The 56,393-nt window shown below is 68.4% G+C and carries 56 protein-coding genes (1 of these 56 running past the window's edge); 27 read left to right on the top strand and 29 right to left on the bottom strand.

Features of this window, described 5'->3' with window-relative positions:
- Positions 1-1,260, top strand: the 3' portion of a protein-coding gene (locus tag NM1_RS29110; RefSeq protein ID WP_068026923.1) for an MFS transporter. It extends 264 nt beyond the left edge of the window; 1,260 of the gene's 1,524 nt are visible here — the last part of the coding sequence; its start codon lies beyond the left edge, outside the window; its stop codon occupies positions 1,258-1,260.
- A gap of 95 nt (positions 1,261-1,355) precedes the next feature.
- Here the strand turns inward: NM1_RS29110 and NM1_RS29105 are convergent, their stop codons facing one another.
- Entirely contained in the window at positions 1,356-2,024 is a 669-nt protein-coding gene (locus NM1_RS29105) for a chymotrypsin family serine protease (RefSeq protein ID WP_068026919.1), read from the bottom strand.
- Positions 2,025-2,583: 559 nt separating this feature from the next.
- Here NM1_RS29105 and NM1_RS29100 point away from each other — a divergent pair.
- From NM1_RS29100 to NM1_RS29060, 9 genes are all read left to right on the top strand, one after another.
- The gene (locus tag NM1_RS29100; RefSeq protein ID WP_068026916.1) at positions 2,584-3,402 is read left to right on the top strand and encodes an MlaE family ABC transporter permease; all 819 of its coding nucleotides are present in this window, start codon (positions 2,584-2,586) and stop codon (positions 3,400-3,402) included.
- Between the two features lie 4 nt (positions 3,403-3,406).
- Positions 3,407-4,270: an MlaE family ABC transporter permease gene (locus tag NM1_RS29095; protein ID WP_068026913.1), complete on the top strand. Its 864-nt coding sequence runs from the start codon at positions 3,407-3,409 to the stop codon at positions 4,268-4,270.
- Between the two features lie 10 nt (positions 4,271-4,280).
- Positions 4,281-5,783, top strand: coding sequence for an MlaD family protein (locus NM1_RS29090; protein WP_068026910.1), 1,503 nt, complete (start codon positions 4,281-4,283; stop codon positions 5,781-5,783).
- Positions 5,780-6,808 carry an MCE family protein gene (locus tag NM1_RS29085; RefSeq protein ID WP_068026907.1) on the top strand — a complete coding sequence of 343 codons (1,029 nt, stop codon included), beginning with the start codon at positions 5,780-5,782 and terminating at the stop codon, positions 6,806-6,808. Before NM1_RS29090 ends, NM1_RS29085 begins: the two co-directional genes overlap by 4 nt.
- Positions 6,805-7,791 carry an MCE family protein gene (locus NM1_RS29080; RefSeq protein ID WP_068026950.1) on the top strand — a complete coding sequence of 329 codons (987 nt, stop codon included), beginning with the start codon at positions 6,805-6,807 and terminating at the stop codon, positions 7,789-7,791. Before NM1_RS29085 ends, NM1_RS29080 begins: the two co-directional genes overlap by 4 nt.
- A complete protein-coding gene (locus NM1_RS29075; protein WP_068026904.1) occupies positions 7,788-8,879 on the top strand; it encodes an MCE family protein in 1,092 nt (363 codons plus the stop codon). The genes NM1_RS29080 and NM1_RS29075 overlap by 4 nt, the downstream gene beginning before the upstream one ends.
- Positions 8,876-9,994, top strand: coding sequence for an MCE family protein (locus tag NM1_RS29070; RefSeq protein WP_068026901.1), 1,119 nt, complete (start codon positions 8,876-8,878; stop codon positions 9,992-9,994). The genes NM1_RS29075 and NM1_RS29070 overlap by 4 nt, the downstream gene beginning before the upstream one ends.
- Positions 9,991-11,160: an MlaD family protein gene (locus NM1_RS29065; protein WP_068026899.1), complete on the top strand. Its 1,170-nt coding sequence runs from the start codon at positions 9,991-9,993 to the stop codon at positions 11,158-11,160. Before NM1_RS29070 ends, NM1_RS29065 begins: the two co-directional genes overlap by 4 nt.
- A gap of 134 nt (positions 11,161-11,294) precedes the next feature.
- Positions 11,295-12,140 (top strand): hypothetical protein, encoded by an 846-nt coding sequence (locus NM1_RS29060; RefSeq protein WP_147289039.1) that lies wholly within the window; start codon positions 11,295-11,297, stop codon positions 12,138-12,140.
- A 90-nt stretch (positions 12,141-12,230) separates the two neighbouring features.
- Here NM1_RS29060 and NM1_RS29055 read toward each other — a convergent pair whose 3' ends face one another.
- From NM1_RS29055 to NM1_RS29030, 6 genes are all read right to left on the bottom strand, one after another.
- A complete protein-coding gene (locus NM1_RS29055; RefSeq protein ID WP_068026893.1) occupies positions 12,231-12,836 on the bottom strand; it encodes a ribonuclease H family protein in 606 nt (201 codons plus the stop codon).
- Positions 12,837-12,846: 10 nt separating this feature from the next.
- The gene (locus tag NM1_RS29050; RefSeq protein WP_068026890.1) at positions 12,847-13,368 is read right to left on the bottom strand and encodes an SRPBCC family protein; all 522 of its coding nucleotides are present in this window, start codon (positions 13,366-13,368) and stop codon (positions 12,847-12,849) included.
- A 126-nt stretch (positions 13,369-13,494) separates the two neighbouring features.
- The gene (gene lhgD, locus NM1_RS29045; protein ID WP_114699684.1) at positions 13,495-14,688 is read right to left on the bottom strand and encodes an L-2-hydroxyglutarate dehydrogenase; all 1,194 of its coding nucleotides are present in this window, start codon (positions 14,686-14,688) and stop codon (positions 13,495-13,497) included.
- A 24-nt stretch (positions 14,689-14,712) separates the two neighbouring features.
- Positions 14,713-15,504 (bottom strand): hypothetical protein, encoded by a 792-nt coding sequence (locus NM1_RS29040; protein WP_147289038.1) that lies wholly within the window; start codon positions 15,502-15,504, stop codon positions 14,713-14,715.
- A gap of 462 nt (positions 15,505-15,966) precedes the next feature.
- Positions 15,967-16,758: a TIGR03084 family metal-binding protein gene (locus NM1_RS29035; protein WP_068026882.1), complete on the bottom strand. Its 792-nt coding sequence runs from the start codon at positions 16,756-16,758 to the stop codon at positions 15,967-15,969.
- Between the two features lie 128 nt (positions 16,759-16,886).
- Positions 16,887-18,242, bottom strand: a complete 1,356-nt coding sequence (locus NM1_RS29030; RefSeq protein ID WP_068026879.1) for a DUF445 domain-containing protein — start codon at positions 18,240-18,242, stop codon at positions 16,887-16,889.
- Between the two features lie 200 nt (positions 18,243-18,442).
- On the opposite strand from NM1_RS29030, the gene NM1_RS29025 reads away from it, so the two are divergent.
- On the top strand, positions 18,443-19,525 hold the full coding sequence (locus NM1_RS29025) for a metallophosphoesterase (RefSeq protein WP_068026947.1): 1,083 nt from the start codon (positions 18,443-18,445) through the stop codon (positions 19,523-19,525).
- A gap of 30 nt (positions 19,526-19,555) precedes the next feature.
- Here NM1_RS29025 and NM1_RS29020 read toward each other — a convergent pair whose 3' ends face one another.
- From NM1_RS29020 to NM1_RS29005, 4 genes are all read right to left on the bottom strand, one after another.
- The gene (locus NM1_RS29020; protein WP_068026876.1) at positions 19,556-20,560 is read right to left on the bottom strand and encodes a zinc-binding dehydrogenase; all 1,005 of its coding nucleotides are present in this window, start codon (positions 20,558-20,560) and stop codon (positions 19,556-19,558) included.
- Between the two features lie 73 nt (positions 20,561-20,633).
- Positions 20,634-21,728, bottom strand: a complete 1,095-nt coding sequence (locus NM1_RS29015; RefSeq protein ID WP_169814338.1) for a PrsW family intramembrane metalloprotease — start codon at positions 21,726-21,728, stop codon at positions 20,634-20,636.
- Positions 21,725-22,261, bottom strand: coding sequence for a hypothetical protein (locus tag NM1_RS43160; RefSeq protein ID WP_068026870.1), 537 nt, complete (start codon positions 22,259-22,261; stop codon positions 21,725-21,727). The genes NM1_RS29015 and NM1_RS43160 overlap by 4 nt, the downstream gene beginning before the upstream one ends.
- A gap of 142 nt (positions 22,262-22,403) precedes the next feature.
- Entirely contained in the window at positions 22,404-22,832 is a 429-nt protein-coding gene (locus NM1_RS29005) for a VOC family protein (protein ID WP_068026866.1), read from the bottom strand.
- A gap of 233 nt (positions 22,833-23,065) precedes the next feature.
- Between NM1_RS29005 and lon the strand changes: the two genes are divergently transcribed.
- Positions 23,066-25,594, top strand: coding sequence for an endopeptidase La (gene lon, locus NM1_RS29000; RefSeq protein ID WP_068026863.1), 2,529 nt, complete (start codon positions 23,066-23,068; stop codon positions 25,592-25,594).
- A gap of 129 nt (positions 25,595-25,723) precedes the next feature.
- Here lon and NM1_RS28995 read toward each other — a convergent pair whose 3' ends face one another.
- Entirely contained in the window at positions 25,724-27,007 is a 1,284-nt protein-coding gene (locus tag NM1_RS28995) for a glycosyltransferase 87 family protein (protein ID WP_246011467.1), read from the bottom strand.
- A 330-nt stretch (positions 27,008-27,337) separates the two neighbouring features.
- On the opposite strand from NM1_RS28995, the gene NM1_RS28990 reads away from it, so the two are divergent.
- Both NM1_RS28990 and NM1_RS28985 read left to right on the top strand, forming a co-directional pair.
- On the top strand, positions 27,338-28,405 hold the full coding sequence (locus NM1_RS28990) for a DNA polymerase IV (protein WP_068026856.1): 1,068 nt from the start codon (positions 27,338-27,340) through the stop codon (positions 28,403-28,405).
- A 79-nt stretch (positions 28,406-28,484) separates the two neighbouring features.
- Positions 28,485-29,270 (top strand): enoyl-CoA hydratase/isomerase family protein, encoded by a 786-nt coding sequence (locus NM1_RS28985; RefSeq protein WP_068026854.1) that lies wholly within the window; start codon positions 28,485-28,487, stop codon positions 29,268-29,270.
- 2 nt (positions 29,271-29,272) lie between these two features.
- Here NM1_RS28985 and NM1_RS28980 read toward each other — a convergent pair whose 3' ends face one another.
- On the bottom strand, positions 29,273-29,581 hold the full coding sequence (locus NM1_RS28980) for a DUF4326 domain-containing protein (RefSeq protein WP_068026851.1): 309 nt from the start codon (positions 29,579-29,581) through the stop codon (positions 29,273-29,275).
- Positions 29,582-29,746: 165 nt separating this feature from the next.
- Here NM1_RS28980 and NM1_RS28975 point away from each other — a divergent pair, with 165 nt between their 5' ends.
- The 5 genes from NM1_RS28975 (at position 29,747) to NM1_RS28955 (ending at position 35,363) form a co-directional block, all read left to right on the top strand.
- Positions 29,747-31,900 carry a hypothetical protein gene (locus NM1_RS28975; RefSeq protein ID WP_068026850.1) on the top strand — a complete coding sequence of 718 codons (2,154 nt, stop codon included), beginning with the start codon at positions 29,747-29,749 and terminating at the stop codon, positions 31,898-31,900.
- Between the two features lie 57 nt (positions 31,901-31,957).
- Positions 31,958-32,953: an oxidoreductase gene (locus NM1_RS28970; RefSeq protein WP_068026944.1), complete on the top strand. Its 996-nt coding sequence runs from the start codon at positions 31,958-31,960 to the stop codon at positions 32,951-32,953.
- Positions 32,954-33,000: 47 nt separating this feature from the next.
- A complete protein-coding gene (locus tag NM1_RS28965) occupies positions 33,001-33,573 on the top strand; it encodes a TetR/AcrR family transcriptional regulator (protein ID WP_068026847.1) in 573 nt (190 codons plus the stop codon).
- Between the two features lie 129 nt (positions 33,574-33,702).
- The gene (locus NM1_RS28960; protein ID WP_068026844.1) at positions 33,703-34,899 is read left to right on the top strand and encodes a Cmx/CmrA family chloramphenicol efflux MFS transporter; all 1,197 of its coding nucleotides are present in this window, start codon (positions 33,703-33,705) and stop codon (positions 34,897-34,899) included.
- A 56-nt stretch (positions 34,900-34,955) separates the two neighbouring features.
- Positions 34,956-35,363 (top strand): nuclear transport factor 2 family protein, encoded by a 408-nt coding sequence (locus NM1_RS28955; RefSeq protein ID WP_068026841.1) that lies wholly within the window; start codon positions 34,956-34,958, stop codon positions 35,361-35,363.
- A gap of 53 nt (positions 35,364-35,416) precedes the next feature.
- Here the strand turns inward: NM1_RS28955 and NM1_RS28950 are convergent, their stop codons facing one another.
- The 4 genes from NM1_RS28950 to NM1_RS28935 all read right to left on the bottom strand — a co-directional run bounded on the left by NM1_RS28950 (position 35,417) and on the right by NM1_RS28935 (position 38,242).
- Complete coding sequence (locus NM1_RS28950) at positions 35,417-36,535, bottom strand: serine hydrolase domain-containing protein (RefSeq protein ID WP_068026943.1); 1,119 nt, start codon at positions 36,533-36,535, stop codon at positions 35,417-35,419.
- A 68-nt stretch (positions 36,536-36,603) separates the two neighbouring features.
- Entirely contained in the window at positions 36,604-37,470 is an 867-nt protein-coding gene (locus NM1_RS28945; RefSeq protein ID WP_068026837.1) for a helix-turn-helix domain-containing protein, read from the bottom strand.
- 158 nt (positions 37,471-37,628) lie between these two features.
- Positions 37,629-37,934 (bottom strand): hypothetical protein, encoded by a 306-nt coding sequence (locus NM1_RS28940; RefSeq protein ID WP_068026834.1) that lies wholly within the window; start codon positions 37,932-37,934, stop codon positions 37,629-37,631.
- Complete coding sequence (locus NM1_RS28935; RefSeq protein WP_068026830.1) at positions 37,931-38,242, bottom strand: hypothetical protein; 312 nt, start codon at positions 38,240-38,242, stop codon at positions 37,931-37,933. Before NM1_RS28935 ends, NM1_RS28940 begins: the two co-directional genes overlap by 4 nt.
- A gap of 194 nt (positions 38,243-38,436) precedes the next feature.
- Here NM1_RS28935 and NM1_RS28930 point away from each other — a divergent pair, with 194 nt between their 5' ends.
- Positions 38,437-39,816, top strand: coding sequence for an NsdA family TPR-like regulatory protein (locus NM1_RS28930; protein WP_147289037.1), 1,380 nt, complete (start codon positions 38,437-38,439; stop codon positions 39,814-39,816).
- A complete protein-coding gene (locus tag NM1_RS28925; RefSeq protein WP_068026823.1) occupies positions 39,813-40,400 on the top strand; it encodes a GNAT family N-acetyltransferase in 588 nt (195 codons plus the stop codon). Before NM1_RS28930 ends, NM1_RS28925 begins: the two co-directional genes overlap by 4 nt.
- A gap of 65 nt (positions 40,401-40,465) precedes the next feature.
- On the opposite strand, the gene NM1_RS28920 is transcribed toward NM1_RS28925, so the two are convergent.
- Positions 40,466-42,346, bottom strand: coding sequence for an ABC transporter ATP-binding protein (locus NM1_RS28920; protein WP_068026820.1), 1,881 nt, complete (start codon positions 42,344-42,346; stop codon positions 40,466-40,468).
- A gap of 272 nt (positions 42,347-42,618) precedes the next feature.
- Between NM1_RS28920 and NM1_RS28915 the strand changes: the two genes are divergently transcribed.
- Positions 42,619-43,521 carry an NADP-dependent oxidoreductase gene (locus NM1_RS28915; RefSeq protein WP_068026940.1) on the top strand — a complete coding sequence of 301 codons (903 nt, stop codon included), beginning with the start codon at positions 42,619-42,621 and terminating at the stop codon, positions 43,519-43,521.
- A gap of 14 nt (positions 43,522-43,535) precedes the next feature.
- On the opposite strand, the gene NM1_RS28910 is transcribed toward NM1_RS28915, so the two are convergent.
- A complete protein-coding gene (locus tag NM1_RS28910; protein WP_068026817.1) occupies positions 43,536-44,738 on the bottom strand; it encodes a cytochrome P450 in 1,203 nt (400 codons plus the stop codon).
- A gap of 108 nt (positions 44,739-44,846) precedes the next feature.
- Complete coding sequence (locus NM1_RS28905) at positions 44,847-45,443, bottom strand: TetR/AcrR family transcriptional regulator (protein WP_068026814.1); 597 nt, start codon at positions 45,441-45,443, stop codon at positions 44,847-44,849.
- Between the two features lie 609 nt (positions 45,444-46,052).
- Here NM1_RS28905 and NM1_RS28900 point away from each other — a divergent pair.
- Entirely contained in the window at positions 46,053-46,979 is a 927-nt protein-coding gene (locus NM1_RS28900) for a DNA-3-methyladenine glycosylase family protein (RefSeq protein ID WP_068026937.1), read from the top strand.
- 92 nt (positions 46,980-47,071) lie between these two features.
- Here NM1_RS28900 and NM1_RS28895 read toward each other — a convergent pair whose 3' ends face one another.
- The 6 genes from NM1_RS28895 to lppU all read right to left on the bottom strand — a co-directional run bounded on the left by NM1_RS28895 (position 47,072) and on the right by lppU (position 52,731).
- Positions 47,072-48,340 carry an ABC transporter substrate-binding protein gene (locus NM1_RS28895; RefSeq protein ID WP_068026933.1) on the bottom strand — a complete coding sequence of 423 codons (1,269 nt, stop codon included), beginning with the start codon at positions 48,338-48,340 and terminating at the stop codon, positions 47,072-47,074.
- Entirely contained in the window at positions 48,337-49,185 is an 849-nt protein-coding gene (locus tag NM1_RS28890) for a carbohydrate ABC transporter permease (RefSeq protein WP_068026810.1), read from the bottom strand. The genes NM1_RS28895 and NM1_RS28890 overlap by 4 nt, the downstream gene beginning before the upstream one ends.
- Complete coding sequence (locus NM1_RS28885; RefSeq protein WP_068026808.1) at positions 49,175-50,041, bottom strand: carbohydrate ABC transporter permease; 867 nt, start codon at positions 50,039-50,041, stop codon at positions 49,175-49,177. Before NM1_RS28885 ends, NM1_RS28890 begins: the two co-directional genes overlap by 11 nt.
- Positions 50,042-50,072: 31 nt before the next feature.
- Positions 50,073-50,825, bottom strand: coding sequence for a 3-oxoacyl-ACP reductase FabG (gene fabG, locus NM1_RS28880; protein ID WP_068026805.1), 753 nt, complete (start codon positions 50,823-50,825; stop codon positions 50,073-50,075).
- Positions 50,826-50,872: 47 nt separating this feature from the next.
- Positions 50,873-51,868 (bottom strand): DUF4190 domain-containing protein, encoded by a 996-nt coding sequence (locus NM1_RS43380; protein WP_068026802.1) that lies wholly within the window; start codon positions 51,866-51,868, stop codon positions 50,873-50,875.
- A gap of 155 nt (positions 51,869-52,023) precedes the next feature.
- Positions 52,024-52,731 carry an LppU family putative lipoprotein gene (gene lppU / locus NM1_RS28870; protein WP_068026798.1) on the bottom strand — a complete coding sequence of 236 codons (708 nt, stop codon included), beginning with the start codon at positions 52,729-52,731 and terminating at the stop codon, positions 52,024-52,026.
- Positions 52,732-52,985: 254 nt separating this feature from the next.
- On the opposite strand from lppU, the gene NM1_RS28865 reads away from it, so the two are divergent.
- Positions 52,986-53,597: a DUF8020 domain-containing protein gene (locus NM1_RS28865; protein ID WP_068026795.1), complete on the top strand. Its 612-nt coding sequence runs from the start codon at positions 52,986-52,988 to the stop codon at positions 53,595-53,597.
- Between the two features lie 62 nt (positions 53,598-53,659).
- Here the strand turns inward: NM1_RS28865 and NM1_RS28860 are convergent, their stop codons facing one another.
- Genes NM1_RS28860 through NM1_RS28850 form a run of 3 tightly spaced genes read right to left on the bottom strand, consistent with a single transcriptional unit; the run spans position 53,660 to position 54,554 of the window.
- Entirely contained in the window at positions 53,660-54,043 is a 384-nt protein-coding gene (locus tag NM1_RS28860; RefSeq protein ID WP_147289036.1) for a hypothetical protein, read from the bottom strand.
- Positions 54,040-54,243 (bottom strand): hypothetical protein, encoded by a 204-nt coding sequence (locus tag NM1_RS28855; protein WP_068026788.1) that lies wholly within the window; start codon positions 54,241-54,243, stop codon positions 54,040-54,042. The genes NM1_RS28860 and NM1_RS28855 overlap by 4 nt, the downstream gene beginning before the upstream one ends.
- The gene (locus NM1_RS28850) at positions 54,234-54,554 is read right to left on the bottom strand and encodes a hypothetical protein (protein WP_068026785.1); all 321 of its coding nucleotides are present in this window, start codon (positions 54,552-54,554) and stop codon (positions 54,234-54,236) included. Before NM1_RS28850 ends, NM1_RS28855 begins: the two co-directional genes overlap by 10 nt.
- Before the next feature lie 354 nt (positions 54,555-54,908).
- Between NM1_RS28850 and NM1_RS28845 the strand changes: the two genes are divergently transcribed.
- The 3 genes from NM1_RS28845 to NM1_RS28835 all read left to right on the top strand — a co-directional run bounded on the left by NM1_RS28845 (position 54,909) and on the right by NM1_RS28835 (position 56,365).
- Positions 54,909-55,802 (top strand): helix-turn-helix domain-containing protein, encoded by an 894-nt coding sequence (locus NM1_RS28845; RefSeq protein WP_068026782.1) that lies wholly within the window; start codon positions 54,909-54,911, stop codon positions 55,800-55,802.
- A gap of 23 nt (positions 55,803-55,825) precedes the next feature.
- Positions 55,826-56,032: a DUF397 domain-containing protein gene (locus tag NM1_RS28840; protein WP_068026780.1), complete on the top strand. Its 207-nt coding sequence runs from the start codon at positions 55,826-55,828 to the stop codon at positions 56,030-56,032.
- A 135-nt stretch (positions 56,033-56,167) separates the two neighbouring features.
- The gene (locus NM1_RS28835; protein WP_068026776.1) at positions 56,168-56,365 is read left to right on the top strand and encodes a hypothetical protein; all 198 of its coding nucleotides are present in this window, start codon (positions 56,168-56,170) and stop codon (positions 56,363-56,365) included.
- Positions 56,366-56,393: the final 28 nt, after the last annotated feature.

Below are 56,393 nucleotides of genomic sequence, written 5' to 3'. Positions count from 1 at the left end.
ATCGGTTTCGCCGTCGCGTCGGTGCTGTGCGGGGCGGCGGTGAATATCGAGATGCTGGTGCTGGCGCGCATCCTGCAGGGCGTGGCCGGTGCCCTGCTCACGCCCGGAAGCCTGGCGCTGATCTCGGCCTCCATCGACGAGCGTGACCAGGGCGCGGCGATCGGCCTGTGGTCCGGTTTCGGCGGCATCGCCGGTGCGCTCGGGCCGTTCCTCGGCGGCTGGCTGATCGAGGTGGCGGGCTGGCGCTCCATCTTCCTCATCAATGTGCCGCTGGCCGCGGTCGTGGTCGCGGTGGCCGTGCGGCACGTGCCGGAGAGTCGTGACCCCGACGCCTCCGACCGGCTGGACGTGCCCGGTGCGCTGGTGGTCGCGGTCGCGCTGGGTGCGCTGACGTTCGGGCTGATCCAGGCGATGCCGCTGCTGACGATCGCCGGGTTGGTGCTGCTGGGGGTCTTCGTCGTGATCGAACTGCGCAGCGACCATCCGCTGGTGCCGCCCGCGTTGTTCACCGGTGCGCCGGTGGGGGCGTCGTCGGGGCGGCGCGATCCGCGCTCGGGCCGCATCTTCACCGCGGCCAATTTGGTGACGTTGGCGGTCTACGCCGCGCTCGGCGGCGTGTTCTTCCTGCTGGTGCTGCAATTGCAGCAGGTCGCCGGGTACTCCCCGCTGGTGTCGGGCGTGGCGACGCTGCCGGTCACCGTGCTGATGCTGCTGCTCTCGGCGCGGGCCGGGCGGTGGGCGCAGGAGCACGGGCCGCGCCTGCCGATGACGGCCGGGCCGCTGCTGGCCGCGGCCGGTGTCCTGCTGTTGCTGCGCATCGGGCCCGAATCCTCGGGCGTCGCAGGCTATCTGCGCGATGTGCTGCCCGGGGTGGTGGTCTTCGGACTGGGACTGTCCGCGCTGGTCGCGCCGCTGACCGGGGCGGTGCTGGGCGCGGTGCCCGCCGGTGAGGCCGGTATCGCCTCGGGAGTCAACAACGCCGTCGCCCGCACCGCGCAGCTGCTCGCGGTGGCGGCGCTGCCCGGCCTGGCCGGGATCTCCGGATCGATCGAGGACGCCGCGACGCTCGACCACGGATTCACGGTGGCGATGCGGATCTGCGCGGGCCTGCTGGTCGTCGGCGCGGTGGTGGCGGCGGCCCTGCTGGGCGCACGGCGGCGGCCGCGGGCAGCGGAGGTCAGCGTGGACTGCCTGCCGAACTGTGCCGCGGCCAGTGGCCCGGCGATACAGCCGAGCCTGACCGACCGGGCGACGGACTGATACCTCCGCAGGGGTGGAGGTGTGGCCTGGACATGCCGCGGGGCGGTGAGGTGTAGTCCTCACCGCCCCGCAGTTCGTCTTCCGACGGGCGCCCGTTAGATCGGGGCGAAGCCCGCGCCCGCCCGGCCGCGTCCGTTCATGTCGTCCATGATGGCCGTCATGTTGGTGCCGACCTCGGGGCCGAAGCAGGCCACGGCGAGATAGGCGTTCACCATGGCGACCAGGGTGTTTCCGACCACCACGGGCGCGCCGGAATCGCCCTCCACGACGCACATCTGGGTCCATGTCTCATCGGTCTGGAAGATGTCGCCCCAGGTGATGCCGCAGGTGTTGCCGGTGGTGCGGCCCTCCTTGCAGGCGATCATCGGGAACTGCGCGGGCGCGCCGAGCCCGGTGATCGTGACATTGCCGATCCGGTTGACCGGGACGACCTTGCCGGGCTCGAACTCGATGACCGCGTAGTCCAGGTCGTGGTTCGAGTAGGCGAACCGGCCGATGACACCCGCGCCGCGATCGTGCTCCGACCACACCTCCGAACCCGCTTCGCCGCAGTGCCCCGCGGTGAGCCCGACCAGCCGGCCCGCGCCGTCGCGTCCGATGGTGGTGACGGTGCACTCGAACTGGTTGTCGATGATGATTCCGGAGCCACCCCCGATGACGACGCCGGGATCTGCGTGCGCGACTCCCGCGCCCGTCCCGAGCAGCGCCGTACCCAGGACGACGGCAAAGGCGGCCTGAGCCACCTTGGCGAGTTTGTTGAACATGTCCCTCCAGACGTCGGAAGCCCGCACGATATCAGCCTTGTAGTACTACATCCTGTCAGTATTCGTGCCCAGGCGCGCCTTGTACCGGCGCCTCGTTTGCCGGATCGGGGTCGATCTCCGCGCCGTTACGGCCGGGTCGGGCGGGTCCTGGTTTCCCCCTCGTGACCGGCGCGTCGCGGCCGGGCGACACCCGGGCCGCGGTGACGGCGGCGCGCGCGTCCGCGCGGATACCCTTGTGAGGGCTTCCAGATCGAACCACGATTTTCGACTAATTTAATCCGATTAATTAATCGGAAGCGGCAAAGCTGGTCATCGGTTCAAAAACTGTAACTCGTTCTAGAACGCCATCGTTGTCATTGTGATTTGCCCCAACGGTATGTCGCCGATCACAGCCTTATGCAGGGCGTGATCTGGGTCTATGACCGTGGCCACACATTGTGGTGTGTTTTTTCTAACTCCGTAGTAAGGTGCGTCAAGCAAACAGTCGTCGGGGCGGGTAACCGGCGTCGAGAGGGGTTAGTCAGTGCAGTTCACCAACAGTCCGCCGACAGGGTCACGGATGAGTGGGGCGGTCGATTGGACCAGGGCGTACTGGCAGGACCATCCCAAGCGCTCGTTCGAGACCTTCGGTCGCCAGATCACGATGGGCATCGCGGCCGTGGCCGAGTTGTTCATCGCCATCTTCCGGCGGCGTTTCCCGTTCGCGGAGTTCGTCCGGCAGTGCGGGTTCATGGCCAGTGTCGCCGCCGCGCCCACGCTGCTGGTCGCCATTCCGATCGGCGTCATCGTCTCCATTCAGGTCGGTTCGATCACCGAGCAGGTCGGTGCGACGTCGTTCATCGGCGCCGCGAACGGGCTCGGCATCATCCAGCAGGGCGCCCCGCTGGTCACCGCGCTGATGATCTCCGGTGCGGTCGGCTCGGCCATCTGCGCCGACCTCGGTTCGCGGACCATCCGCGAGGAGATCGACGCCATGAAGGTGATGGGCGTCGACCCGCTGCGCCGCCTGGTCGCGCCGCGGCTGGGTGCGGCGATGCTGGTGTCGGTGCTGCTGTGTGGCTTCGTCGTCTTCGTCGGCTTCCTGACCGGCTACATTTTCAACGTCTTCGCCCAGAACGGCACGCCCGGTTCGTATATCGGCACGTTCTCGTCGTTCGCCGTGGTCTCGGACCTCGTTGCGGCGCTGGTGAAGTCGATAATCTACGGCCTGCTCGCGGCGGTTATCGCCTGCGATTCCGGGCTGAATACCCGCGGCGGCCCGGGTGGCGTCGCCAACTCCGTGAATACGGCCGTGGTGCTGTCCGCGGTGATGCTGTTCGGTGTGAATCTGATCATCACGCAGATCTACAACACCCTGTTCCCCTCACAGATGGTCTGAGTCGGTGTCGTCAACGTATGTACCGCCGCTGCTGCGGCCCTTCCAGCGGATCCGGTCGTCCGCCACCGCGCCGCGCGACTGGCTGGCGCGCATCGGCCACCAGGTGTTCTTCTTCCTGCGGTCGATCGGCTCGATGCCGTTGGCGTTCAAGCACTATCCGAAGGAAGTGTGGCGCCTGCTCTCGGATGTCACCTGGGGCAACGGCAATATCATCGTCGGCGGCGGAACCATCGGCGTGGTGCTCATCCTGAGCGCGTTCGGCGGTATCACCGTGGGCCTGCAGGGGTACAACTCGCTGAACCTGCTGGGGCTCGGGCCCATCACCGGCGCGGTCTCGGCATTCGCCACCACGCGCGAGATCGGGCCGATGCTCGCCACGGTGGCGTTCGCGGCGCAGGCGGGCTGCCGGTTCACCGCGCAGCTGGGCGCCATGCGGATCTCCGAGGAGATCGACGCGCTGGAGTCGCAGGCCATCCGGCCGCTGCCGTATCTGGTGAGCACCCGGATGATCGCCGCGATGATCGCGATCGTCCCGCTGTACTGCCTGGCGCTGCCGTTCGCCTACCTGTCCTGCTCGCTGACCGTGCAGCTGGTCGGCGGCACCGCCAGCGGCACCTTCCAGCACTACTTCTACCAATTCCTGGTCCCGACCGATGTGCTGTGGTCATTGCTGAAAGCCATGGTGTTCGTGGCCATTACGACGTTCATCCAGTGCTACTACGGATTCTTCGCCTCCGGTGGTCCGGAGGGTGTGGGCGTGGCGGCCGGCCGGGCGATCAAGTACTGCATCATCGCGGTCGTCTTCGCCGATCTGTTCATCACCTTGGCGGTCTGGGGCATCAACCCGGGCATCAGGATCTCGGGGTAGGGGGCAGACGATGATCATCGATCCGAGTGGCCGCGGACCGACGATGCGGCAGTTGCTCATCGCCGGTGCCTGCGGGCTGACCGTGTTCGCACTGGTGCTGGCGTTCCTGATGGCGCGCTACCAGGGCAAGATCATGCATCCGAAGGTGGATGTCGTCGCGAATATGACCACCACCGGCGACGGACTGCCGGAGAACGCCGACGTGAAGTTCCGCGGCGTGCTGGTCGGTGTCGTCAAGGACGTCTCGGTGGCGGCCAAGGGCGAACTGCAGCAGGTGAACATCGAGATGAAGCCGGAGTACATCAGCCAGATCCCGGCCAATGTCACCGCGCGCGTGATCCCGAGCAACCTGTTCGCGGTCACCGCCGTCGAACTGCTCTACAACGGTCCCGACACCGCCTCGCTGCACGAGGGGTCGGAGATCCCCGAGGACCGCAGCCAGGGCACCATCGCGCTGCAGGACACGCTGACCACGGTCCGCACCATCCTGAACAAGATCGACCCGATGCAGCTGGGCCGGGTGCTGAGCACCCTGTCCTATTCGCTCGAAGGTACGGGCCGGGTGCCCGGTTCGACCGTGGAACGGCTGGACAACTGGCTGACCCAGGTGCGCGCGTCGGTGCCGAACGTGGACCAGACCCTGGAGGACTTCTCCTCGTCGTTCCACGCGCTCAACCAGTCGGCGCCCGAGCTGATGGGGGTGCTGGCCGATTCGGTGAAGACCGCGCAGACCGTCACCGATAAGCGCCAGGAGCTGGTCAACCTGCTCACCGGGACGTCCGCCACCGTCGACAAGGTGAACGCGCTGTTCGCGCGCAACCCCGACCTGGGCAAGTCGATCACCGCCGGCACCAGCGATATGTTCGGCGCGCTCTCCGACAACCCGGAGGCGATCCCGCAGGCCATCGCGAGCCTGAACAGCTCGGTGCGCGCCCTGGCCAGCACCTTCCACTGGGGCCCGCAGCGCCAGATGGTGTGGAACCTGGGCATCACGTTCACCCCGTACAAGCCCTACGACCAGTCGGACTGCCCGCGCTACGGCGAGATGGCCGGGCCCAGCTGTGCCACCGCGCCCGCGGTCGCCGAGCTCCCGCCGCTGCCCGACTCGATGAAGCCGCGGGCGCTGGATTCCGCGCAGGGTCTGCCGCCGGTGGTGCCCATGCCGGGTCTGCCCGACATCCTGAGCGCCACCACCGGACAGCCCGAGTCGCCGGCCGCGGCTCCGGCCCCGGGACCGGCCAACCCGTTCGCGGGCACACCGCTGGGTGGGCTGTTCGCACCGTTCTTCCCCGGTGCCCCGGCTCCGCAGCCGGTGCAGCCGCCCGCGCCCGCCGCGAGTGATCAGCCGGCCCGGCACCCCGCCGCCGGTCCGATCGCCGCGGGTTCCTACACCGGAGATTCCGCCATCGGCGCGCTGCTGGGCCGCAAGCCCTCCACCGCCGAATACCTGCTGCTGAGCTCGATCCTGAGGGGTGGAACCTTGCAAGTGACCGAAAGCGGTGCAGGCCGATGAGCATTCGCAAACCGCTGATCGGCTTCGGGATCTTCGCGATCGTGTCGGTCCTGGTGACGGCCGTCGTGTGGAATACGTTGGCGCGCACCGTCTCCGGCCCCACCAACACCTACACCGCGACCATCACCGACGTGCTCGGGCTACGAGTCAACGACGATGTCCGGATGGCCGGGGTGCGGGTCGGCAAGATCGAGAAGATCGAACTCGACAAGCAGCACAACGCCAAGGTCACCTTCGCGGTGCAGCGCAATCAGACGGTGTTCGGCAACACCAAAGCCCTTGTCCGGTACCAGAATCTGATCGGACAGCGGTACCTGGCGCTGGCGCCCGGAACCAAGGGCGACGCGTCGCCACTGAAGAACAAGGGGTCGATCCCGATCGATCAGACCGAGCCGTCGTTCGATATCTCGGGTCTGCTCAACGGGTTCCAGCCGCTGTTCGACGTGCTGCAGCCGGAACAGGTGAACAACCTGTCCAACACGTTCATCATGGCGATGCAGGGTGACGGGGTGTCGCTGAGCACCTTCCTCACCCAGGCCGCGGCGGTGGCCGGGGACTTCCAGCGCCGCGACGCCATCCTCGCCGACGTGATCACGAACCTGTCGGCGACGATGCAGGGGCTGGCCAAGCGGGGCGACGAATTGGAGACGCTGGTGACCCAGACCCGCGCCTTGATCGGCGGGTTGTACGAGCAGGGCCAATCCCTGCAGCAGTCCACGGTGCAGATCGCGGACGCGACAACGGGATTGGTGAACATGGTGGGCCAGGTGCAGCCGAAACTGGCGACCGCGCAACGCTCCACCCGTGACGCGCTCACCCTGCTGCTCGAGAACGGCGCCAAGCTCGACCAGGCCGCCGTCGACTTCCCGAGCGTTCTGGCCGATATCGGCCGGTTCACCCAGAACGGCGCCTACGCCGACGCCTACATCTGCAGCCTGGACGTCTCGCTGTACAACATCCTGCTCCCGCGCGGCCTGCTCACCCAGATCGGCGGCAACTCTCACTCGGCGGTGTGCCGACCATGACGACTATCAAGAACCGCTTCAACAACAATCGCTACTTCTGGCTGGGCATCATCGGTGCGGCGCTGATCGTCGTGCTGCTGATCGCCTCGACCGGCTACAAGAAGCTGGGGGTCTCCACCCACGACGTGAAGGCCGAGTTCGCGCAGGCGGCGGGCCTCAAGGTCGGCGACAAGGTGGACGTCTCCGGGGTGCCGGTGGGCCAGGTGTCGGCCGCCAAGATCGAGGGCGATCACGTGCTGATCACCCTGCAGATCGACAACGACGTGCAGCTCGGTCCCGACGCCAAGGCGTCGATCAAGCTGTCGACGCTGCTGGGCAACCGCTACGTCGCACTGGAGCCGGGCGACGGCTCCGGGGCGAAGAGCAACCGGATCCCGAAGAGCAACACCGTGGTTCCCTACGACGTGCTGGGGAACGGCACGCCGAAGCTCGAGGGGCTGGACACGGAGAAGCTGGTCGAGTCGTTCAAGGTGATCGGCGACCAGATGAACGGCTCGCCGCAGCTGACCGCCCAGGCGCTCGACAGCGTCGGCGCCCTCGCCAAGACCATCAACGATCGTCGCGACCAGGTCGATCAGCTGCTGAAGGACCTGGACCGGGTCACCCGGATCCTCGGCGACAACCGCAACAGCGTGCTCCTGGTGATCACCCAGGGCGAGGCGATCGCGAGCCGGGTGATGGAACGCCAGAACCTGCTGCGGCAGTTGCTCGACAACATCGCGGGCCTGACCAAGCAGCTGCAGGAGATCGGCGCCGAGAACGAGAATCAGCTCGGCCCGACCATCGAACAGCTCAACACCATGGCCGAGGGCCTGCAGAAGAACAAGGACAATCTGGACCGGATGTTGCAGATCATGCCGGTGTCGTTGCGGCAGTTCAACAATGCGTTCGGCAACGGCCCCTACGGTGAGGTCGGCCTGCCGTGGCTGTTCCCCGACAACTGGCTGTGCTTCGCCCGAGTGATCGAGGGGTGCCAGGGATGAGAATGACCAAGCGCGCGGTGAAGGCCGCGGCCGTCGGCGCCATCGCCCTGGCGGTCGGTAGCTGCTCGCTGGTGCCGACCGACGTCCAGGACGCGGTCGGCGCGACCACCCACGTCACCGCCGACTTCCGCAATATCGCGGGCATGTTCGAGGGCAACCCGGTCACGGTGCTCGGCCTCCAGGTCGGCAAGGTCGACAAGATCGTGCCGAAGGGTTTGTACGCCGAGGTCTTCATGACCATCGACGGCGATGTGAAGCTGCCGAAGAACGTGACCGCGTCGCTGATGACGAAATCCGTTGTGACCGACCGGCACATCGAGCTGGGCCCGCCCTACACCGGCGGTCCGGAGCTGCCGGACAACGCGCACCTGACCGTCGAGCAGACCCGCACCCCGGTCGAGCTGGACACGGTGATCAAGACCATCGATCAGTTCGCCGAGGCGCTGAAGCCCCCGGCGGGTCAGAAGGACGGCCCGATGTCGGGCACCCTGCTCTACGACATGGTCAACGGACAGGGCGACAAGATCCGCGACACCCTGAACGCGCTGTCCGGTGCGCTGAAGGTGGGCGTCGACAACAAGGACGCGGTATCCACCATCATCATCAAGCTCAACGAGCTGACGACCATGCTGGCGGAGAACGACCAGTCGGTGCGTGACTTCAGCAACCAGGTCACCCAGATGACCTCGCTGCTGGCCGATCAGGCGCCGGGCCTGCAGGCGACCCTGACCCAGATGAACGACTTCCTCAACAACACCAGCGGGGTGTTCACCGAGTACCAGGATCAGCTGTCCTCCAGCCTGACCGGGCTGACCGCGGTGACCGATCAGCTGCGCGCCAACGCCGCCGGCGTCACCGAGGTCGTCGATATCGCACCGCTGCTGCTGCAGAACCTGGATCGGACGATGGACCGCCAGCGGCGCTTCGTCCGGCTGCACGGCGTCCTCGGCACCGCGCTGTCGGGCGAGATCGTCAGCCTGTTCTGCGAGCGGATCCAGATGCGCGCGGACGGCTGCCGGACCGGAAAGATCGAAGACCTCGGTCCCGACCTCGGGTTGACCGCGGCACTGATGGGAATGACGAAATGATCCCGAAGTTCTTGTCGAACAGGCGGTTTCGGCGGTCAGGGCGCGGCGCGATCGCGGTGACCGCCGCGGTCGCCGTGCTGGCGGTCCCGGGTTGCGGCCTCACGGTGGAGAAGGTGCCGCTGCCCAAGCCGGGCCCGCAGGGTGACACCTACACGGTGCGCGCGATCTTCACGAACGCGCTCAACCTGCCCGATCAGGCGAAGGTGAAGATCGGCGGCTCGGACGTCGGCATCGTCACCCACATCGAGACGAAGAACTACCAGGCGATCGTCGACCTGAACATCCGCAAGGACATTCAGCTCCCGAAGAATTCCACCGCCGAGCTGCGCTCGGCCACTCCGCTCGGCGATGTCTTCGTCGCGATGGCCATGCCGAAGCGGGATCCGGGCACGGAGCTGCTCCAGGACGGCGACACCCTCCCCGTCCAGCAGACCTCCGCGGGTGCGACCGTCGAGGAGCTGCTGCTGTCGGTCTCGACGCTGTTCAACGGCGGCGGCCTGGCGGCGCTCACCAAGGTGACCTCGGAGCTGGACTCGATCGTCGGCGGCCGTCCCGATCAGCTGGCCAGTCTGCTCCGGCAGATGACCAGCGTGACCGGCACGCTGCATGCCAACAGCGACCGGATCGATAGCACGCTCAACGGTTTCGGCGCGCTGGCCAACACCATCGAGGCGCGGCACAACGAGCTGGGCCAGGTCGCCGACACGCTGCCGTCGATGATCGGCACCATCGCCGAGAACAACCAGCAGATCGGCGACCTGCTGACCAAGGTGTCCACCACCAGCGCCGCGCTCGGCGACTACGCCAACACCAGCTCCGATCAGCTGTCGGATCTGCTCGACAACGTGCACAAGCTGATGGACGCGCTGTCGCGGACCCGCAACGATTTCGCGCCGCTGCTCGACGCCATCCACGATGTCCGCCCCGCGGTGGACGCCTCGTTCAAGGGCAACGTCCTCGCCACCGCGGCCACCCTGACCAACCTCGACGTCGGCCTGATCACCGACCCGGCGCACAGCAAGTTCTACGACCTGCGCGATGCACAGGACATGGTGGGCAGCCTGATCCAAGTGCTGCAGATCGTCTACGGACGAGTGACGGGGGGCCACCGGTGAACTGGTTGAAACAGCACAAGCTGCTGCTCTCGGGTCTGGGCCTGGTCGTCGCCTTCGCGCTCGGTGCGTCGTATCTGGCGGTGAGCGTGATGCGCGTCAACCCGCTGAAATCCACGTACACGGTCACCGTGAGCCTGGATCGGTCGGGCGGCCTGCAGCCGGGCAACGACGTGACGCTGCGCGGATACCGGGTCGGCAAGGTCAACTCGGTCGAGCTGACCGATCACGGTGCCGCGATCGCCGCCGAGGCCGAGATCGACAGCTCCTACCGGATTCCGGTCGACACTCGCGTCGCGGTGCAGGCACTGTCCGGCGCCGGTGAGCAGTACGTCGACTTCCGGCCGGAGACCGACCAGGGACCGTTCCTGGCCAACGGCGCGGTCGTCAAGTTCGACCCGGAGCGGGTGACCACGCCGACCCCGGTCTATTCGGTGCTCGACAACGCGAGCACGTTCATCTCCCAGATCGATCCCGATCGCTTCAACACGATCCTGACCGAACTGGATACCGCCCTCTCCGGCGGACCGGACCAGATGCGCAGCATGATCGATGCGCTGAGCCTGGTCAGCGCGGGGCTGGACAACCTGCTTCCGCAGACCACGAACCTGTTGGCGAACCTGCGCACGATCGCCTCGACGACGTCCAACGCACAACCGGATCTGAGCACCCTGACCAGCAATTCCCAGACGCTGTTCAACCAGTTCAACGGCGCCGACGACGAACTGCGCAAGATCCTGGACACCGCGCCCGGGCAGATGCAGCAGTTGGGGGCGGTGCTGGACAAGACCGCCGATCCGATCACCAGCCTCGCGGCCAACTTCTCGGCGATCACGAAGGCGGCGCAGCTGCGCAAGCCGGCGCTGCGTGCCCTGTTCCCGTCGCTGGTCATCGGCAGTTCCGCGATGGGGGTCCCGGCCCACGACGGCGAGTTCCATACCATTCTGGATATCTGGCCGCGACCGTTCTGCCAGTACAGCAACACGCCGACGCCCCACTACGTGGTCCAGGACGGTACCTTGCCGAAGTGGAACTACTGCACCAATCCGGCTCCGGACCAGCAGATTCGCGGTTCGGCGAACGCGCCGCGGCCCGATGTGCCCAACAACGGCGCCCAGATGCCGGCGGGAGCCGATCCGAACGACCGGACCCCGCCGCCGGTGCGGTAAGCGTGGGCCCGTCCCGGCGGCGACACCGCCGATGCGGGCATACTCGCTGACAGACTCCATCCGGCCCGGACCTGGTCCGGGCCGATCCGGCTATTCGGTGTGTCGAGCACGCCGGGAAAGTGACTGATCAGTTCATGTCCGAAGAAGACGCTGCCAGGGACGAGAAGAATACCGAGGCGGCAGCCAAGGCCGATCGGCCGCAAGACAGCACAGACGCGGACGTGACGGCCGAAAGCAAATCCGAGGCGACCGAGTCCAAGGCCGCCGAGTCCGAGGCGGCCGACTCGAAGGCCGAGGCCAAGGCCGCCGACGAGAAGACCGCCGAGGCCGATGCCGGTGACGCGAAGGCCGCCGGGGACGCGCCGACCGTGAAAGCGGCGACCTCCGCATCCCCCGGTAAGTCGGGCGGCAGCCCCAGCTGGCTGCCGATCACGGCCGCCTTCGCCGCGGGTGTGCTGCTGGTCGCGGCGATCACCGCGGTGGTGGTGTTCTGGATGCAGGCCAGCGACCGCGGCGACCAGCTCGACGCGCGTGACGAATCGACCAAGGCGGCGTGCGATTTCGGCCGTCAGGTCGGCACCTATGACGCGAAGAACTTCGACGACTACGTCAAGCGCGTGAAGGACCGCTCCACCGGCGACTGGGCGAACCAGTTCGAGGCGGCCTCGTCCGCGCTGAAGGACATCACGACCCAGGCGCAGGCGCGTTCGGGTATCGATGAGATCCACTGCGCCTGGGAATCCGGTGACGACAGCAAGGCCACCATCATCATGCTGATCACCCAGAACCAGTCGAAGGCGGCCACCCCCCAGCCGCAGCACATGACCATCGGCGTGGTCGCGACGATGGAGAAGAAGGGCGACAAGTGGCTCGCCTCGAGCTTCCAGTCGCCGATGATGAACGATATGGGCCCGATCCCCGCCCCCGGCGGGGAGCAGGCTCCGGGCGGCCAGGCCCCCGCCCCGCAGCCGGGAGGCTGATGCGTGGTGCCTCCGGCGGTGGGTCCGATCCACCACCGCCGGAGGTTTTCACGCCGCTCGCTGCGGGTCGGATAGGAGCAGCGGGCGGGGTCAGAAGAGTGTGAAGGCGTCCGTGTCCGCGGGCTTCGGGCGGGATTTCGGTTGTGCGGCAGTCTTTTTCGGTTCCGGTGCACCGATCGGCACCGGCTGTGTGATCGCCGCGGCGACCGGCTCCGCCGCGGCCAGCGGGGGCAGGTCGGCGATGCCCGAGGCGACCGCGTCCGTCGCCGCGGCGGCCGCCCGCGCCGCCTCGCCGGCGAGCTTGTCGGCCTGCTCGTTGAAGTAGTTGCCGACGTGCCCGCGCACCCAGCGGAACCGGACCGGCCCGGGGCGGGTGGCGATGTGATGATCGATGTGCTGGACGAGCTCGACGTTCTTCACCGCGCCGCCGGTCGAGGTCTTCCAGCCGTTGAGCCGCCAGCCCGAGATCCATTCCGAGGCGCATTTGATCGCATACAGCGAATCACTCTCGATGAGCAGCGGTTCCGCGCCGGGATGCGCGACGATCGCCTCGAGCACCGCGCGTAGCTCGGCCACCTGATTCGTGCCGCTGGCGGCGCCGCCGCTGGCCGAGCTGCCCTGATGACCGACCCAGGCCCAGCCGATGGCGCCGCCCGGGTTGCGGAGGCAGGATCCGTCGGTGCTCACGATGATCATGGTCGGTACCCTACGCAATCCGGCCGACAAGGTCGGTGTCGTGGAATTCCTCGATCCCCCTGCGCAACCGCGACTCACTGCGCCGCACGGCCGAGTGCACGACGGCGTCGACGAGCCTGCCGCACAGGCGTCCCGCCATGCCGGTGGGTGAGCGGTAGTCGGCCTCGGAGGTGAGCGCGGAGCGGCCGTAGCCGAGCGGATCGAAGCGCAGCGTCAGGGTGCCCAGTGCGGAACCCGGTGGCCCCGAGTGCGAATGCGCAGGCGCCACCTTCCCCGGCCGGCGCCTGCGCAGCGTGAATCCGATGACCGCGTGGTGGCGGTACTCGGTGACCTCACACTCGACCGTGGGGTGCCACATCGCCAGCCGGAGCGTGACGGTGTACAGCATCCCGGGCCCGTGGCCGGGCTCGCCGACCGGCTCGAAGGCTGCGACACCGAACATCCAGTCCGGTACGAACATGTGGTTGTCCGCGTACGTGAACGCAACCTCCACCGGCGCACCGACATCGCTCGCGTACCTGATGCGGCCCATAGGCAAACTCCCTGTTCCACGGCTGCCGATAAAAGTACTACAGAAATCCTCTTTAATGAATGGGTATCGGCAAATCGGTGGAAATCGGGGTGGGGGCCCAAATCGACTGCGGCGCAGGTAAATAGATCAATTGTCCAATTGTGCGACGATGTGATCGGCGATCGGGAGCGCCGACGTGGCCGCCGGAGACGGCGCGTTGAGTACGTGGACCGAGCGCGGGGTGCGCTCGATCAGGAAGTCGTGTGCCAGCGTGCCGTCGGGCAGCACGGCCTGGGCGCGGATGCCCGCCTCGCGCGGCAGCAGATCGCCGATCGTCAGGTCCGGGCAGTACTTTCGGCATTCCGCCAGGTACCCGCGCCGGAACAGGGAATTGCGCAGCTCCCGCAGGCCGGTCCGGACGTTGGCCGCCGCCACTCGGTGGAATCCGCGGTAGCCCAGCACTTCCCGGGCGTCGCGCAGTGCGATGCTGCCCTTGCGGTAGCCCTCACGGGACAGACCCAGCACGGCGTTCGGGCCGACGGTCAGCGCGCCGTCGATGGTCGGGCTGAGGTGCACGCCCAGGAACGGCAGGTCGGGATCCGGAATCGGATAGATCAGCGTCCGCACCAAATCGGTGCGCTCGGGCGGCAATTGGTAGTACTCGCCGCGGAACGGGACGATGCGGAGGTCGATCGGCAGCCCGGCCAGCCGGGCCAGGCGGTCGGCCTGCAGTCCGGCGCACACGACCAGCCGCCGGGCCCGCCAGCTGCCGGAAGAGCCGGAAATCGTTACCGCGTCCGAATTCTCGTCGATCGACGTGATCTCGGCGCCGAGCGCGATCGTGCCGCCGGCGGCACGCACCCGGTCGGCCAGGGCCTCGGTGACGCGCGTGAAGTCGATGATGCCGGTGTCCGGAACGAACAGCGCGCCGACGCCGGTGACGCGCGGTTCGCGCCGGACCAGTTCGGCCGCATCGATCTTCTCGACCGCGACGCCGTTGGTGACCGAGCGCTCGTACAGCGCGAGCATCCGGGCGTGCTCGGCGGCGTCGGTCGCCACCAGCAGTTTTCCGCACACCCGATACGGAATATCGTGTGCGGCAGCGAAGTCCTTGGTCCACTGTGCACCGCGGCGGCAATACCGGGCCTTGAGGCTGCCGGGCTCGTAGTAGATGCCGGAGTGGATCACCCCGCTGTTGTGCCCGGTCTGATGCGCGGCCAGCGCCGCGGCCTTGTCCACCAGCATCAGGCTCGCGCCGGGCCGCGACTCGAGTATCCGGTACGCGGTCGCCACCCCGACGATCCCGCCCCCGATCACGCAGTAGTCGTACACGTCGGGCAGTCTCACACAGCCCGCCGCTCTCGACTAGGCCGCGGCGGGCCTCCCGGAGACGCCTACGGTTGTGTCCGCAGGAATCTCGCCCTCGGTCACGGCGGGCGTATCCGGTGCGGTGCCGGGATCGGTGTCGACCGGAATGACCTTGTGCCCGTGGCTATCCGGCTGCTGCACCGGGGCCGGGCGGGCGTGGCGCTGCAGTTGGACATCGTGCTGTCCCAGCACCGGATCCGAGACCGCCACGGTGACCTCGCCGTGCCTGGTGTCCAGGTCGGTGCGGAATCGGGTCACGTCGTCGCGGGTGCCGCCGGGGAGGTCGCCCGGTCGCTGGACCAGCGTCGCGAACACGTTGGTATCCACCGTCATCGAGACCGAATCCGGTTGGGTGGTGGCGACATTCGCGCCCACGTAGGTCCCGCCGAGCAGCGGCAGCCGCCCGTTCATGCCGGTCGGTGTCACGGTCGTCTGTGCCGGTGCGGTGGGCACCACGGCGCGGTCGAGCAGCTGGATCGGCGCCGGGGGCCCGGGGACCGGTGCGAGGGGCGGCAGCGCGCGGGATTCCGCCTTGAGCCCGACCAGTCCGATAGTGGCTGGGCCGCTGGGCGATTCGGGCGAAACGGACTCCACGCTCCCGGCCGGTGGGGCGGCGACGGGTACCGCGGGCCCGGGGGCGGGCCGATGGGTGGAGTCGGCGATCTGATTGACGATGTAGGTGCCGGCCGCCACGGTGAGCCCGATACTCGCCATACCGGCGAACACGATGGCGGTGTGCTGGAAGATCTGGGCCGTGCGACGGTGCGTCGCCGGGTGTTGCGACATCACGGTGCGTCCTTTCCTCTCCCCTTGGGTCCCCTGCCCGCGCCGACCCGCACCGTTGAAAGTCGTACGCACGTCCAGGTTACTGTGCCGCCGAGTACCTTCCCGGCGGGTTGCGGTCAAGATCACAACGTGTGCCGCGCACTAGCGGTTCCCCAGGTGCAAATTCCGGCCGGTAATCCGGCAATCGCCGCTGCTGAGATGTAATTTCCCGAACATCGGGATAACCCAAAATTCTTTGTATTACCGGTGTTTCCAGTCGAGAACACCTGGGTAAACACTCTCTTAGCTGGCGGAGCGTCCGCTTCGACTGCCATCTGACAAACTTCCGGCCAACGGCGTCCGGTCGGCACAGGCACGGCGCACCCAAAGTTGGCGCCCGCCAGCTCCAAGCTCCGTCCGGATGCCCGGTGAAGTCAGACCCGGACCGGAGGGCCTCGAAGCTTCGCTCTCCGATGTACCAGTGATTCAGGCGAATTGACCTGCGGCCCGGCCCGCGCCGGTCGGACCCGCGAAGGCCTGCGCGATGGTGAGCCAGTCCGCGGCGTCGTCGCCGATCGCCGTGAGGGTCAGGTCGTCGCGGTGGCGGCGCTGCGTCACCAGCAGGCAGAAATCCAAGGCGGGACCCGTGATTCGCTGCGCGGCATCGTCCGGGCCCCAGGTCCAGGTCGCACCGTCCGGCGCCGCCAGTTCGACCCGAAATTCGTCGGCGGGTGCGGTGCGGCCGTGCACCATGTACGCGAAATTCCTGGTGCGCACGCCGATATGCGCGATATTGCGCAATCGCGCGGTGGGCGTACGCGCCACGCCGAACGTATCCGCCACGTCCTGACCGTGCGCCCAGGTCTCCATGAGCCGGGCGCTGACCATCGACGCCGCGCTCATCGGCGGCCCGAACCAGGGCAGCTTCACTCCGGCCGGAAGGGCGCGCAGCGCGTCGGCGAGGGCGACACGGCCCTGCCGCCACCGATCGAGCAGGTCGGGTGCCGGGGTGGCGGCGGCGGCCTCCGCGGCCTCGTCGACGAAGGTGAACGCCTTCGGCTCGGCGGCCCGCACGAGTTCGGCGAACGCCTCGGGATCGGTGGCCGATACCGTGGCGACCTCGTCGGTCCAGGCCAGATGGCCGATCTGATGGGCGATGGTCCACCCGGCCGCCGGGGTGTCGCGCCGCCAATCCGACAGGGTCAGCGGCGCCACGATTCCGTCGAGGTCCGCGCACTCCGCCAGGAAGTCCCGCAGCAGTGCGTCCAGGTCGGCCATGTGTCCCTACCTCCAACTCGCACGCCGGGGTAACCCTGTGCCTGGCGTGTATGTCCTCGCGCCGACGAGGACGGGTTCAGCATCCCAATCGGGACGAAAAAATGCAAGCACGCGTGCTTGTTATTGGGCTACCAGCCGAACAGCACCAGGTGCACGCCGCCGACGGCCAGGCCCAGTGCCGCGCCGTGCAGGTACAGCAGCCAGGCGTCCTGTTCCACGGACGCGTAGAACATCTCCATGAACTCGCCCGGCGTGAGCTGTTTGAGCTTGCGGGCGGCGAACTCGTCGATCTTCTGGGCCTGCTCCTTCGCGAACACCTCGTCCTCGACCAGGCTCGGCGCGAGGCCGACCGCCGCCCCGGCGGCGCCCACCTTGAGGTTGTCGAACTGGCGGCGGCCGAACGCCGCGCGCACCACCGAGGTGGTGCGGCCGAGCTGGTGGTGGATCTCGTCCGCGATCAGGTGCTCGATCAGCTGGCGGGTCTTGTCGCCGTTGGGCCCGTCCAGCAGTTCCTCGGCCAGGTTCGGCAGCGTCAGCACCTGGTAGGCGAGGATGTGGGAGAGGTCGGCGGCGGCCTGTGGCTGCCGCTTGGCCAGCAGCGCCTGTTTCCACAGGTATTTGTAGCGCGGCTGCGGATCGCCCGGCTCGAACACCATCTTGATCGCGATGACGTTGACGATCACGCCGATCGCCGCCGCCGCCGCGAGGATGACGACCCAGGCCGGAATCCAGCCGAGGACCGGAATGCTGTGGTGCACCTGCAGATACAGCGCCAGCAGCACGCCGAACGGGGCGCCCAGCAGGCCGATGCGCACCATGAATCGCAGCTCCGGGGCCGCGATCGTGGTGGTGAGGTCCTTGAGGATGTGCGGATTGGCCTGCAGGTACCGGATCACGAAGCTCTTGATGTCGATGAGCTGATCGACATTGTCGCCGAGGCGCTCGAAGCCACGCCGGGTCAGGTCCGGCAGCTCGCGCTCCACCCGCTGGTACAGGATCTGCCGGGCGGGGCGGGGCACCGCGCGCCAGAGGTCCGGGTTCTCGCGGTACATCACGTCGTCGACGATCGGCTGGACCTGCTTGCGCGCCACCTCCGCGATGTAGTCGGCGATACCCTCCAGGTCGAGTTCGTGGATGAAGTCCCGGGGGCTGCCGATCCGCATGATCGCCATATCGACGCAGATGCTGGCCATCTTCTCCGCGCGCGCCGGGATGAATCCCTGGAAGCCCAGCCGCTTGCCGTCACCGGAGAACGTCGGCAACACCTGTACCCGCCGCGGGAAGTACGGATACAGCAGTGGCAGGCCGGGAATCCGGATGCCGCGGAACAGCAGCGGCCAGAACAGCATCAGCACGCCGGTCCAGTTGGTGAGCCAGCCGGCGATCGCGCTGAAGATCGGAAAGGTCACCAGGTCCACGACGAACTTGGATTGACCGGTCAGCTGTTCCCAATCGATGAACACCCCACCGGCCAGCGTCGTCATCGTGCGGGTCCCCCTAGAGCCGATGGTGAGATGTCGGGACTAGAACATTCTCATCGGTTCCGATCAAGTGTCAACGCGGGGGTCATTGCGAGGGTTTCACGGCGTGTTCGTTCTCCGGCAAGCAGGATTCGAGGGGTGATTGGCGAACGGCGAATACTGGTCAATTGACCAATCTGGTTCGGCTCGGGAAGGGGCACGGAATGGACGACAGCGGGAGTGTGGGCCGCCGGGATTTCCTCGTCGGCGCGGCGGCTGCGGCGGGCGCGGCGACGGTGGCCGGTGCGGGGACGGCTCGCGGGGATGTCGCCACGGCCGAATCGGTGCCGAAGCTCGACTTCCCGACCGATGACACCCTGCGCGTTCTGCTCACCGGCGACGCCGGCACGGGTGCCCGCCCGCAGTGGCTGGTGGCCGACGCGATGCGGGACCTGCACGGCCGCGAGCCCTTCGATCTGGCGCTCGGACTCGGCGACAACATCTACGAGAGCGGGCCGTGGACCGAGGATGACAGGCAGTTCCTCGACAAGTTCGAGAACCCCAACCACGGACTGGATTTCCCGTGGGTGATGGTGCTGGGCAACCACGACACCAGCTCCGTCCTGCCGGGCGACGGCGGCTGGCTGCAGCGCGGTGACCACGAGGTCGGCTATCACCGGCGCTCTGCCCGCTGGTACATGCCCGCCCGCTACTACTCGGTGCGGGTGCCGCGGGAGCGGCCGGTCGTGGAGTTCTTCGTGCTCGACCTGAATCCGGTCGCCGCCTACCTGCCGCCGCTGCTGCAGCCCTATTGGGCGCCGGGCGGGCAGTTCATGTCCGAGCAGGCGGCCTGGCTGGACGAGGCCGTCGCCACCTCCCCGGCGCGATGGAAGATCGCCTGCACCCACCACCCCTATCTGAACAACGGCCCGCACGGCGACGCCGGAAACTACGAGGGCGTGACCCTGGACCCGCTGGACGGGCGGCACGCCAAGCGCTTCCTGGACGACCACGTGATCGGCCGCTGTCAGTTCCTGCTGTCCGGGCACGACCATTCGCTGCAGGTGCTGGAGCATGCGCCGGAGTTGAGGGGCACCCGTCAGCTGATCTCCGGCGCCGCCGCCAAATCCGTGCACAACGAGCCGCTCGGGCGCGAAAGGCTATCGCACCCAAGTCTTTTCCAGACCTTCACCGAGCTCGGTTTCATGGTGATGGACCTGACGGCGGACTCGGTTCGGCTGCGTGTCGTCACGGTCGACGCCGGATCGGGTGAGTCGGCGATCGCGTTCGACCGGTCACTGGCCTGAAATCGACTCCACCGGCGGCGAATTCGGACCCTACGGCTTCAGGACGATCCGAATCGGGTTGCCCTGCTTGGATTCCAGCGCGTGCACGGCCTTCTCCGCATCGGCCAGCGGGAGCACCGCGCTCACCGAGCGGGCGAAGTCGATGCGGTGCCGCCGCTGCAGCTGCACCAGCTGGGTGACGTGCTCGGGCGTGGAGCCGTAGTGCCCGCGCAGTTGCTGCTGGAAGAAGCTGAACGCGGTGCCGCCGGTGATGGTGATCGGCTTGTCGGTCAGGCCGACCAGCACCAGCCGCCCGGCCGGGCCCAGGCACACCACGGCCTGTTCGCGCACCGCCTCGACTCCGGCGAAGTCGAAAGCGGCGGCCAGCCCGGCGCCGTCGGTGGCGGCGTAGATCTTGCCGCGCAGGTCGGGCTCGGCCGGATCGAAGGCCAGGTCGGCGCCCAGCTCCAGGGCGCGCTGCCGCGCCGCGGGCAGCGGGTCGACCGTGATGATCGGTGCGGCGCCGATCAGCCGCAGCAGCTGCACGCCGTGCGCGCCCAGCCCGCCGACACCCCAGACGCCGACCGGTTCCGCCGGGCGGACCTGGGCGGTCGCGGTAATGGCCGCCCACGGTGTGGAGACGGCGTCGGGGATGAAGCAGGCCTGTTCGAAGGGCAGATCGTCCGGGATCGGGACCAGGGTGTCGAGGCGGGCCAGCGTGTACTCCGCCCAGCCGCCGTCGTAGTCGACGCCGCGGGTGAAGACCTGGCCGTTGCGCTGTTCTCCGGCCTGCAGCAGCACCCGGTCCCCCACCTTCGGGCCGGTGACGCCCGGTCCCAGCGTGTGCACCGTGCCGGCCACTTCGTGACCCAATGTGACCACGTCGCCGTTCAGGAACAGCGGCGTCAGCATTCCGTCGATCAGGTGCACGTCCGACAGGCACACCCCGGCCGCCTCGACCTTGATCAGCACGTGGTCCGGGCCGGGCTCGGGCACCGGAACCTCGTCCAGCTGTAGTCGGCGGTTCGGTCCCAGGTGCAGTCGTCCTGCCAGCATCGGCCCAGCTCCTCGTCGTCCGGCGAATCCCGTTGGGCGCCATCGTAGTCTTGCGGGCGGTCGGCGCGGGGGCCTAAAGGGTGGGTTCCGGTGCCGTGGCGGGACCGTCGCTGCGGGTGAAGGGGGTTCCCAGCCGAATCCCGACGGTCTGCACCCAGTCCAGTAGTTGTCGCTGCCGGTGGCTCGCCTGCCGACGGGGCACCTGCTGGGCACGACGGGCGCGGCGCCGGGAGCGATGGGAGATCAGCGTTTCCAGTTCCCCGCGCGGAGCCAAGCCCTCGGCCTCCACCGTCTCGACGGTCCGTCGGAACCAGCGCTTCTCGGTGCGCACCACCCACGCGTAGACGACGACGAAGACCAGGATGTAGACCAGGGTGCGGCGGGCCATGTCGCCGATGCCCGCATCCTCGGGCTGGGGTGCGTCCCAGCCGAAATGCAGTGCGGCGCCGAGCAGATAGAAACCGGCGAACACGGCGGTCCGGCGCGCGAGCGACCAGTCGGTGGCGGCGAGGGCCACCACGATGCCGATGCCCGCCAACCCGGTGAGCATCCAGTGCGAGGTGACGCCGGTGGCCAGGCGCAGCACCCCGACCATGACCGCCGTCCCGATATCGTTCTGCGCCGAGTTCAATCCGGCATCCGCCTCGTAGGTGAGATCCTCGACCACCTGGAACCCGAGTCCGGTGAATCCGCCGAGCAGCAGCCCGTGCATGGGCCGGGTCAGCAGCGGGCGGCTCAGCCAGGCGACCGCGAGGACTCCGGCCCCCTTCACGGCCTCCTCGACGATGGCGGCCGAGATGGGCGCCTGCCAGTTCATGGCGAAGGCGTCGCCCGCCAGGTTCTGGATCACTCGCATGTTGTTGTCGTTGGCGTACATGGCGATTCCGGGTCCGGCCGCCGCGCCCCACACGAAACCCATTGTCAGCCAACCGCGAATCGGCCGGTGGGCGCGAAACAGGTCCAGGCGCAGGAGAACCCAGGCGATCACGGCCAGGGTCGCCAGCGTGAACGGCAGGCCGACCAGGATTCCGGACCAGGTCAGCAGGGCGATGGGGAGCAACTGGATCAGCAGGCCGAGCGCACCGCCGGCGATCACCAGGCAGTAGACCCAGAACAGTGCCGAGCGCGGCTGCATACAGCCGGGCTGTGTCGATGGTCGGTCGCTCATGCTCGCACCTGCAGGGAGTTCACGATGCGGAGCAGTTCGGGCACGGTGGCGGCGTCGCCGCTGAGCATCACGGTCACCGCCAGGTTGTGGTTGCCGACGACGGCGCAGACGCCGGGCCGGTCCCGGCCGCGGCATGTCAGCCCGACGAAATCGTGTGCGGTGCGGATCGCCCCGCCGTCGAATTCGACCGGAAATGCCTGCAGCCCCAACACCTTCCGCCGCCACTCCAGGGTTGTCGGGAGGTCGGTGACGCCGTTGACCACCGTCACCAGCAGCACCGCGCCGCCCGGGGCGTCGAGCACCGCGCTGGTCTGATCGCCGGTGGGCCGGCGCGCGTATCCGGCTACCTCGGAGAAACCGATCGTGCCGGGCGCCTCGCCGGGTGCGGACAGGGTGATCTCGGTGCGCGGCGGGACCAGCGTCTCACGGGTCGGCACCACGGCCGCCAGCGCCGTCGGAATTCCTATGAGCGCCACGACCACGACGAATACCAGCAGTGCCGGTTTCCAGTCGTGACCTCGTCGCTCGCTCATCGGCGCGCTCCTCCCGAGTGGCCGCGCGCGGTCGTGGGCGGCGGCACACTGCGGTCAACGATAAGGGCAGGCCGCTGGAAGGGATGACAGCAACACGAAGGCAACCGAGCTTCGCACCCTCGCGACTTGCCCGGCCGATACCTCAGTTCGCCAGGAAGTACACGACCTCCCAGAGGTGACCGTCCGGATCGGCGAAGTATCCGGCGTAGATCCCCCACGGGCGTTCGGCACCGGCGCGGACGAGAGTCCCGCCGGCACGCTGTGCCTGCTCGAGAATTCGGTCGACATCCGACCTGTTCTCGACGAACCAGCCGAGGCTGAACGGCGAGCCGGCGACGCGTTCGGGCGCGATCTCGGCATCCAGCGCGAGGTCGGTCCGCGAATAGAGCGACAGCATGAGGCCGCTGTCGAGGGTGAACATGGCGACCGCGCCGCCCGGCTGCGCAGTACCCCGTGCGAACTCGGTCCCGATGATGCCGGGCGTCGACAGGCCGAGTCCGTCGCGGTAGAAGGCGAGGGCGCGGTCGAGATCGCTCACCCCGAGGGTGATGGCGTTGATTTGGGGTGTCATATGCCCAGTCGATCATCCGCGACGCGTCGCGGTCTTGAAGGAAACGGACACGGCGGGGATGGATGCGCGTCCCGGGGGCGTTGTCCCGGTGTATCGGTTCGTATGAGCCTTCCACCTGCGTATTCGGCAGGCCGAGACCGTTTCGCCGGGGGCGAACAGTCGGTCCGGAACAAGATCCGGAGCCTCGGGGTTGAGTAGGTGACGCTCAACCTTGGATGAGAAGAGTCCAGGGCATGCTTTTGGAAGGGGCTGAATCAGTGAGTACCCCACAACGTCTACCGGTGTTGTTCCTGACCGACCCGGTCGTGCTGCCGGGCATGGTCGTCCCGATCGAACTGGACGAGTCGGCCCAGGCGGCCATCGATGCCGCGCGCGCCGCGAACCTGGAGTCCGTGCTGCTCGCGCCGCGCCTGACGGAGGGCTACGCCGCCTACGGCGTGGTCGCCACCATCGAGCAGGTCGGCCGGATGCGCGGCGGCGCCCCGGCGGCGGTCCTGAAGGCCGAGCGCCGCGCCCGGATCGGGCACGGGGTGACCGGCCCCGGCGCCGCGCTGTGGGTCGAGGCCGAAGAGGTCGAGGCCCCGGAGCCCGACGATCGCACGAAAGAGCTTGCCGCCGAGTACAAGAAGCTGGTCGTCTCCGTCCTGCAGCGCCGCGAGGCCTGGCAGGTCATCGATGTGGTGAACCGGCTGACCGATCCCTCCGCGCTGGCCGATACCGCGGGCTACGCGCCCTACCTGTCCGACGAGCAGAAGCGGGAACTGCTCGAAACCCCCGATGTCAGAACGCGTCTGACCAAGCTGATCGGATGGACCACCGACCACATCGCCGAGGTCGAGGTCACCGAGAAGATCAGCGAGGACGTGCGCGAGGGTATGGAGAAGTCCCAGCGCGAGTTCCTGCTGCGCCAGCAGCTCAACGCGATTCGCAAAGAACTGGGCGAGGGCGAGCCCGACGGCGCCGACGATTACCGCACCCGCGTCGAGAACGCGGACCTTCCGGAGGGCGTGCGCGAGGCGGCGCTGCGCGAGGTCGACCGGTTGGAGCGCGGCAGCGATCAGAGTCCGGAGACGGGCTGGATCCGCACCTGGTTGGATACCGTCCTGGATCTGCCGTGGGGCGTGAAAACTACGGACTCGACCGATATTTCGGCCGCCCGGGCGGTGCTGGACGCCGATCACCACGGGCTGGACGAGGTGAAGGACCGCATGGTCGAGTACCTGGCGGTGCGGGCCCGGCGGGCCGCGCGCGGCCTGGAGGTCGTCGGCGGTCGCGGCTCCGGCGCGGTGCTGGTGCTGGCCGGTCCGCCCGGCGTCGGCAAGACCTCGCTGGGTGAGAGCGTGGCACGGGCCCTGGGCCGCAAGTTCGTTCGCGTCGCCCTGGGCGGCGTGCGGGACGAGGCGGAGATCCGCGGGCACCGGCGCACCTACGTCGGCGCGCTTCCCGGTCGCATCGTGCGCGCGGTCAAGGAGGCGGGTTCGATGAATCCCGTCGTCCTGCTGGACGAGATCGACAAGGTCGGCTCGGACTTCCGGGGCGACCCGGCGGCCGCGCTGCTCGAGGTGCTGGATCCGGCGCAGAACCACACGTTCCGCGACCACTACCTGGATCTGGACCTGGACCTGTCGGACGTGCTGTTCATCGCGACCGCGAACGTCGTGGAGACGATTCCCGGACCGCTGCTGGACCGCCTGGAACTGATCACGGTCGACGGCTACACCGAGGACGACAAGGTGGCCATCGCCCGCGACTTCCTGGTGCCGCGGCAGCTGGAGCGCAATGCGCTGACGCCGGAGGAGGTTTCGATCAGCGAGGAGGCGTTGCGCGAGATCGCGGCGAACTACACGCGGGAGGCCGGTGTTCGCCAGATGGAGCGGTTGATCGCAAAAGCCTTGCGCAAGGCGGCAACCCGGCTGTCGGAGGGATCGATCCCCGGAACGGGCCCCGTCGTCCCGACGTCCTCCCCCGTCATCCCGGCGAACGCCGGGACCGAATCGGGACCGTCGTCCGGTGACCACGCGACGCTCGGCTACGACCCGGAACTGGGCTACGACGCCTTGGTCCAGGCCGAAACCGGCACCGCGCCCTCGCCTTCCGAGCCGCTGACGATCGGCCTGGCCGACCTGACCGACTACCTGGGCCGGCCGCGGTTCACCCCGGATTCGGTGGAGCGCACCGCCGTTCCGGGCGTGGCCACCGGCCTGGCGGTTACCGGCGCGGGCGGCGACGTCCTCTACATCGAGGCCAATGCCGCCGAGGGCGAGCGCTCGCTGACCCTGACCGGCCAGCTGGGCGACGTGATGAAGGAGTCCGCGCAGATCGCCCTGACCTACGTCCGCTCCCACCTGGAAGAGATCGGCATCGAGCCGAAGATGCTGGACCGCAACATCCACATCCACTTCCCGGCGGGCGCGGTGCCGAAGGACGGTCCGTCGGCGGGCGTCACCATGGTCACGGCCCTGGTGTCGCTGGCGTTGGACCGGCAGGTGCGCGGGGATGTCGGCATGACCGGTGAGGTCACGCTGAACGGCCGGGTGCTGCCGATCGGCGGCGTGAAGCAGAAGCTGCTGGCCGCGCAGCGGGCCGGCCTGAAGACCGTGTTCATCCCGGCGCGCAACGAGCCGGATCTGGACGAGGTCCCGGCCGAGGTGCTCGCTGCGCTGGATGTCCGGCCCGTCGCCGACGTGGCGGACATCCTTGCGTACGCCATAGAGCCGATCGCCGAACCGGCTTACGATCGACCGCTGGCCGCCTCGGCCTAGCGATCGCACGAATAGGGGCCGTGCACTGTCATTGGACGGTGCACGGCCCCTGTGCCCGCGAAATCGGTTGTCCTGTCCCGCACTGCCTCCTGTCTCGCTCGGGAGGCGATGCGGGTCTGGGTCTGTCACCTATGCGACATCCGACTTCTCTGTGACATCGAGGGTCTTCGCGGTGTCGTCCGCGGCGGGTGGGAGATCACCCACGTGCGGCGCGGGTGGCGCGGCCGCGGCCCGCCGTTTCCGCCACAGCAGCACCCCGGCCCCCGCCAGCACCACGGCGTAGATCAGCACGTACGCGTTCATCAACAGCGGTGCGACCGCCCACCACGGCGGCAGCAGGAACACTCCGACGCTCACGTACGTGTCGCTCCAGTGGTAGGCCCAGGCGCCGATCGCGAGCATCAGCGCCACGGCGGCGGCCCACCAGCCCGGCCGGGACTGTGCCCGGTGCGCGATATAGACCAGCAGCGGCACGAACCACACCCAGTGGTGTCCCCACGCGAACGGCGAGATCGCACAGGCGGTCATCCCGGCGAGGGTGACCGCGAGCAGGCGTTCCCCGTGCCGGTACAACCCGGCCGTGACGGCCAGGCTCACCAGCGTGATACCGCCCGCGATGAGGACCCACAGCCACATGGGTGCCGAATGCAGACCGAGCAGATGCGCGATAGCGCCGCGAATGGACTGGTTGGCGGGGTGCGCGTCCTCGCCGATCCGATTGGACTGGAAGAAGGTCGAGCCCCAGTACTGCCGGGAGTCGCCGGGCAGCGCCAGCGCGGACAGCAGGATCGTGGCCACGAAGGTGCCCGCCGCGGTGGCGGCCGAGCGCCACTGCCGCATCGCGAGGAACTGCACGACGAAATAGAGCGGAACGAGCTTGATGCCCGCCGCCACGCCCACGCCGATCCCGCGCAGCCGGCTGCGGTCGCCGCGCGAGAAGTCCCACAGCACCAGCGCCATGAGCATGAGGTTGATCTGCCCGTAGTACAGGGTGGTGCGCACGGGCTCGATGAATACGCAGGTGAGCGCCATCAGCGCGCTGACCGCGGCCAGCTTGCGGTCGATCCGGTAGCCCAGCAGCCGCCAGCTCAGCAGCACGCAGCCGAACAGCACCCCGAGATTGACCGCCATCCACGTATTGGTGACCCAGCCCCACGGAAACAGCGCGATGGGGATGAACGCGAGCGTCGAGAACGGCGTGTAGGTGTACAGCAGGCCGAAGTAGGTCTCCTCGGTGTACAGCGAATGCCCGTGCAGGATCTTCCAGGCGCCGTCGCGGTAGATGTGCGCGTCGAGTCCGCCGTCCAGCATCCCGGCCTTGTCCAGCCACGGATCGACCGTCGTGAAGATGAACACCACCGCCGCGACGGCGGTGAGCGCCAGCACGAACAGTGTCGGTCGGAGGTGCGACAACCTGGGTGGATGCGAACCTTTCTCTAGATTTCCGTCATTCACCTGCTATCACTTCGTTCCCCGACCTGTTGCGCACCTGTTGCCGATCTCCAACCTATCCATCCGGTCGGTTGTCTACATGCCCCAAACGTCCCGGTCCAAATCGTGTGATGTGCAACTGATCGGGCGCATCGAGTTGCGCGGCTGTCACGGTAGTGGGCGCGCCGGCGGTCCGGGGGCGCGCCGGTTCCAGTCGACGGGAAGAATGCGGCGGTCCCCCTCGTTCCGTTCCGGCGAAATTCGGACGGACCGGATCACCGCGAACGTCCCGAACCGGGCAGACTGTCAGACATGCCCAGGTGGCTGCTGCATGTCGATCTCGACCAGTTCCAGGCGGCGGTGGAGTTCCGCCGCCACCCGGACCTGCGGGGCCGGCCGGTCATCGTGGGCGGCAACGGGGATCCGGCCGAACCGCGCAAGGTGGTGACCTGCGCGTCGTATCCCGCTCGGGCCTTCGGAGTGCGTGCGGGCATGCCCCTGCGCACCGCGGCCCGCAGATGCCCCGACGGCGTCTTCCTGCCGCTGGACATGGCCACCTACGAGGAGGCCTCCGAGGAGGTCATGGATCTGCTGCGCACCTTCCCGGTCCGGGTCGAGGTGCTCGGGTGGGACGAGGCGTTTCTCGCCGCCGACACCGACGATCCCGAAGAACTGGCCGCCGAGATCCGCGCCGCCATCGCCCGACTGGACCTCACCTGTGCCATCGGCGTCGGCGACAACAAGCTTCGGGCCAAGCTCGCCACGGGGTTCGCCAAGGCGGTGGGCAAGAGTGGTTCCGGCGACCATGCGGAGACCGCGGGCACCGGGATCTTCCGGCTCACCGCCGACAACTGGACCGAGCTGATGGCGCACCGCCCGACCACCGCCCTCTGGGGAGTCGGTGCGCGCATCGCGAAACGGATGGCGGAACTCGGTATCGAGACGGTCGCGGACCTGGCCGCCGCCGACCGCGCGGTGCTCGCCGCCGAGTTCGGTCCCAATACCGGTCCGTACCTGCGGGTGCTCGGCCACGGTCTCGGTGACACGGACGTGGTGACCGAGCCGCGAATACCGGTGGGCCGCAGCAAATCCGAGACCTTTCCCAGCGACCTCACCGATCGCGCCGAGATCGAGACCCAGGTGGCCCGCCTCGCCGCCGAGGTCGCCGAGGAGATGGCCGCGGCCGGGCGGATCACCCAGCGTGTCGGCGTCACGGTGCGCAGCAGTACGTTCTTCACGCGCACCAAACAGCGCAAACTTCCGGCTCCGACCACCGATGTCGACGAGATCGTGCAGGCCGCGCGTGAGGTGCTGGCCCGGTTCGAACTCGACCGACCGGTCCGGCTACTGGGCGTTCGCCTCGAGCTGGTGCCGCAGTGACCCGGCAGTCGGAACGAACGTTTCGAACCGGCACCGTGCGGCAAGATCACACAGCAGGAAAACCCACGGAAGGCAGCGCATGAGTGAGTACCAGACCTTGCGGTTCGAGCAGAGCGGCAGCATCGCCAGGATCACCCTGAACAAGCCGGAGGCGGCCAACGGCATCGATGACGTGCTGGGCCGGGAGCTGGCACAGGTGGCGGGCCGGTGCGCCGACGATCCGTCGCTGAAGGTGGTCACGCTGACCGGCGCGGGCAAATTCTTTTCCGCCGGTGGCGATCTGAAGGCGATGGCGGCCCAGGAGGCGGGCGCCGGGAGCTACGTCAAGCATCTGGCCGAGGACCTGCACGAGGCGATCTCGTCCTTCGCGCGAATGGACGCGCTGCTGATCACCGCGGTGAACGGCATCGCGGCCGGCGCCGGCTTCAGCCTCGCCATCGTCGGTGATCTGGTGATCGCCGGTGAATCGGCGTCGTTCACCATGGCCTACACCCGCGCCGGGCTCAGCCCGGACGGCGGCGCGTCGTACTACCTGCCCCGACTGATCGGCCTGCGCCGCACCCAGGACCTGATGCTCACCAACCGCGCGCTGTCCGCCGGTGAGGCCCTGGACTGGGGTCTGGTGCACCGGGTGGTGCCCGACGCCGAACTCACCGCCGTCGTCGACGAACTGGCCGAGCGATTCGCCATCGGGCCCAAGCACGCCAATGCGAATGTCAAGAAGCTGCTGCTGGTCAGCTCCAGCCACAATCTCGAGGAGCAGCTCGCCCGCGAGGCGGCGTTCATCTCCGCCTGCGCCGATTCCGCCGACGGGCACGAGGGCATCGCCGCCTTCCTGGGCAAGCGCACGCCGACCTTCGACTGACGTCAGCGGTTCGGCGACCGGCCCGGGTTGGCCAGCTCGAGCAGGACGTCACCGTGACACGGGTCGCCCGGCGCGCACCAGCAGGCCAGATCCCGGCCCCGCAGTTCGTGCAGGGCCGTCCGCATCGAGACCGCCTCGACGTCGTCGCTGCGCACCAGCCAGGTGCGGAACTGCTCGGTGACGGCCTCGCGGGTGGCGCCGGGGTGCGCGCCCGCGCGGAACGGATTGGCCCACCGGCTGGGCTCGGCGACGACCACCGCGCCGCTGTCGCGGCTGTCCTGATCATGCGTCAACTGCACACGTTTCGGCATCACTCACCTGTCCGGCTGTCGGGGCACCCGCGTTGCCGTGCCCGCCGCTGTGGTCCCCCGACCCCAGATCGGTCACGGTATCTGTGACAGCTTGACACAGCAAGTTTTCGATCATGTGGGTTGGAGTATGAGGCCGGGTGGTGATCGGCACTACCGTGGGTGCCCATGAACGCCACCCCCGTCGCCGCTCCGGTGCGCGGGTCTGTCCGGCGGGTGCGTGACGGCGTGCGGATGCCCTCGCCGCTGGTGATCGCCGCGGGCCTCATCGCGCTGCAGCTGGGTGTCCGGGGCTGGGTGGCGGGGAGCGGGTACTTCTACTGGGACGACCTCATTCTGGTGGGGCGGGCCGGAACGTATCCGCTGCTGTCGTCGGATCTGTTGATGTACAACCACGATGGGCATTTCATGCCCTTGGCCTTCGCCGTGGCGTGGGTCGTCACGAAGGTGGCGCCGCTGGTGTGGGCCGGGCCGGTCGTCTCGATGCTGGTGCTGCAACTCGCGGCATCGGTGGCCGTGCTCCGGATGCTCGTCGTGCTGGATTCCCCGGCGGCCGTGGGGATTACGAACAGTTCGCGGGGAAACCTTCGGCGGCTGCGGCTCGCTGGTCGGCGCATCCGCTGGGTGATCCTGCTGCCGCTGGTGTTCTATCTGTTCTGCCCGCTGACGCTGCCGTCGTTCGCCTGGTGGACCTCGGCGCTGAACGCGCTGCCGCTGCAGATCGCCCTGGCGTGGGTGGTCGGCGACGCGGTGCTGCTGGTGCGCACCGGGCGCCGCCGGTATGCGATATCCGGAATCGCCGTTCTCGCAGTGTCTTTGCTGTTCTTCGAGAAGTCGGTCGTGGTGCCGTTCGTGGCCTTCGCCGTGGCGGCGCTGGTCTGCCATATCGAGGGGCGTGACGGCGTGATTCGCGCCGTGGCCCGGCGCGGTGCGGTGCTCTGGGCGGGTTCGGTCGCGGTGCTGATGTGTTGGCTCGCCGTATATCTCACGATCTTCGACACCTCCGGCGTGCACAGCAACCCCGGCGGCCTGCGGAGCCTGCTGCACAGCGCGACCTCGCTGGGCATCGTTCCGGCGCTGCTGGGCGGGCCCTGGGCGTGGGCGCGGTGGTTGCCTTCGACCCCGTGGGCGGTGCCGCCGGGCTGGGCCGTCGTGATGTCGTGGCTCGTGGTGGGCGCCGCGGCGGTGCTGACGATCCGTACCCGAGCCCGCGTGGTGCCCGTGTGGATTCTGGTGGCGGCCTACGTGATTGCCGCCCAGCTGCCGGTGGCGCTGATCCGGGGCGGCCCCAACACTGCGGCCGAACTCATGCAGTCGCTGCGATACCTGGCCGACGTTGCAGTGGTCCTGACCGCAGCCGGTGCATTGTTGCTGCGGTCGCGTAGGCGGGCGAGTGCGCCGCGCCTGATCCCGCCACATGTCCGGTCGATGCTCGGAGTCGAACCCCGGCCGAGTGCTGCTCGGGACGACAGCGGGCGGAGTGCTGCCCGGGGCGACGGCGGGCGGAGTGCTACTCGGGGCGACAGCGGGCGGAGTGCTGCCCGGGAGGACAACGGGCACGAGGCCGCTCGGGATGATGCCGGGACCCGTGTCCTCTCGGGCCGTACATCGAGTGCAGTCGGTGGCGCGACGCCCGGAATGCCCCGGAACCGGGTCCCGGAGGAGGGCGGCGAGCGATCACCCCGGGGCGCTGTCGTGGCAGTTGTGCTGGCGGCATTGTTCGTGGCCGGCAGTCTGTGGTCGACCGCCTCCTATGCGCGGTCATGGTCGATCAGTCCCACGCGGACCTACCTCACGAACGTGACAGCCGCGCTCGCCGCGGACCGGACGCCCCTGCTGGATCAGGAGGTGCCGTGGGGAGTGCTGTCCCCGCTGGCGTATCCGCAGAATCTGGGCAGCCGGGTGCTGTCGTCCGTGGCGCCGGACGCGTTCGCGGATTCGACACCGCGGCTGCGGATGATCACCGATACCGGCGAGGTCGTCCCGGCGCAGGTGTGGTGGAACCGCGGGATCCGGCCCGGTCCCGAACCGGGCTGCGGATACCGCATCAACGGCGAGGCGGCGGTCGAACTCCCGCTGGACGGCCCCATGCTCGACAACGGCTGGACCGCCCAGCTCAACTACTTCGCCGACCGCGACGGCCGCATCGTCGTGGGGCTCGAGCACGGGCGTGCTGTGGCCGTCCCGGTGCGGGCGGGCCTGCACACGGCGTTCGTGCGCGTGGTGGGAAGCGGGTCGGTCCTGCGAATCGCCTCTCGCACAACCGGTTTGGACCTGTGTATCGGCACCGGGCCGGTAGGCGTCGCGTCCTACGACCGCTGAGAACTCCCGGTACCGATATCGGCGCTCGGTGCGCGGTCCGCACCTATGCTCGGAACCATGCAGTTCTGGGCGATGGTGGCGCACGAGACGGACAGCGGCGTGGTGCTGGCGCGCGAGGAGGTCGGCGACGACTTCCTCGGCGCGGGCACGGTGACGATCAAGGTGCACTTCTCCAGCGCCAATTTCAAGGACGGGCTGGCGATCACGCCGGGTGGCGGGGTGGTGCGCAACTATCCGATCATCCCGGGCATCGACATCTCCGGCGAGGTGGTGAGCTCCGAGGAACCCGGATTCGCGCCCGGTGACCTCGTGATCGCGCACGGCTACGACATCGGCGTCGCGCACAACGGCGGATTCGCCGAGTATGCCCGCGTCCCGGCGGAATGGGTGGTGAAGCTCGACGGCCTGACCACCCGCGAGGCCGCGGCCCTCGGCACCGCCGGCTTCACCGCGGCGATGAGCGTGCAGGCCCTGCTGGAGCGCGGCGTGACCCCAGATTCCGGCCCGGTGCTGGTGACCGGCGCGACCGGCGGCGTCGGCACGGTGGCCGTCGACATTCTGGCCGGGCTCGGCTTCGAGGTGGTCGCCTCGACCGGCAAGACCGATGCGGGCGAGCGGCTGTCCGCCCTCGGCGCGAAATCGGTGATCGGTCGGCTGCCGGAGGATCCGGAGGCCAAGATTCGCCCGCTGGGCAAGGCGCAGTGGGCGGGCGCGGTGGACAGTGTCGGCGGGAAATCCCTTGCCTACGTGCTGAGTTCGATCCAGTACGGCGGCGCGGCCGCGGTCAGCGGCCTGACCGGCGGCACCGCCCTGCCCACCACCGTCATGCCCTTCATCCTGCGCGGAGTCTCGCTGCTGGGGATCGACTCGGCCCACTTCGCGATCGGCAAGCGCCGGGAGCTGTGGGCGCGCCTGGGCAAAGACCTGAAGCCGCAACATCTTTCGGACTACGAGAACTACGCCCCGATCACCGAGGCCGAACAGGTACTGTCCGCGATCAGCGCCGGGCAGCACTCCGGCCGGACGGTGCTGGGGGTTGCCGGGGAGTTCTGAATACACAGTTTTGTACTGAGGTATCCAAAACGTGTTACGGTGGCTGCATGGCACGACCCAAGCAGTTCGACGAGCAGCGGGCGGTGGGCGCGGCGCTGCACGCCTTCTGGACCGCCGGCTACGACGGCACCTCCACGCAGGACCTCTGCGCGGCCACGGGCCTGGGGCGCAGCAGCATCTACAACACCTTCACCAGCAAGCACGATCTGTTCGAGCGGGCGCTGCGGCTGTACATGGCCGAGAAGAACGCCCGCATGTTCGAACTGCTCGACGGGGAGGGTACGGCCAAGGACAAGATCCGGGCGCTGCTGTGGCTGAGTGTGGAGGCGCCCGCGGACGATCCGGTGGGCTGCCTCGTCGTGAACGCGACCGTCGAGCTGGGTCAGCGGGACGCGGCGATCGACCGGCTGCTGCGTGCCGACGAGAACGAGCGACTGGCCGCGCTGACCGCGGTGATCGCCGCCGCCCAGCGCGCCGGTGAGATCGACAAGGCCAGGGACGCAAACGATCTCGCGCATTTCGTGGTCGCCACGATCGGCGGCATGCGCGTGGCCGCCCGCGGTGGTGCCACGCGAAAGACCCTGGAGGGTATTGCGAATGTCGCGCTGACTTGCCTGTGAGGCACTGCGCCTGAGGGGTCCGTGCGCCGGTTCGGTGCCGCGTTGATTTTGGACTGAATGATCTAAAAATCAAAAGACCTCTTCGTGCGCGAATTATGGACTGAACGATCCAAAACAGGAAGGAAACCTATGCCCGCCGCCGTCTACATCCTGGGCCTGGCAATTTTCGCCCAGGGCACCTCGGAGCTGATGCTCTCGGGTCTGCTCACCGAGTTATCCGGCAGCTTGGGAATTTCGGTGCCCCAGGCCGGTTGGCTGATCTCGGCGTTCGCGATCGGGATGCTGCTGGGCGCGCCGGTCCTGGCCGTCGCGACCGCGCGCTGGTCTCGGCGCACCGCCCTGGTGTCCTTCATGGCGGTATTCATCGCCGCGCACGTGGTAGCCGCGTCGACCTCCGACTATCGCGTGCTGCTCGCCACCCGGGTCGTGTCCGCGTTCGTCTACGCCGGCTGCTGGGCGGTGGCCTCGCTGACCGCCGTCGGGCTGGTCCGCGAGAACGAGCGGGGCAAGGCGATGAGCATCGTCGCCGGCGGGTTCGCCGTCGCCAATATCGCCGGGCTCCCCGCCGGTACGTTCATCGGCCAGCATCTGGGCTGGCGGGCGGCCTTCTGGGCGGTCGCCGTGCTGTCGGCGCTGGCGATGATCTGTGTGCTGGCGGTGACCCCGAATTCGCGCTCCGCCGCGGCCCCGCAGGTGCGCCGCGAGCTGCGCGGCCTGGCCACCAGGCCGGTCGGACTGCTCTACGGAACCACGATCCTGGCCACCTCCGCGCAGATGGCGGCCTTCGCGTACCTGGGCGCGCTGGTGACGGAGAAGACGGGACTGGCCGACGGCTGGGTGCCGGTGGTGCTGCTCGTCTATGGACTCGGCGCGGTCGGGGGCATCATCGTCGGCGGCCGGACCGCCGACGCCTACCCCATGCGCACTCTGGTCGTGGGCGTCTCCGCACTCACCCTCACCCTGATCCTGCTGGCGGCCACGGCGCAGTACGCGATTTCCGTTGTGGTGCTGGCATTTCTGCTGGGCGCGTTCGCACTCGGCATCAATCCGCTGCTCAACAGCCGGGTCTTCGCCCTGGCGCCGACCGCGCCCACGCTCGGTGCCGCGGGCAACACGGTGGCCTTCAACGTCGGCATCACCGTGGGCCCGTGGGTCGGTGGCCTCGCGATCGGCGCGGGCCTGGGCTATCCGTCCGTGGCGTGGATCGGCGCGGTGCTGGGCGTGGCCGCGCTGGGAGTCGTCGGGTGGTCCCGGGCGCTGGAACGCCGGAGCGCCTCCGATGCGGCAGCCCCGGTAGCGCCCCGACTGGCCGAGGTCGACGCCTGAGCGCGAAATCGGCAGAACACAAGTCTCACAAGGTAATAGGAGAAGGAGAAGTAACCATGAGTGATACCCGCACTGTCGCCGAGACGTTCTTCCAGCGGGCGCGAGCAGGTGAATTCGACCGGCTCGGTGAGATGTTCGCGGAGGAGGTCGATTGGAACGTCCCCGGCTCGGCGGAGGTGCCCTGGATCGGTCGCCGCAGCACCAAGGCCGAAGCGGCGGAGTTCTTCCGTCAGCTGCCGACCTATCTGCAGGCCGAGGAGCTGACGGTCGAACATCTCGTCGTCGACGGGAAACATGTTGTCGCCCTGGGGAATATGCGCCAACGGGTCAGGTCCAACGGAGAGCTGTTCGTCTCGCCGTTCGCCTTCCACCTCACCGTCGAGAACGGCCGCGTCACCCGCTATATCGCGTACGAGGACAGCTTCGCGCTGGCGCGGGCTTTCGGGGTCATCGCGGCGGCGTGACCGAACCCGGACCGAGCGCGCGCTGTTCATGACGAAGCCCGCGCTCGGTCGTCCTAACCGCCCTGCGCCATCTGCTGGAAGGTTGCAAGCGCCGCATCTATGGAGTGGGGCTGGGGCTTTCCGGAATCGGCGAGCTTGTTCCACCGCTGCATGTTCACCGCGATCGACAGCTGGCGGTGGCCGTCGGCGCGGGTCATCGAGATCGCTCCGCTGCCCCACGCCGAGCCGTCGTGGCCCCACCACGTGCCGTGGCCGGGAACCTCCCATCGATGCAGGCCGAGGCCGTAGTCGATGATCTTGCCCTCGAAGGAGACGACGGGGACGGTGCGTTGCATCTCCCGTAGCGACGACCGGCCGACGATCTCCCCGGCCAGCAGCAGGCGGAAGAAGCGGTTGAGATCCTCGACGGTCGATATCAGCGAGGCCGCCGGGCTCACCCAGGACATGTCGTAGACGCTGTAGTCGCGCGGCGGGTCGATCATGCCGAACCACGCCTCGTAGTGCAGCGAGTGCGGCCCGTCGATATGCGGCCCGTCCGGCAGCTCGGTGTCCCGGAGCCCGGCGCGCTCGATGACGTTCCGGGTGATGCACTTCTCCGCCGCGGTGCCGGTCACCCGCTCCAGGAGTTGGCCGAGGAGCAGGTAGTTGGTGTTGGAGTACACCCCGGGTGTTCCGCCCGGCGTCCCGACGGCGGGTGCCGCGACGCCCATTCCGATCAGCTCGGCGGGGTGGAACTGGGTAAACCTGTTGTCGTCCAGGCTCTTCGGCGTCGTCTTCGCCATCATGGGGAATGCCGCGAGGGATGGATAGGCGTGCGGGAGATATTCGGCGAGGCCGCTGGTGTGGTTGATCAGCATCCGGACCGTGATGGCCGCCCCGCGCTCGCCGGGGACCAGCTGCGGCAGGTAGTGGGCGATCGGTGTGTCCAGGCCGATTTCACCGCTGTCGACCAGCTGCAGTACGGCCGCGGCGGTGAACGACTTGGTGATGCTGCCGACCCGGTGCCGCATATCGGGGTCGACGGGTCGGCCCGTGGCGAGGTCGGCGACCCCGGCGGCGCCGCGCCAGATCTCTTCGCCCGCACGCACTTCGGCGAATACTCCCGGCACTCCCGCGCCGTGGATGTTCGCGAGGGCGGCTTGTAGCGCCGCGGGATTGAGGGGGGTGGTCACGACGGTGGTCCTCTCGTAGGTGTTCGGGCGGGGGTCGGCATTGCCGACTCCGGCCGAGGTGAACACCACTATCGGCCGACCGGTGCCGCCTGATATTGGAAAAATGTTCCCCAGGCCCGGTAGCGGTCCCGGGCGATGGCGGGCAGGTAGTTGGCCGTCAGCGCGCCCGGCGTGTGGTCCGCGAAGATCGACACATCCCGGCACAGGTGGGCTTGATCGGTGTACCCACACGTCGCCGCCACGTCGGCGGCCGGTCGCCCCGCCAGCAGCCCGTCGACCGCATACCGGAATCGGACCAGCATGGCCGCGCGCTTGGGCGTCAGGCCGATCTGGGATTCGAACCTCGCCCACAGCCGCTTGCGGCTCCACCCGAAGGATTCGGCGAGCTCACCGACCCGCACCTGGCCGTGGGAGGAGAGTATGCGGTGCCAGCCCGCGATCACCTCCGGGTCCGGCGTCCGAGTCGGCCGGACCTGCTGTGCCAGAAACGATCTAGTCAGTGCGAAGCGTTCGTCCCAGGTCCCGGCGGCCGCGAGCTGCTCGCGCAGCTGTCGTGCCTGCCGTCCCCACAACTCGTCCATGCCGACAGCGGCCCGGCCCAGCTCGGCCGGGGGAACACCCAGCAGCGAATACGCCTGTATCGGTGAGAGGCGCACCTCGATGCATTCGGCTCGCTCGGTGCGGATGCGCATGGCCTCGGCGGGCAGCCCTACCACGAATCCGCCGAGCGCCCGGCTGCCGTCCGCATCGTCGACGCTCAGTTCGCTGTCCCCGAATTCGATCACCAGGGTGACCGCCGGTACCCCGGCCACGCGCAGATCCAGCCCACCGCCGTCGCGATACCCGATCATCGCGGCACCTACCGGCGACGCGGCGGCAGGACCGGCGAAACCCTGCACGACAACGCGCTCGCGGCCGCTGTTGATCGCTCCCACCCGTCCAGACTACGGAAGGTGAGGCACCCGGTATCCGTCTTCAGGCCATCAGCTCGCCACGCCGCATACGGTCGGACGACTGCCTCGGATGCCAGTGAGTGCCTCGCGCCGTCGCGGACTCGGGCTTCGACGGACACGTCTCCAGTCACTGCCCGTCCCTACTGCATCCGGCCGGAATCCGGCGTGATGCGGCGGGCTTCGACCAATGTCTGCCAGGCCGCGCGCTTGCGGGCGCAGTCCTCGCGGCGACACCTCTTGTGTTGACGCATGACTTGGTGGGCGGACTTCACTGTGAAGGGCTGGTGTGGTGCGTCGTGGTGCCACCCCACCATTTCGAGATGTTGCGACGGGGCCTCGCTCACCTCCCGTGGGTACTTGTCGTCGGAGCGCAGCAGCGCGTAGACCACGCCACCGAGGATCGCGAGGAGCCCCAGCAGCACCGACCACGCTGCTGCGGCGCTCATGCTTGACCCACCATGCCGGGGAAGGTCGTCCAGCGCGCGAAACTCATGCGCGGCTCGGCGGTTTCGACGTCCACGACGCACATCAGCGCGTGTAGCTGGATTACATCGAAATGAGTTGGTGACGGCGCGATTACGGCGTCGACGTCGGCGGCGCGTATTTGATCGACCAGCGGGAGCACGGACGGGCGTGGCCAATACAAGCGATACCCGAGTTGTCGTGCGAGCCTGCGGATTCGGGCGTTGTCCAGCTCGGACCACGGGCTGACGGCAAGATCTACCCACGCGAACGCGGTGGGGTGTGTCCTCATTGCCTGGTGCCTCCCTCGATCCGTCGGTGAGCACCCGCCGCCGAGGAGCCGGGAAGGTTGGGTCCGTTGCGTCGACCCGGCGGCGGGGCCTGATCCGAGCGTTGTCGAATTAGGGTTGTAGTCCCAGGTACGAACCTTGTATCGAGGTCGTACGCTTCACATACGGACTGGTGAGGCCACTGCAGGGGGTAGTGATGATCGTCAGCACATGGACGAGGATCGAGGTTCGCGCGCTGCGTGATGTCGCTTTGCGGATGACGCAGGAGGAGTTCGCCGAGACCCTGGGCTTCAAGGTCGAGACGATCCAGAAGTGGGAGGGCAGGACAACCACGATCGAACGGCCGGTCAGGGGGCGATCGGCGGAGGCGTTGGATACCGCACTCGCGAAGCTCGATGGTCGGCAGGGCGAGCGATTTCGGGCTGCTGTCAACGAGGCTCGCGCAGGCGCGGCCACAGTGGTCGTCAGTCGGCGGACAGAGGCGGCGTGGAGGATTAACCTCGATAGTGGCGGTCACGACATCGAGCGGGGAGCCGAGGACGAGGTGAAGCGGCGCGAGTTCGGAATCCTGGTCGGCACCGCGCTGGTGGCAGTCGGTAGTGATTCCGCGGTCGGTATAACCCGGATCGGGATGGATGATGCTCGGATGCTGGGCGAGCGCGTTGTCGAACTCGCCCAACGTGATCAGGTCATCGGAGGCATAACTCTGGTTCAGCATGCTCTCGGCCAGCTCGAGGTGGCCAAACGGCTGCTCGAAACGTGCTCATTCGATGATCGGGCAGGACGCGCGTTCATGACCGCTGCCGGAGAACTTGCAACGCTCGCCGGGTGGCTCGCCCACGACGCCGATCTGAATTCTGTAGCCCGCCGTTGCTATGCCGACGCATTCGCGTTGGCGAATCAGGCTGGCGACGAGAACCTGACGGTCCACGTGTGTCTCAATGCCGCACATCAATCGATTGCGCTCAGCCGCAATGGGAACGGCAACCCTCATCGCGCGCTCGGCTTGCTCAGCCGTGCTCGTGACCTCACTCGGGGGCAGCCGCCCGGTCGGGTCCACGCGCTGATCGCTACGCGCGAGGCACTGGCACAAAGCGTCCTCGGTGAGCGGGTCGAGTTCGGTCGTGCTATCGCGACTGCTTGGCGTGAACTCGATTTCGCTCTCGAACATGAATCGCTCGACGAGGCACCTGGCTGGCTGCGGTTTGTCAATTCGAACGAGGTCCGCTCCAGCGAAGCGCGCGCACACGGCGACCTAGGCGATCCAGCCAGGTCCGCCGGAATGTTCGCTACTAGCGCTGTCGAGGCAATGACTCCCCGCAACTCGGCATGTTACCGAGCCCTTTGGTCGACGTCCTTGATCAAGGTGGGCGATGTGAAAGAGGCTGTCGCCCAGGGCCTTCCCGTGCTCGCAGAGGTGGAGCGCAAGGAGATTTCATCCACACGCGTGCTGCGGTTTCTCGAACCCGTACGCAATGCACTCGGCGACGACCCGGACAACGAATTCGTCAACCGATTCGACACACTGCAGGGACGATTCGACACACTGCAAGGAAGGGCGACGGTCGGAGCATGAGCGCCGAGCGACCTCCGCACGTCTCCGACCATGTCGACTTCCGGCGCTACACCGCAGAGCAGGCCCGTGAGATACGTGGCGTCGTGGAACATATCTTCCGTGGCGCTTATGTGGACGCCATCGAGTCCGGTGAACCCTTCGCTGCGCCAGATGCGTTCATGCGTCGATTCGATGCCTACACAGCAAGATCCAACGGCTTCGAAATGGTGATAGCCAAGCTCGGCGGTGAACCGGTCGGGCAAGCGTGGGGCTGGCCGCTCGGACCCGAAAGCCGCTGGTGGGATGGCTTGGTCCTTGATGACGGAGACCGGACGGAATTCACCGTTGAGGACGGCAGGCGCACGTTCGCGCTGAGCGAGATCATGGTGTGCAAGGAGTACACGGGCCGAGGCATCGCGCGGGCACTGCACGATGAACTGCTCGGCTCCAGGCAGGAACAGCGTGCGGCGCTGCTCGTCCGGCCGGACAACCGGCGCGCGTACGACACGTACCTGCGATGGGGCTGGCGCCGTATCGGAACGCTGCGCCCAAGCTGGCCCGACGCGCCAAAGTTCGACGCCCTGATCCACGACATCCGCGGCTGATCAGCGGGCACGAGAGTCGGTGTCGACCCGAGTCGACACCGCTCTCGCCCGCACCATGTTTCGGCTCACGCCGCGACCGGCGCGCTGTCGTCGGCGAATTGCGTGCGGTACAGCTCGGCGTAGCGACCGCCCGCGGCGAGCAGCTGGGCGTGGGCCCCGCGTTCGATGATGCGGCCCTCCTCGAGGACCAGGATCTGGTCGGCGTTGCGGATGGTGGACAGGCGGTGCGCGATGACCAGGGCCGTTCTGCCCTCGAGGGCCTCGGCGAGGGCCTCCTGCACGGCCGCCTCGGAGGTGGAGTCCAGCGAGGCGGTGGCCTCGTCGAGGATCACCACGCGCGGCTGCTTGAGCAGCAGGCGGGCGATCGTCAGGCGCTGGCGTTCGCCGCCGGAGAGCCGATAGCCGCGTTCACCGACGACGGTGTCCAGGCCGTCGGGCATGGATGTCACCAGATCCCGTAACCGGGCGCGCTGCAAGGCATCCCAGATCTCGGCGTCGCCGGCATTCGGCCGGGCCAGTTGGAGGTTGGCGCGGATGGTGTCGTGGAACAGGTGACCGTCCTGGGTGACCAGGCCGACTGTCTCCTGAATCGAACGGGCGGTCAGCCCGCGAACATCCACTCCGTTGAGCCGCACCGCACCGGAATCCACGTTGTACAGGCGCGAAACCAACTGGGCAATGGTGGATTTGCCCGCACCCGACGAGCCGACCAGCGCGACCATCTGGCCGGGCTCGGCACGGAGCGAAATCCCGTGCAGCACTTCCTCACCGCCGCGGGTATCGAGGGTCGCGACATCCTCGAGCGATGCGAGCGACACCTTGTCCGCGGCCGGGTAGCCGAAGCGCACCGAGTCGAATTCCACGGAGACCGGGCCGGTCGGCACCGGGGTGGCATCGGCCGCATCCTCGATCAGCGGTTTGATGTCGAGGATTTCGAAGACGCGCTCGAAGCTGACCAGTGCCGACATGATGTCGACGCGGGCGGTCGCCAGCGCGGTCAGCGGCGTGTACAGGCGGGTCAGCAACAGCGACAACGACACCACCGCGCCCGCGTCGAGCTGCCCGCGCAGCGCGTACCACCCGCCGAGGCCGTAGACCAGCGCCACCGCCAGTGCCGACACCAAGGTCAGCGCGGTGACGAAGACGGTCTGCAGCATGGCTGTGCGGACCCCGATGTCGCGCACCCGGCCGGCGCGCAGCGCGAATTCGGTCGATTCCTGCTGTGGCCGCCCGAACAGCTTCACCAGCGTGGCGCCGGGGGCGGAGAACCGCTCGGTCATCTGGGTGCTCATCGCGGCGTTGAGCTGCGCGGCCTCGCGCTGGATGCTCGCGACCCGGGTACCCATGCGGCGTGCCGGAATCATGAACAGCGGCAGCATGATCAGCGCCAGCAGGGTGATCTGCCACGACAGCTGCACCATCACCACGAGCGTCAGCAGCAATGTGACGAGGTTGGTGACCACGCCCGACAGGGTGGTGCTGAACGCGCGCTGCGCGCCGATCACATCGCTGTTGAGCCGGCTGACGAGCGCGCCGGTGCGGGTGCGGTTGAAGAAGGCGATCGGCATCTTCTGCACGTGGTCGAACACGGAGGTGCGCAGGTCGAGGATGAGGCCCTCGCCGATACGCGACGACAGCCACCGAATCACGATGCCGAGCGCCGCGTCGGCCACCGCGACCGTGCCGATGACCGCCGCCAGCAGCACGACGGAACTCGGGGCCTCGTGCCCGACGATCTTGTTGACGACCTGGCCGGCCAGCACCGGATTGGCCACGACCAGCAGCGCCGACACGACGCTGAAGATCAGGAACCCGATCAGCTGTGGGCGATGTGGTCGCGCGAACCGCAGGATTCGGCGAGCCGTGGCGCGGCTGAGCGCGCGCCGTTCCTGTGGCGCGTGCGCCTGCCGGTAGAGCTGGCTCCACGCCTCCGACTCGATACTCATCCGCCTACTCCTTCCGCTCGGGTCATCGAACCCGACGGCACCGACACTAGAACCTCAACAATGGTTAAGGGCAAGTCAAGCCGCGCTCGGACGGGATTCGCTGTGAGAGAACTTGCGAACGAACCGTCGACACAGCGCGCCTCGCGCACGACGGAGGCGAGCGCCAGCGAGGTGGAGTCGTGAGCGGAATCGGCCGCCGGGATCGGTCCCGGATCGACGGTTCGACCTGCGGAACCGGCGAGGCCCGCCGCGGCGGACGTATGGTCGAACCCATGAAGGCGATCCAGTACGAGCGTGTCGGCGGACCCGAGGTGTTGGAGCTGGTCGAGGTTCCGGTGCCGGAGCCGATCGGAGAACAGGTCCGGGTGGCGGTGCGGGCGGCCGGGGTGAATCCGGCCGACTGGAAGTTCCGCGAGGGCCTGATGCCCGGCGCGCCGGACTTCCCGCGCCGCGCCGGAATCGAGATCGCCGGATTCGTCGAGGCCGCCGGGCCCGACGCCGCCTGGCGCGTCGGCGACGAGGTGATCGGCTGGTCGCAGACCGGCGGCTACGCGGAATACGCGCTGGCCATCCAGTTGGCCCCGAAACCCGCGGGCCTGCCGTACCCCGACGCGGTGGCGGTTCCGGTCGCGGCGAACACCGCCGACGGCGGGCTCGGGGTGCTGGAGCTGAAACCCGGTGAGACGCTGGTGGTGAACGGGGCGTCCGGCGCGGTCGGCGCGATGGTCGTGCAACTGGCCCGCGAGGCGGGCGCCGAGGTGATCGGGACGGCGTCGGCCGCGAACCAGGAGGTGGTCCGGTCCCTGGGCGCGACGCCGACCGTGTACGGCGACGGCGTCGCCGACCGGATCCGGTCGCTCGCACCGAACGGCGTCGACGCGGTATTCGACTGTGCGGGCCACGGATTCCTCGATGCCGCCATCGAATTGCGGGGCGGGACGGAACGCATCGTCACCATCGCCGACGGGGATGCGGCGGCGAAGGGTGTCGCCTTCTACTCCCGGACCGGCGGCGCCGCACTGGATGTGGTCGAGTGGGTGGCGCGGCTGGTGGCGACCGGCGCGTTCCGGCTGCCGGGCCAGGCCCGCACCTACCCGCTGGCCGAGGCCGCCGCCGCGCAGCGCGAGAGCGAAACCGGCCACGGGCTCGGCAAGATCGTGCTCACGATCGGCTGATCGGCACGAATTCCCTACCAGCTCAACGGAAGCGCCTTCGGCCCGCGCACGAGCAGCCCGGTCTTCCACGGCACCTCGTCGATCGGCACCGCCAGGCGTAGCGACGGAAAGCGTTGCAGCAGCGCGCTCATCGCGACCTGCAGCTCGAGCCGCGCGAGTTGCGCGCCGAGGCAGTGGTGGGCGCCGTGCCCGAAGGCGATATGCGGGTTGTGCTTGCGGGTGAGATCCAGCGCGCCGGGATCGTCGAAGACGTTCTCGTCCCGATTGGCGACCTGCATGTTGACGAAGACCGCCTCCCCGGCGCGCACGCTGACGCCGCCCAGCTCGACGTCTTCGGTCGCGATGCGCGGGGACGAGCCGCCGGAACCCAGCTGCACATAGCGCAGCAGCTCCTCCACGGCGCCCGGAACCAGATCGGGCCGATCGCGCAGCGACTCCCAGTAGTCCCGCTCGGCGAGCAGCAGGTAGGTGAAGTTGGCGATCTGGTTGGCGGTCGTCTCGTGGCCCGCGATCAGCAGGCCGATCCCCATATTGACCAGCTCGGCCTCGCTCAGCCGGTCCTCGTCGTCCCGGGCGGTGACCAGCGCGCCGAGCAGGTCGTCGGATGGCTCCCGCCTGCGCTGCGCGACGAGTTCGGCGAGATAGCCCTCCAGCTCGGCCCGCCCGGCGGTGATCTGCTCGCGGGTGTAGGCGGTGGTGGACAGGATCATGTCGGAGAAATCCCGGAACCGGTGCTGGTCGCGGGTCGGCACGCCGAGCATGTCGCAAATGACGGTGACCGGCAGCGGCAACGCGAAGCCCGCGACCAGATCGGCGGGGGGACCGGACCTTTCGAGCTCGGTCAGCAGCTCGTCCACGATCGCTTCGGCGCGCGGGCGCAACTGTTGGACCCGGCGGCCGGTGAACGCCTTGACCACCAGCTTGCGCAGCCTGGTGTGCTCCGGCGGGTCCATGCTCAGCAGCGAATCCGGCCGGGCCGGAACCGGCGTCGTGCGCGGCACGTCCTCCCGGTCCACGGCGGCGGCCCGGCTGAATCGCGGGTCGGCGAGTACCAGCTTGGCGTCGTCGTAGCGGGTGACCAGCCAGCCCTCGCCGCCGTAGGGCAGCCGGATGCGGGAGACCGGCTCCTCCCGCTGGAGCTGCGCGAACAGGGGATGCACCTCGAGGCGGATCGGCTCACCGAAGGGGTACTGGCGCGCCTCGGTACGGACGGTCATGCGGACTCCCTTCCCCGACGGCGGTCGCGGGCGCTCAACCGATGTAAGCAATCGCTTACATAGCTACGGTAAGGGAGGCCGCGAGTCCCCGTCAACGGGTGAATCCCATTACGGCGGTGGGTAATTCACATCCGCCTGTTCCAGTAGCACCCGGGTCGCCCGCAGCACATGCCGCGCAACCAGCGCCGGATCGGCGCTCGCCAGCGGCTCCCGGCCGTGCACCGAACGCATCAACCCGATGCCCAGCACCCAGGCGAGCAGCAGGTCCGCACGCAGTTCGCCGTCCGGGTCGTCGGTGAGCGCGGACAGCGCGCGGACGTACTCGTCGCCCAGCTCGCGCCGAATCGCCGAGGCCCCCTGGACGTGCCCGCTGGAGCGCAGCGCGGCCTGCAGCCAATACTCCTGTGCCGCGGCATCGCTCGGAAGGAGTGCCCGTGCGAGCAGCCGGGCCGGGAGGGCGGCGGGCGGCCCGTCCTCGAGCACGCGCCGACCCCGATCCGCGATCGCCGCCCGGAACAGTTCGTCCTTGCTGCCGAAATACCGGAACAGCAGCGCCTGGTTCACCCCGGCGCGGGCGGCGATATCGCGCACGGTGGCCCGTTCGTATCCGCGCTCGGCGAACAGCTCCTGCGCCGCCGCCAGCAGCGCATTGCGGGTCGCGGCCGCATCCCGCTTCCGGCCGACCGGCTCGTTCTCGCTCGACATGGACCTCCGCTCACCGCACCTCCCCGAACCCCGAAAAGCAGCGTAGGGCACCGACGAACCGGACAAAGTGGGCCTGGTCCGCTGAATGGCCGGGCGGAACCGGGACTCGGCGAGAGATGCGCAGGCGACCCGAATCTTCGGTTGCTGTCGGATTGCCGGGCAGGCGAGATTCAGGCCGTGTGATCAGGTCGCCGAGTCGGAGACCAGCTCGCCCGATTTCTCTTGGGGCGATGAATCTTTCGCCGCGAACACCCGACGCCACGCGGGCGGCGGTGTTACGGTGACGGTGGCTCAGCTACCGAACGGCAGGGTGCCGGGCGGGATCTGGTAGCCGGAGCTACCAGCGAAGACGGTACCCCAGGCGCCGAGCAGCCAGTTCAAAACGTTGGTGAGCATGGAAACCTCCGTGGGTGTATGCCAGCCCATTGCCGACATGACCAATCGGTAGCGGAATCGCCGGATGTGATTCGTCCGTTACAAACTACTGGTGGCTGCCCGGAGGCGCGGTTCCCAGTTGCGAATCTCACGAAACGCGGTGTGTCGCACGTCACTTTAGAATCGCGCCGCCCGGTGTCCGGTCCGAATTCCGGCGGGGAGCACAATGTCCCGGTGGTAACGAAGATCGACGGCGCGGCGCGCACGGTGACGGCGGACCGCCCCATCGATCTCGCGCACACCGTCGCACCGCTGCGGCGCGGCGCCGGGGATCCCTGCCACCGGACGACCGCGGACGGCGCGCACTGGCATGCGTCGCGGATGCCCTCCGGGGCGGTCACCTACCGGCTCGTCCAGGGCGGGCCGCGCGCGGTGGCGGCGCGGGCGTGGGGTCCCGGCGCCGAGGAATTTCTGGAACGGCTGCCCGGCATGCTGTGCCTCGACGAGGACGTGGCCGGGTTCGCGCCGGAGCATCCGAAGATCGCCGCGGCGCACCGCCGTCACCCGGGGCTGCGGATGCTGCGCACGGGACTGGTGTTCGAGACGCTGGTACCGACGATCCTGGAACAGCGGGTGCACACCATCTCGGCCCGGGCGTCGTGGCGAAAGCTGGTGTGGCAGTTCGGCGAGCCCGCACCGGGACCGGTACCGGCGCCGATGCGGGTGGCGCCCGACGCCGAGACGTGGCGGTACATCCCGTCGTGGACCTATCACCGCGCCAACGTCGATCCCCAGCGCGCCAAGACCATCGTGCTGGCCGCGCGCATGGCCGACAAGCTCGAACAGGCCGCCGCCATGGACCACGCGGGGGCCGCGCGCCGGTTGTGCACGGTGCCCGGCATCGGCGTGTGGACCGCCGCCGAGGTGGCCCAGCGCGCATTCGGCGATCCGGACGCGTTGTCGGTCGGCGACTACAACCTGTCCGACATCGTCGGCTGGACCCTCCTCGGCCGCCCCATCGACGACGACACCATGATCGAATACCTGGAACCCCTACGCCCGCACCGCTACCGAGCCGTCCGTCTCCTCGAAATCTCCGGCCAGGCCCGCAAGCCCAAGTTCGCCCCCCGCACCCCCCTGGTCGACATCACCCGCATCTGACTTTCCCGCACCCCCTGCTCGTTCCCGCACCCCCTGCATGCCCCTGGAGGGGGTGCGGGAACACGAAGGGCGTGCGGGAACGGGCGTGGGCGTCACTGCCGGGCGGCCTTTTCTCCGGCGGCGCAGGCCTGGGAGAGGGCCTGCGGGACGGGGATTCGGCCGAGGAACATCTCGCCGAGGATCGGCTCGATAGCCTCCAGGGCGGCGGCGAAGCCGGGACCGCCGCCGGAGGAGATCCGCGGACCGGCCAGGACATCGAAGAACGGGGATACATCGATTCCCCTGGCGGCCCAGTGATCTCGGTACAGCTGCTGGTTCGCGAGAACCGCCGGGATGGTGGCGCCGTCCTGCGCGAGATAGCGATTGCCCTCGGTACCGCCCAGCCAGGCCAGCACCCGGCGCACCGCCTCGGGATGCCGACTGTCGGCATTGCCCGCGACACCGATCGCGTTGTTGGTGCTCACCCGCCCCGCGGGCCCCTGCGGCAGCAGGGCGATACCCCACCCGAAGCGCGCCTCCCGGGCGATCTGGGCGAGGTTGTAGGTCCCGGACTGAAACAGCGCCAGCTTGCCTTGCAGGAAGGCATTTTTCGCGAAGTCGCTGTTGGTACTGGTATCCGCGGCCGACGGAGAAAGCCGATCGGCGACGAGCCGCACCAGGTAGTCGAATGCCTCGATCCCCTGCGGACTGTCGAATACGAAGCGGTCGTCGCGCTGGAACTCCCCGCCCGCGGAACCCAGGTACGGCAGCTCGATGGACTGAAAATCGTTGGCCGCGTTGTACGCCCACGGCGCGGCGGCCGAAAGACGTTGCAGCAGTGGCCGGAACGTATCGTCCCCGCCGGGACTCCACCGGACCGCCGCCAGTTCCGCGGGATCGACGCGCGCCGCCGCCAGCAGGTCGCGATTGAAATACACCGCGGTGCCGCCGTCGACGAATTGCGGTACGGCCCAGAGGGTTCCGTTGCGGGTGTACTGGGTGACGGCGGAGGGGTCCCACTGCCGGGCGGCCTCCGGACCCAGTGCTTCGCCGATATCGACCAGCCGTCCGGCGTCGGCATAATCCTCGTACAGGTTGGTCCAATACAGATCGTCGGCGGTCCCGCCCGCCACGTCCAGTCGCAGCTTCTGCTGATAGGAGGCCCACGGCACCACCGTGACCCGGACCTCGAGATCCGGATTCGCTCGCTGGAAGGCATCCAGTGACGCCCGGTACGCGGGAACGAACTGCTCGTCCCAGATCCGCAGCCGCACCACCGTGCGCCCCGAACCGTCGCCGGGATCGCCGAGCCACAGTGCCGCCGCGACCAGCAGTACCGCGCTGAGCGCGGCACCGACGATCACGCGCGTCGAGGTCTTCATCGCCGCCCCGTCCACGCGATCGACCGCATGACCTGTCGCTGGAACACCAGGAACAGCACCACCAGCGGCACGATGGCCAGCGTCGTCGCCGCCATGACCAGCGTCCACTGCGTGTTGTACTGCGTCTGCAGGTTGGCCGTCGCCACGGTCAGCACCTGCCAGGTGCGGCCGCTGCTCGCGACCAGCGGCCACATGAAGTTGTTCCACTGCGTGACGATCGTGATCAGCGTCAGCGTGGCCAGGATCGGCCGGCTCATCGGCACCACCACGTGCACCAGAACGTCCGCCGTGCCGGCGCCGTCGAGGCGAGCCGCCCCGATCAGCTCCTCCGGGATGGTCCGAAAGTACTGGCGCAGCAGGAAGATCGCGTACGGCGAGCCGAATACGAACGGCAGCACCAATGCCCAGAACGTGTTGAGCAGGCCCAGCTTCGCGAACATCAGATAGAGCGGAATCAGGGTCACCATGGACGGCACCATCATGGTGCCCAGATACACCCAGAACAGCAGATCGCGTCCCGGAAACTCGGTGCGCGCGAACGCGTACGCCGCCAGGATCGAGGTGAGGAGCTGCCCTCCGGTGATGAATACGGTCATCAGTGCCGTCACCACCGCGGCCCGCCCCATGCCACCCTGATCCAGAACAGCGTGAAAGTTGGCCCCTGTCACCGGATTCGGCAGGGCAAGCGGAGATTGCGCCGCGAACTGCGCGGGTGTCTTCACCGCCGTCATCGCGCTGAGTACCAGGGGAGCCACCGTCAGCAGTGCCCCCGCGATCAGCAGCAGGTAGACGACGCCCGCCCGCAGTGCACCGTGCCGCGCGGAACGCGATGTCTCAGAACTCATACGTGGTCCTGCTCCGGAAGTACCGGTGCTGCACCACCGTGATGGCGAACATTACCGCGAACACCACGATCGCCATCACGGCCGCCCGCCCGGGCCGCGCCGCGTCGAAGGCCTCGGAGAACATGCGCATCGCCACCACATCGGTGCGGTCGCCCGGCCCGCCCTTGGTGAGGGCGTACACCGTGTCGAAGGTCTGGAAGGCGGTCAGCGCACCGGTGACCAGGACGAAGAACATGGTGGGCCGCAGCAGCGGCAGCATCAGCCATCGGATGCGCCGCCAGCCCGTGGCACCGTCCAGCTCCCCGGCGTCGAGGATCTCGTGCGGTATCGCGCGGATCCCGGCCACGAAGAACAGCGCCACGTACCCGAAGTTCGCCCAGATGCTCACCGCGGCAACCGAAGGCAGCGCCAGCGCCGGATCCGACAGCCATTCGATCCGCCGCCGCAGCACCGCGTCGAGCGCGCCACCGGTCGGCGCGAACATCCACTGCCACACGACGCCGACAGCGACCGGCGCGCACATCCAGGGCAGGGCGAAGACCACCCGCAGCGCCGAGCCGCCCCGCCGCCGAGCCAGCGGCGCCGCGACCGCGAACCCCAGCACCGTCTGCACCGGCACCACGATCGCCGTCAACGCCAGCGTCACCAGCAGCGAATGCCCGAACTCCCGGTCGCCCAGCACCGATCGCCAGTTCTCGAGCCCCACGAACCGCATGGGCCCCAGCAGATTCCAGCTGTGCAGGCTCAGCCACGCCACCACCACGATCGGCAACAGCAGAAAGCAGCCGACCCCGATCAGGCTCGGCCCCAGCAGCACATAACTCGTCACGGCACGACGAACCGCCCGTCGGTTCATGATCACCGACGCTACCGGCGCGGGCGCCGCGTCAGTCCTTGGGCCCGCCCGCGACGTAGACGACCTGGCCGGAGACGAAGCCCGCGCCCTCGCTCACCAGGAACGAGGCGGTGTGCGCGATGTCCTCGGGACGGCCGACCCGCTGCACCGGGATCTGCGCGGCGGCGGCCTTCTGGAAGTCGTCGAAGTCCGCGCCGACGCGCGCGGCGGTCGCCGCGGTCATATCGGTGACGATGAATCCCGGGGCGATGGCGTTGGCGGTGATGCCGAACTTGCCCAGCTCGAAGGCCAGCGTCTTGGTGAAGCCCTGCATACCCGCCTTGGCGGCGGAATAGTTGGCCTGGCCGCGATTGCCGAGCGCCGACGTACTGGACAGGTTCACGATCCGACCCCACTTGGCGTCGACCATGTGTTTCTGCACCGCCCGCGTGAGCAGGAACGCGCCGCGCAGATGCACGTTCAGCACCGCGTCCCAGTCGTCGACGCTCATCTTGAACAGCAGGTTGTCGCGCAGGATGCCCGCGTTGTTGACGACGACGGTCGGCGCGCCGAGCTCGCTCTCCAATCGCTCGATCGCCGCCGCCACCGAGGCCTCGTCGGAGACGTCCGCGCCGAGCGCCACCGCCCGGCCCCCGGCGTCGTTGATCGCCTGCACGGTGTCGGCACAGCTCGCGGCGTCCAGATCCAGCACACCGATCTGCATGCCGTCCGCCGCCAGCCTTTTGGCGATCGCCGCGCCGATTCCGCGCGCGGCACCGGAAACTACGGCAACACGTTCGGCCATGGAGATCCTCCGTCCTCGATTCGGGAGCTACTCGGACACTACGTGGATCATTCCACCCACAGCGACCAGGTGCCGCCGCGTCCCTGACCCTCGCAGACCAGCGCGTGACCGTCGGTGGTGCGGGCGGTGGTGTCGGTTCCGGGAATGCATTTCGAGCCGCCCTCGTGGACGGCCGTCGACACGGTGTTCGGGCCCGCCCAGCGATACGCCCCGCCGCCGCGCAGGCACAGCAGGGTGCTGCCGTCGGCGGCGGCGCCGATGAGTCCGGCCTGCGCCTGGGTGCATGCCTCGCCCTTCGCGACCGTCGGCGGACCCGCCGCGGTCGGGGGCGCGACCGCCGTGGTGGGAACGGGCGGCGGCGTGGGTGTCGCGGCGACGGTCACGACGGTGGTGGCGGCCGTCGGCGTCGGATCGCTGCCGAATGCCGTGCGCGGCAGCGTCACCCCCGACAGCACGATGACCCCGGCGAGGACGACCACCTCGAGAATCCCGATCAGCAGCGCGAACATCGCCATGGCCCGCCCGCGGGGATGCCCGAAGGAGATGAGACCGAATACGAGTGCCACCGGGAACAATCCGAGCAGGGCGGCGATCAGCGCGATGATCGAATACGGATTGACGATCGGCGGGACCTCCACGCGCAACCGCCCCGTCCGCCGCCGGCTCTGGGTGCTCTCCCAGCGCTCCTCGTCGGCCTCGATCGGTTCCGCGCGCCGCCTGCCCCGCTCGGCCTCCCAGTAGTCGTCGTCGGCTTCCGCGGTCTGGGCGCGTCTTCGGTTCCGCGCGGCCTCCCACCGGTCCTGGTCCGGATCGGGCGCGGGGGCGTAGCGATCGTCCGGTGCGCCCTGCCAGTGGTCCTCCGGCGGCGGCATCGGAGGCCGCCGGTTCGGGCCGCCCACCCAGCGTTCCTCCTCGGGTTCCGCGGCGGGCGCGTACCGGCCGTTGGGCGGCGGCGCCCAGCCCTCGTCGGATTCGGCCACCGGCCACCGTTGATCGTCCGGCGCCTCCGGGCGCCCGGGCTTCGCAGGCAGCCTGCGGACCATACCGAGTTCCTCTCACTTCACTCGTGCAGGAACCTCACCAACGGACCCGCCCCGATACCGAGAAAGGATAGGGGTCCCCACAGCCCCCGCAACCTGTGCAGTTCAGAGGGCATAGTTCTGATCTTGATCGGGGAGCGGGCCGATTGCGCGTCGTTTCACAGCGATGCCACGCACACCACGAATCTCCGCTGGTTGTAGACGAACCCGCGGTCGCCGGCCGAGCATTCGTTGACATTGGTCGTGCCCTGCTTGATCTCCGTGACGCGCACCGCCTTACCGGGCGGCCTGGTGCAGTCGGCCGGTTTCGGGGTGTCGGTTGCCATATCCATGCAATTGCCGACCACCCAGTTGATATCCAGGCACAGCGGACCCTGTTCCGGGGCCGGGGGCTGCCCCGGAGGCGCGGGTGGTGGCGGCATCGAGAACGAGCGATCCGCGTCGACCGGGCAACGGCCGCTCGGGGGCGCCTTGCTGGTCACCTTGTAGCCCGAGCCGCCGGTCGAACAGGTGGCCTTGGTGGGGGCGGCACCGCCCAATTCCACGCAGTCGCCGATGTTCAGCTCGATCGCGACCGCGGCGGGATCCTTGCGCTCGGAGGCGTCCTTGTTCACCGCGGTCTCGGCGGCGGATTCGGGGACGGGCTCGCTCGGCGGGGCCGCGATCGGCACCGGCGGCGCCGCGGACGCCGATACTGGCGCGGCGGTGGTCGTCCCGACCTGCGCTGCGCGCGGCTGCACGGGGGTCGCATCGTCGTCGTTGCTCATCAGCGAGAGCGCGGCGGCGGCCAGGCACGCGGTCGACAGCGCGGCGGCAATGACGAAGCCCGTCAGGGTGACTCCGGCATGGAGACGTCGTCGGCCCACGAAACCAAACCTCCTGGATGCAGCTCCCACCGACTACGAGATCCGAAGCGTCGGAGCGCAATTGCGTCGACGTAGTGCATACACGATGTGAGCGCTACGCGCGACTCGAGAAAGGAGACATGGTCACGATTCTGCAACGAACGCTTTGTGCATCTCGCCAACCATGCGGTCTGCCAACGAGAGTCGTTCGCTGTATCTCGCCACCGGGCGTCGGAGACCCCGGAGAATAAAACGTATAAAAAGGATAACAGAGGATGAAGCTCGGCACGTTCGCCGCCACCGCCCTCATGGTCGTCGCCGCTGTGGGGATCACTGCGGGAACCGTGAATGCAGGTCCGGCCGCCACCCCCGATCGAGAACTCGCGTCGTCCGGAGTCGACCAGGGAGTCGCCTACCGCGCAACACTTTCCGAGGACGACCGCGTCCTGACCACCGTCGTCGACAACGGCAGGTTCGAGACCGTCGCCGACGGCTCCCGGGTCGTCCTGCGCTCGGCCGCCGACACCGTAATCGCCGAGGTCCCACTGGCTTTCGATGTCAAGGGCCACCGGCTGCCCGTCGCCCAGCAGATCAGCGCGGACGGCCGGACGCTGTCGCTCACCCCGCGGGTGACCGCCGCCGATATCGGCGAGATGCAGCCGATCGACCCGATGGGCCGTCTCGTCACCGAGCTCAACAAGAACGTCGTCGGGATGGTGATCGGCGGCGTGCTGGGCGGCCTGATCGGAGCCGTCCTCGGATTCTTCTTCCTCAGCTGGCTCACCGGGCCGATCGGCCTGCTGATCGGGGCGCTTGCCGGCGGCGCGATCATGGGCGGGCAGCCGTTCATCGATGCGCTGGCGGGCATCGTCACCGGAGTGTCCTAGCTCGGGCGTCCTGCGGCCGGCTGCGGCCGACGCTCACCCCGGCCGACTTGTGCCGCAGCCCTTCACGATTCGTCGATCGTGTGTTCCCCGACCAGAGCGATCCGGACGCTGAGCAGCCACCCGGCGAACCAGAGCAGTAGCCGGTCGTAGCGATCGAGGCCCCGGTGCGCGCGACGGCGCCGGGTTCCTATGCGCCGCACGGGTGCAGCGTGCCGGGCCCGCCCGGTGCGGGCCACCGCCAGCTGCGGCACCTGTCGCCCCGGTGCGATGGCGTGCCGGGCCGCGCCGGTGGTCTGACCGGCGGCGTGCCGGGCCTTGGTGCGCGTGCCGGGCGGCGTCAGCCGCACCACCTTCCGCTCATGCGCGGGGGCGGTCATGACGACGCCGCGCCGGCGCTCGGTGACGCGGGCCGCGGCGTCTGTTGTCGGCTCCCTGCGCTGGCTCACGGCATCGCCCTTTCGTCGAGGACGCAGCGGCCCGACTCGACCAGCACGGTCCGGGCGCGGCGGCGTACCCGGCAGGTGTCGACTGTGCAATCGATGTGCAACTGCATGGCGGCGTGCGCCTGTTCGATGTTCAGGATGCCCGGATCGCTCTCGCAGCGCAGGAGTCCGGCGACCGGGAGGTGCAGACTGGTCAGCTGCATGCCGACACCTCCGCCGCAACTCGCCGATATCGGCGGCGCGGCGGAGACATATGTTCCTCCCAGGGCTGCTGATGAATAGCCATGCCCACGGCTTCCATGGGTGTCAGGCCGACCTCGTCGGCGAGTCCGCCGACGGCGTGCAGCAGGGATGGCACCACCTCGGCAACCTGCAGTGCGGCCACCGCCTGCGCGCAGGTCAGGGTGCGGCCGGGCAGATAGGACACCACCCAGCCGGCCTGTCCTACGCTGCGGGCGCGGTGCGGGGTTAGATCGCTGGTCATCAACGACGATCCGATGACGTGTACAGCCATGACTCCTCGTTCCTGCGTGCGATTCCTGAAGGGCGCCCGGATGTTTCAGGAGGTAGGAAGGGGTCGAGCACTGCGATGCGACCGTCGAGCTCCGGCCGCGCCATCCCCTTGCATCCAGCTCCGAGCACACTTCCAGCATCCACCAACTGGACGTTCGCCAAGCCCGATTTGGATATCCACAGAGAATTCGCGCGAATCTCCAGCAGCGAATCCACCTGGGGGAGCAAGATTCTCCATAGTGGACGAAAGGCTCCCTGCCGAGGCGATGGGCGGGTCGGGGTGGGGGCTCGAGGGGCCAGGCACCCGACCCGTCGCAGTCGAACCGACAGGCATCCGAAGAGAACGGAGTGCGCTGTGTCTGAGAGTTCTGCGAACACGTCGTCGACCCTCCCCCGTCGCCAGCTCGGAAGATACCTGCGGGACTGGCGAACTCAGGCGGGTCTGACCATCGCCGAGGCCGCGAGGCTGATGGAGTGGGGTGCCAGCACCCTGCAGCGCCTGGAGAAGGGCCAGGCAGATCGCATCCGCACCATAGACATTCAGGAACTGTGCCGCATATACGGCATCCCCGACGACATCGCCGAGGGCCTCAAGGGCCTGGCCCAGCAGGCCGCCGTCAAGAGCTGGTGGCACGCCTACGGCGACCTGATCCCCGAAAACTTCGACGTATACGTGGGTTTGGAGGCCTCGGCGCACCGGCTGACGGCCTCCCAGACCGAGCTGGTCCCCGGCCTGCTACAGACCGCCGACTACGCGCGAGCGCTCAACCTGCTCGGCTTTCCCGACGACAGCGAGGCCGAACTCGAACGCCGCGTGCAGCTGCGACTGCAGCGGCAGGCCTTGATAACTCGCAAGAACCAGCCCGCGACGGTGGATGTGGTGCTCGGTGAATCGGTCTTGCGTCGCGTCGTCGGAAGTGCAAGGGTGATGGCGGCGCAGCTGCGGCACTTGGCCGACCTGAGCACCCGGGACAATGTCACGCTGCGCGTTCTGCCCTTCGCAGCCGGTGTCCCCCTGGGCCTTTCGACCGGCCCGTTCGTGATCCTCGAGTTCGGAACCGACAGCAAGGGGCAGCCGGTGGAGCCGCCGGTGGTGTACGTGGAGGGCTTCACCGGGGATCTGTATCTCGAAAGACCAGGTGACGTACGGCGGTATCGGCGCGCGCACGAGGGTCTGTTGCGCTGTGCGCTGGACGTCCCGACAAGCAGGAACCTGCTGCGGCAGGTCGCTAAGGAATACATGGCATGAGTCGCGCTCCGAAAGGACACAGGATGAGCAGTGAGTTGGTCGGTGCCCATTGGTTCAAGAGCAGTCGTAGCGGTGCCGGCAAGGAATGCGTCGAGGTCGCGTTCCTGGCCGGTGGCCGAGTCGGCGTACGCGACAGCAAGAACCCCGGCGGGCCCGCGTTGATCTTCGGTCCGGACGAGTGGACCGGTTTCGTCGAGGGTGTGAGCGACGGTCAAATCAACCGCGCCTGACCATCTCCCCGGGCGGGCCGCTTCGTCGTTCGGCCGGGCGGCCTGCCCACCATTGCCGTTGGAAGATCACGAATCGGCACCCGTTGTGCAACGAACGAATGTTTGCCTGCGCAAAGAACGGGTATCCGACAAATTGTGGACCGTGGGATCAGGAACGCCACGCCCCGGTACCGCAAGCTGCTTCCCGGCGATTGGGTGGAACGCCTGATCGTCGGTCTGCTCTTCGCGGTATCCGCGGGGGGCGTATACGTGTTGACCGGGGCCGTGCTGTCGGCGTTACTGGTCGGCGTATTGGTCGCGGTGGTTGCCGTCGGAGTGGTTACCCAGCTGTAATTTTGGCCTCCGCTTCGCTCCGGCGGGT

The sequence above is a fragment of the Nocardia mexicana NBRC 108244 genome (assembly GCF_001613165.1).
In the GTDB taxonomy this organism is placed as follows: Bacteria; Actinomycetota; Actinomycetes; order Mycobacteriales; family Mycobacteriaceae; genus Nocardia; species Nocardia mexicana.
Note: the sequence above shows the minus strand (reverse complement) of the source record. Positions and strands in the feature narration are given on the sequence as shown.

Coding starts and splice junctions, on each gene's coding strand:
- NM1_RS29105 (WP_068026919.1), bottom strand. CDS start 2,024: ATGTTCAACAAACTCGCCAAGGTGGCTCAGGCCGCCTTTGCCGTCGTC.
- NM1_RS29100 (WP_068026916.1), top strand. CDS start 2,584: ATGAGTGGGGCGGTCGATTGGACCAGGGCGTACTGGCAGGACCATCCC.
- NM1_RS29090 (WP_068026910.1), top strand. CDS start 4,281: ATGATCATCGATCCGAGTGGCCGCGGACCGACGATGCGGCAGTTGCTC.
- NM1_RS29085 (WP_068026907.1), top strand. CDS start 5,780: ATGAGCATTCGCAAACCGCTGATCGGCTTCGGGATCTTCGCGATCGTG.
- NM1_RS29080 (WP_068026950.1), top strand. CDS start 6,805: ATGACGACTATCAAGAACCGCTTCAACAACAATCGCTACTTCTGGCTG.
- NM1_RS29075 (WP_068026904.1), top strand. CDS start 7,788: ATGAGAATGACCAAGCGCGCGGTGAAGGCCGCGGCCGTCGGCGCCATC.
- NM1_RS29070 (WP_068026901.1), top strand. CDS start 8,876: ATGATCCCGAAGTTCTTGTCGAACAGGCGGTTTCGGCGGTCAGGGCGC.
- NM1_RS29060 (WP_147289039.1), top strand. CDS start 11,295: ATGTCCGAAGAAGACGCTGCCAGGGACGAGAAGAATACCGAGGCGGCA.
- NM1_RS29055 (WP_068026893.1), bottom strand. CDS start 12,836: ATGATCATCGTGAGCACCGACGGATCCTGCCTCCGCAACCCGGGCGGC.
- NM1_RS29050 (WP_068026890.1), bottom strand. CDS start 13,368: ATGGGCCGCATCAGGTACGCGAGCGATGTCGGTGCGCCGGTGGAGGTT.
- NM1_RS29035 (WP_068026882.1), bottom strand. CDS start 16,758: ATGGCCGACCTGGACGCACTGCTGCGGGACTTCCTGGCGGAGTGCGCG.
- NM1_RS29030 (WP_068026879.1), bottom strand. CDS start 18,242: ATGACGACGCTGGCCGGTGGGGTGTTCATCGATTGGGAACAGCTGACC.
- NM1_RS29025 (WP_068026947.1), top strand. CDS start 18,443: ATGGACGACAGCGGGAGTGTGGGCCGCCGGGATTTCCTCGTCGGCGCG.
- NM1_RS29020 (WP_068026876.1), bottom strand. CDS start 20,560: ATGCTGGCAGGACGACTGCACCTGGGACCGAACCGCCGACTACAGCTG.
- NM1_RS29015 (WP_169814338.1), bottom strand. CDS start 21,728: ATGAGCGACCGACCATCGACACAGCCCGGCTGTATGCAGCCGCGCTCG.
- NM1_RS43160 (WP_068026870.1), bottom strand. CDS start 22,261: ATGAGCGAGCGACGAGGTCACGACTGGAAACCGGCACTGCTGGTATTC.
- NM1_RS29005 (WP_068026866.1), bottom strand. CDS start 22,832: ATGACACCCCAAATCAACGCCATCACCCTCGGGGTGAGCGATCTCGAC.
- lon (WP_068026863.1), top strand. CDS start 23,066: ATGCTTTTGGAAGGGGCTGAATCAGTGAGTACCCCACAACGTCTACCG.
- NM1_RS28990 (WP_068026856.1), top strand. CDS start 27,338: ATGCCCAGGTGGCTGCTGCATGTCGATCTCGACCAGTTCCAGGCGGCG.
- NM1_RS28985 (WP_068026854.1), top strand. CDS start 28,485: ATGAGTGAGTACCAGACCTTGCGGTTCGAGCAGAGCGGCAGCATCGCC.
- NM1_RS28980 (WP_068026851.1), bottom strand. CDS start 29,581: ATGCCGAAACGTGTGCAGTTGACGCATGATCAGGACAGCCGCGACAGC.
- NM1_RS28975 (WP_068026850.1), top strand. CDS start 29,747: ATGAACGCCACCCCCGTCGCCGCTCCGGTGCGCGGGTCTGTCCGGCGG.
- NM1_RS28970 (WP_068026944.1), top strand. CDS start 31,958: ATGCAGTTCTGGGCGATGGTGGCGCACGAGACGGACAGCGGCGTGGTG.
- NM1_RS28965 (WP_068026847.1), top strand. CDS start 33,001: ATGGCACGACCCAAGCAGTTCGACGAGCAGCGGGCGGTGGGCGCGGCG.
- NM1_RS28960 (WP_068026844.1), top strand. CDS start 33,703: ATGCCCGCCGCCGTCTACATCCTGGGCCTGGCAATTTTCGCCCAGGGC.
- NM1_RS28955 (WP_068026841.1), top strand. CDS start 34,956: ATGAGTGATACCCGCACTGTCGCCGAGACGTTCTTCCAGCGGGCGCGA.
- NM1_RS28940 (WP_068026834.1), bottom strand. CDS start 37,934: ATGAGCGCCGCAGCAGCGTGGTCGGTGCTGCTGGGGCTCCTCGCGATC.
- NM1_RS28935 (WP_068026830.1), bottom strand. CDS start 38,242: ATGAGGACACACCCCACCGCGTTCGCGTGGGTAGATCTTGCCGTCAGC.
- NM1_RS28930 (WP_147289037.1), top strand. CDS start 38,437: ATGATCGTCAGCACATGGACGAGGATCGAGGTTCGCGCGCTGCGTGAT.
- NM1_RS28925 (WP_068026823.1), top strand. CDS start 39,813: ATGAGCGCCGAGCGACCTCCGCACGTCTCCGACCATGTCGACTTCCGG.
- NM1_RS28920 (WP_068026820.1), bottom strand. CDS start 42,346: ATGAGTATCGAGTCGGAGGCGTGGAGCCAGCTCTACCGGCAGGCGCAC.
- NM1_RS28915 (WP_068026940.1), top strand. CDS start 42,619: ATGAAGGCGATCCAGTACGAGCGTGTCGGCGGACCCGAGGTGTTGGAG.
- NM1_RS28910 (WP_068026817.1), bottom strand. CDS start 44,738: ATGACCGTCCGTACCGAGGCGCGCCAGTACCCCTTCGGTGAGCCGATC.
- NM1_RS28905 (WP_068026814.1), bottom strand. CDS start 45,443: ATGTCGAGCGAGAACGAGCCGGTCGGCCGGAAGCGGGATGCGGCCGCG.
- NM1_RS28895 (WP_068026933.1), bottom strand. CDS start 48,340: ATGAAGACCTCGACGCGCGTGATCGTCGGTGCCGCGCTCAGCGCGGTA.
- NM1_RS28890 (WP_068026810.1), bottom strand. CDS start 49,185: ATGAGTTCTGAGACATCGCGTTCCGCGCGGCACGGTGCACTGCGGGCG.
- NM1_RS28885 (WP_068026808.1), bottom strand. CDS start 50,041: ATGAACCGACGGGCGGTTCGTCGTGCCGTGACGAGTTATGTGCTGCTG.
- fabG (WP_068026805.1), bottom strand. CDS start 50,825: ATGGCCGAACGTGTTGCCGTAGTTTCCGGTGCCGCGCGCGGAATCGGC.
- NM1_RS43380 (WP_068026802.1), bottom strand. CDS start 51,868: ATGGTCCGCAGGCTGCCTGCGAAGCCCGGGCGCCCGGAGGCGCCGGAC.
- NM1_RS28865 (WP_068026795.1), top strand. CDS start 52,986: ATGAAGCTCGGCACGTTCGCCGCCACCGCCCTCATGGTCGTCGCCGCT.
- NM1_RS28855 (WP_068026788.1), bottom strand. CDS start 54,243: ATGCAGCTGACCAGTCTGCACCTCCCGGTCGCCGGACTCCTGCGCTGC.
- NM1_RS28850 (WP_068026785.1), bottom strand. CDS start 54,554: ATGGCTGTACACGTCATCGGATCGTCGTTGATGACCAGCGATCTAACC.
- NM1_RS28840 (WP_068026780.1), top strand. CDS start 55,826: ATGAGCAGTGAGTTGGTCGGTGCCCATTGGTTCAAGAGCAGTCGTAGC.